The sequence below is a fragment of the Catellatospora sp. NPDC049111 genome (assembly GCF_040648615.1).
Lineage (GTDB): Bacteria > Actinomycetota > Actinomycetes > Mycobacteriales > Micromonosporaceae > Catellatospora > Catellatospora aurea.
The window spans coordinates 341,888-399,558 of sequence record NZ_JBEZEB010000002.1; the positions used below are offsets into that span (position 1 = coordinate 341,888).

The window sequence follows — 57,671 nt, forward strand, 5'->3', positions numbered from 1 at the left end:
CGGACGGCACGGCCGCCGCATGATCGCCGTTCTGCCCGCGCCCGCGCCCGGCGGCCCGCGCCGCGCGTCCTTGATCGTTCGACTTGCCAGGCAGGTGGGCGAATGGACGGTCAAGATACGCACAGGTGCCTGGCAAGTCGAACGATCTTGAGGCGGTGGGCGGTCAGTCGGAGGTCGTGGAGCCGCGGCCGTCGAGCAGGGGGGTGGCGGGGTTCCAGGGGGTGCCGGTGCGGGTGTCGTGGCGGCGGCGGGCCAGGCCGGACAGGGCCTCCAGGACCACCCGGTTGGCGAGCATCGCGGTGATCTCGGCGTGGTCGTACGGCGGGGACACCTCGACCACGTCCATGCCCGCCACGGGCAGGGTGCGGCAGATGCGCGACACGGCGTCGAGCAGCTGGCGGGCGGTGAGGCCGCCGGGTTCCGGGGTGCCCGTCCCAGGGGCGTGCGCCGGGTCGCACACGTCGATGTCGACGGACAGGAAGACCGCGCCGCAGCCGTCCAGGGCGATCGCGAACGCCTCGTCGAGCACCGCGTCCAGGCCCCGGGCGCCGATCTCGCTCATGTGGTACGAGCGCATGCCCTGGTCGGCCATCCAGTCCAGGGTCGGCGGCTCCGGCCAGTACCCGCGCAGTCCGATCTGCAGGAAGCGGTCGCCGCGCACCGCGCCGGACTCGATCAGCCGGCGCATCGGCTGGCCGTGGCCGTAGAGCGAGCCGAACGTGATGTCGCCGGTGTCGGCGTGCGCGTCGAAATGGATCACCGAGACCCGCCCGTAGCCGTGCGTCCTCGCCACGCCGGTGACGTCGGGCCAGGTGATGGTGTGGTCGCCGCCGAGGATCAGTGGGATGGCCCCGTGCCCGGTGAGGGAGGCGACCGCGTCCTCGATGCTCCGGCAGCTGCGGAGCACCTCGCCGCTGTAGAGCTCCAGGTCGCCCGCGTCGTACACGGCCAGGTCCGGACCGAGCGGGTCGACGCGCAGCGCCAGGTGCGGGCGGGACCCGTCGTGCGGCAGGTAGTCGGTGCCCCGGATGGCGTTGGGCCCGAACCGGGTGCCGGGGCGGTGCGAGGTGCCGCCGTCGAACGGCGCACCCAGGATCACCACGTCGGCCTCGGCGTACGTGGCCGGGTCGGCCCAGCCGCAGCGGGGCACCCCGAGGAACGTGAAGTCGGGGCCGTACTGCGCGCCGTAGCGGGTCACGCATCCATTCTCGCCGGTGGCCCGGCCGACCGACCAATCACTGCAAAACGTCCTCAAATTCTCCCGAGAGCAGTGATGCTGTGCTTCAGGGCTGCGATGGACCGGTGTGGGACGCCGTCGGCAACAAGGAGCGGTGGGATGACAGCGACGGCGACAGGCTTCGACCCCGTCCCCTCCTGGACGCGTGTTCCCGAGGTCGCCGTCGTCGCCGCCGGTGACCTCGACGTGGGGGACGCGCCGAGGGGCGTGCTGGTGGCCACCTCGGGTGCGGTGCCGCAGGCGCTGGGTGTGGACCGGGACGCCCTGGCCGGGGCCGGGTTCACCGGCGGGATCGGACAGGCGCTGGCCCTGCCGCGGCCGGGCGGACCGGCCCTGGTCGCGGTCGGTGCGGGGGACCCGGCGAAGCTCGACGGCGACGGGCTGCGCGACGCGGCCGCCGCCTTCGCCCGCGCCATGGGCACCGCCGGACGGCTGGTGCTGGCGCTAGACGCGATGACCGGCGTGGCACCGAAGACGGCCGGTCAGGCCGCGGTTGAGGGTGTGCTGCTCGCCCGGTATCGCTTCGAGGTGCTCAAGAAGGAACCCGCGCCGCCGGTCACGGCGCTCACCCTGGTGGCCGCGGCGGACGACGTCCAGGCGGTGCGGGACGGGGTGCGCCGCGGGCTCGCGTACGCCCGGGCCGCCGCGCTGGCCCGCGACCTGGCCAACTCGCCGCCGAGCCTGCTCACCGCGGATCGGTTGGGCGGCGTCGCCGCGCAGCTCGGCGCGGACAGCGGGCTGTCCGTCGAGGTGTACGACCGGGATGCGCTCATCGAGCTGGGCTGCGGCGGCCTGCTCGGGGTGAACGCGGGCAGCGTCGACGAACCGCGCATGATCAAGCTGCGCTACCGCCCCGAGGGCGACCCCGACGTGCCCCGGTTGACGCTGGTCGGCAAGGGCATCATGTACGACTCCGGCGGCATCAGCCTCAAGCCGGCCGACGCGGTCCACGCGACCATGAAGAACGACATGTCCGGCGCGGCCGCCATCCTCGCCGCGATGGCGCTGCTGCGCGAGCTGGACTGCCCCGTCGCGGTCACCGGCTACCTGATGTGCACCGACAACATGCCCTCGGGCAGCGCGACCAAGCTCGGTGACGTGCTCACCATCCGCGGCGGCACCACGGTCGAGGTGGTCAACGCCGACGCCGAAGGCCGCCTGGTGATGGCCGACGCGCTGGTGCTGGCCACCGAGGAGCCGGTGGACGCGATCGTGGACATCGCCACGCTGACCGGGGCCTGCCTGCGGGCGCTCGGCGCGCAGATCGCCGGGGTGTTCGGCAACGACCAGGGCCTGGTGGATCAGGTGCGCGCCGCCGCGACGCGGGTCGACGAGCCGGTCTGGCAGCTGCCGATGGCGCACCGCTACCGCGGCGAGATGGACTCCGACGTCGCCGACATCAAGAACATGGGCGGCGCGAACGCCGCGGCGATCCATGCCGCGCTGTTCCTGGAGGAGTTCGTGGCGGGCACCCCGTGGGCGCACCTCGACATCGCCGGCACCGCGCAGAACGACACCGCGCGCAGCTGGCTTCCGCAGGGCTGCACCGGGTTCGGCGCGCGTCTGCTGCTGGACCTCGCGCTGGCCTTCCGGCGCCCCGAATCGGACCCGTCGGCCGCCAAGGGCCGGGCATGACCGCAGCGACCGCGTCCGCCGGCAAGCGCCCGTTCACCCAGCGGATGCTGGACGGGGTCGAGAAGGTCGGCAACAAGGTGCCGCACCCGGTGATGATCTTCCTGATCCTGATCGGTGTGATCATCGTGCTGTCGGCGATCTTCGCGGCGATGGGCGTGCAGGTCACCTACGAGTCGGCCGCGCCCGCGCCGGTCGTGGCGCAGGAGACCTATCCCGGCGGCACCCAGCAGCCCTCGCTGGACATCCCGCCGGAGGAGTTCTACCACCCCGAGGTGAAGACGCACACCGAGACCACCGCGATCAAGAGCCTGCTCACCGCGGACGGCATCCGGTTCATCTTCACCTCGGCGGTCACCAACTTCACCAACTTCGGTGTCGTCGGCGTCATCCTCGTCGCCATGATCGGCGTCGGCCTGGCCGAGCGGGCCGGGCTCATCGGTGCGCTGATCCGCAAGCTGGTCGCGGTCGCCCCGCCGTGGTCGCTGACCTTCATCATCGTGCTCGTCGGCATCCTGTCGTCGATCGCCTCCGACGCCGGATACCTGGTGCTGATCCCGCTCGGCGCAGTCGCCTTCATGAGCGTCGGGCGGCATCCGCTGGCGGGGCTCGCCGCCGCGTTCGGCGCGGTCGGCGGCACGTTCATGGTGAACGTGCTCATCACGCCGACCGACGGCATCATCACCGAGATCACCAACGAGGCGGTCGCGCTGGCCGACCCGGCCCGGAAGATCAGCCTCACCGCGAACATGTTCTTCGCGATCGGCTCCACCATCTTCCTGGCGTTCCTGATCACCTTCATCACCGAGAAGGTCATCGAGCCGCGGCTGGGCAAGTACACCGGAGCCGTGTCGCACGAGGCCACCGACATCCCCGAGGCGGCGCCGGTCGAGGGTGACGCGCCCCCGGCCGCCCAGGCGCGCGGGCTGCGGTACGCGTTCTGGGGTCTGCTCGCCGTGCTGGCGGTGCTCGTGCTGCTGTCCGTGCCGCCCAAGCCGTGGGGCATCCTGCGCAACCCGGTCACCGGCAGCCTGGTCGAGGACTCGCCGCTGATGGACAGCCTGATCTTCATCATCATGCTGGTGTTCCTGGTGTGCGGCCTGTGCTACGGCGCGGGCGCGGGCACGCTCAAGGGCAGCGCGGCAGCGATGGACGCGATCACGAAGACGTTCGCCGGGCTCGGCGGCCTGATCTTCATGCTGCTGGTGATCGCCCAGTTCATCGCGTACTTCAACTACACCAACATGGCCACCGTCGCCGCGGTGAAAATGGCCGACGGGCTGGAGCGCGCCAACATCGGACCGCTGTGGCTGCTCATCGGGTTCATCCTGGTGGTGCTGGTGCTGGACATCATCATCCCGGGCGTGATCCCGAAGTGGGCCATCTTCGCGCCCATCTTCGTGCCGCTGTTCCTGCGCCTGGGCGTCGCGCCGCAGACCGTGCTGGCCGCCTACCGGGTCGCCGACTCACCCATGAACGTGGTCACTCCGCTGATGGTGTACCTGCCGTTCATCGTGCTGCTGGCGCAGAAGTACAAAAAGGAGGCCGGGGTCGGCACGGTGATCTCGCTGATGATCCCGTACATGCTGATCATCGCGGTGGCCTGGACGCTGTTCTTCGTCGTCTGGTATCTGCTGGGCATCCCGCTGGGTCCGGGCGCTCCGGTGGAGCTGGGGTAGCCGGTGATCGTCGTTTCAGGTCAGGAAGCGCGGTCCGACCGCGCTTCCTGACCTGAGACAGCGATCATGCACCTGCCCGCGCCGCCCACGCGTCGCGGAACAGGTCGGCGACCGGGCGGCCGAGCAGTGCCGTGCCCAGCGGCGGTGCGGTGTCAAGACGCAGGCCCAGCAGCGGGGCCTTCGACGATTCGAGCGGCAGCGCGGGTGCCTTGAGGTTCAGCCACCCGCCCCGCAGGAACACCGTGCGGCTCGCCCGCTCGCGCCGCGCCTCGACGACGAGCCCCGCCGCGACCAGGGCCGCCCGCAGCGGCTTCAGCCGCGCCGTGGTGACGCCCAGCCAGCGGGCCGCGTTGGCGTCGGTCGGGTCGGGCAGCGCCAGCAGCTGGAGGTAGTACGCGGCCGCCTCCGCCGCCAGCCCGTGCGCCGCCGCCACGGCCGCCACCAGGTCCGGCACGCTCACCCTGGGGTCCTGCAGATACGCCATCGGGGACGGTCCCTCCTCGCCGCCGATGGCCGCCGCCAGGGCCGGGTCGCGCAGCAGGCGCAGCGCTGCGGCCACGTCGGGCTGGCCCAGGGCCAGCGCCGGGGCGTCCGGCGTGGTGATCGCGGCGGGCAGCAGGTGGTACGCCCCGCGCGTGCCGTGGTCGTGGCTGCGCCACAGCCCCGGCAGGTCGTCGGGCACCAGCGCGCGCGAGTGCACGGCCGTGCCGACGGCCAGCCGCGGGTTGGCCAGCCGCTGCCGCACCAGGTCCAGCGCGTGCGCCAGCCGGCCGCGGTGCGGGTCGCCCGCCGGCAGCCGGTACGCGAGCCAGGCCAGCGCCGCCGCGACCGCGGTCAGCCGCTTCTCGTCGAACGAGTCACCCCGCTCGGCCTTGGTGGCCAGGTGCCACTCGTACGCCTCACTCGCCCCGTCGGTGTGCAGCCAGCCATCAGGTTCCGGGTCGATGATCGCGCGCAGCACGTCGGCCCCGTCCCCGCCCGGGATCACCCGGTCGGCCTCGATCAGCAGCTCCTCCGTGATCGCCGTACGCCGCCCGAACCGCGCGACCCACGCCGCCGCGACCGCGTCCGCGTCGGGCCCGTGCGTCCACAGCCGAGCCGGATCGGCGGGCACGGCCGCGTCCAGCAGCACGATGCGATGCTCGTGCGCGACCTTCCGCCACCGGTCGACGGCCAGCCGCGCGTGCGCCGCGGACACGCCCAGCGCCTCCCGTTGCGCCGGGGTGAGCGCGGGCTCGTCCTCGTCGCCGACCGGCAACCCGGCCAGCAGCACCGCGGCCTCGGCCCGGGTCAGGCCGGTCAGCTCGGCCAGCCGCACGGCCGCCTCGGGCCGCCACGGCGCGGCACCCGAGTCGGAGCCGGAGCCGTCGAGCAGGTCGCCGGCGGCCCGCAGCCGTGCCGCATCGCCCCAGCCCGCCCGGTGGATCGCGGCGCGCACCTCCAGGCCGTGGATCGGGGCGAAGGCCGCCTCCGGGCACCGGTCGACGGCGTACCGGATCGACATCTGCACCCGGCCGTCCACGGTGAGGCGGTGGCGGTTGCCGGACAGGAACACGATCCGGCGCTCACCAGCGTGGACCTCGTCGGCATAGCGGTAGTCGTCCGTGACCGCCAGTTCGACGAAGCGAAGGCGCGGGTCGGGCGCGGCGAACGGCGAGTCCGCGAACGCCCGCAGCAGCCGGGCGAGCGCGGCCCGGCGACCCGGTGTCGTCGTCGGTGACGCGGCGACCGTCAGCACCGCGCCCAGCCCCGGCAGCAGCTTCGGCCACGGCGACTCGGCGTTCGGCATGGCGACCGACCCGGCGGCGGCCTCCTCCGTCGTGCCGGTGCTCCTGCCGGGAGCCTCGGACAATGCCCGGGTCAGCGCGGCGAGCTGGCCGACGACTGCGGTCCTCGCCTCCTGAGCGCCGTAGTGGTAGCGGCTCTTCCAGTCGACGAGCGCGCCGAGCGCGTCGGCCAACGCGCGGTCGGTCGTGTCGGGCGGGGCGGCCGGTGTGCGGGTGATCGAGCCGTGCCCGGCCGCGTCGGCCTCGGGCATCGACAGCGAGGCTTCCGGCCCGCGAGTGCCGGCTGTGGCAGCCGACGAAGGGCCGACTGCCGGTAGGCGCTCGGCCGGGTCCTGCGGCGCGGCGGATGACCCGTCGACAGGTTCACCACCGGCGGTCATGCCCGGAGTTCTCAGCGGGGCGTGCTCGTCGAGCAGACCGGCCAGGGTGGCGAGGTGGTCGCGGAGCCGGATGGTGGTGCGGATCGCGTCGCGGACCGCTCGGCGCAGCACCTCGTCGTGGAGTTCGGGCAGGTGCCGGCGGATCGCGACGCGGATCAGCTCGTCCAGCCGCGCGTTGACCCCGCCCGACACGTCCGCCAGCAGCGCGGCGGCCAGTTCCGGGGTGACCGCGCGTAATGCCGCGGAGCCGCGTTCATCCCGCGGCCGCAGCCCGTGCCAGTACGTGAACGGCGGCCGGGTGTGCGAGGCGGTGCACTGCTGGACCGGGTGGGCTCCGTCGGCGTCCCAGACCGTGACGGCCAGGTCGGCGGCGCGCGGGTAGCTGATCACGCGGGCGGTGACCGGCCGGGGGCGCTCGTCGCCGGGCAGCCGCAACGCGCCGACGAGGTACTGGTCGCCCGAGTGCACGGTCGGCCGCCAGCGCACGGTGCGCCCGTCCGTCGCCTGTCCGAGCTGGGTGCCGTCCTCGAACGCGAACACCCGCCAGCCCAGCAGCCCGTCCGCGCAGCCGAGCGGCGATCCGGCGAACGCCTCCGGCGCGGGCCGCAGCCACGACCACCGGGCGATCAGGCGGCCGCCCGCGGGTGCGTCCTGCTCGAAGAACCTGGGCAGGCCGGCCCGGCCGCCGATGCCGGTCGCCGGGTCGTACTCGCGCCACCGCCAGACATGCGCCTGGCCGGGCACGTGCGGTTCGCGCTCGTTGCGCCAGTACGTGGTGCCGTCGCTGCTCACCTGGTAGACGTGCGGTTCGTGGCCGCCGGACCAGGGCCGCCCGCCGGTGGTGACCCCGCCGGGGAACGGCAGCTGCGGCATGGGAGCCCCGGACCAGTCGCGCTCGCCGGCACGGGCCGGGAACACGTCGTGCGGGCTGTCGGCCCAGTAGCCCCAGCGCTCGCCGTCCTCGCGGGCGCCGGTCACCAGCAGGCGCCCGTCGAGGTCGCGGCCGTCGATCGCACGGTGGTGCCAGGCCGAGCCGGCCGGAGGCTGCACGGTGTGCTCGTCAGACCGGCCGTCGGGGTGCACCCGGACCACCCGGGTCTGGTCGGTGAGGACCAGCGCGGGCCAGCTGTCGGTCGGCTCGGCTCGCTTCAGCGGTGTCGCCGCCGTCTCGTACGCCGGCCAGCCCAGCTCGCTGACGAGGCCCGCGCGCAGGGTGCGCGCCAGCACCTCGGGCATGTCCAGGGCGGCCAGCCGACGCAGGTCGCGAGGTGCGACCACCACGCCCTGCGCGCTCCACAACGGAGCCAGGGACCTGGTCACCGTCTCCAGCCCGGCCAGCGTGGTGCCCTGTGCCTGCTCGGCGAAGACGGCGAGGCCGTCGCGCAGCGCGGTGGCCAGGCCGGCGGTCTCCAGCACCAGCGGGAGGCGGCGCAACCGGTCCCTGCCGAGCGGCTCCGCGCCCAGGAAGAGACCCAGCAGTTCCCACGTGCCGCGGGTGAGCGCGGGCAGCAGTGTCGGGTCGGCAGCCACCGCGGCGAGATCCCGGCGCCCGTCGCCGACCGTCTCGGCCCACTGCCGCACCGGCAGCGTGTCCGTGTCGACCTCGACCGCGATTCCGTGCGCCCGGCAGGCGTCGAGCAGGTCGAGGTCGATGCGGAACGACTGCAGGGGCGGGGTGAGGCGCAGCGGGCGGCCCGCCGCGCGCAGCCGCGGCGCGAGCCGTTCGATCAGTGCCGCCAGGCGCGGGCTGCGGGTGAGCGGGTGCCGGTAGCCGCTGTCGCGATGCTGGACGAAACGCTCCAGCCAGGACGCGGCGTCCGGCCCGTCCGCGGCGGCCAGCAGCGCGACGGCCCCGGCGGCCTCCAGCAGCTCCAGCCACTGCTCGCACAGCTGCGCGTCCTCGCGCGCCGGGAGCAGCGCCAGCAGCCGGACCGGCACGTCCGGATCGCGCCGGGCCAGCCGTTGCAGCACCGGGCGGTACGCCTTCCAGAAACCCGCGTGCGCCTGCGCCACGGCGGGCAGTGGGAGCAGGTCGCCGAGCAGCGCCTCGTCCTCGGCGGCGGCGTCCAGCCCGGCCGCCTTCGCCAGCGCACGCAGCTCTCCGGCGAAACCCGCGCCGGGCGGCAGTCCGCCCGCGACCCGCCGCACCGCGATGTCGCGCACCAGCCGATACACCTCTCCGCCAGGCCTGCGTCGGCGCAGGTCCCGGGCGTACTCGGTGAGCGCCTTGGCGGTCAGCGCACCCGCGAGCGCGAACTCCAGGTGCACGTCGCGCAGCCGGTCCTCGTCGACGGCCGACCCGTGCTCCCGCTCGGCGCGGCGGGCCAGACCGAAGCAGGTCGCCGCCTGGCGGAGGTTCTCCGCGGCGACGTACGCCCGCCCGGCCTGCTCCCAGAAGGTCGGCAGGAAGTGTGGCGCGGTCGCGGCGAGGCGGCGGGCGATGGCCTCATAGCCGTCACGGGCGTTGCCCGGTTTGGACTTCGCGAGCCGGGCCAGCCGTTCCAGGTCCTTCACCAGGGCCAGCGCCTCGCCGCCGCGCGCCGGGTCGTTGACGAGCACCCAGTCGGGGAAGCCGAGTGCCCGCACCCGTGCGTGCCCGACCGGCACGGCCCCGGCCGCGATGAAGCCGAGGTACTCCATGCTCTGGTCCTCGGCCGGGCCGAGCGGTTCGCCGGCCAGGCGCACCACCGTGCGGCTGGGCAGCGCCGGGTGCGTGTAGGAGCGCCCGGTCAGCACGGCGACGCCGGGCACGCGCGGACCGGAGCCGGGCAGTACGGCACCGGCGTCGAGCAGCTGCTCGGTCATGACTCCTCCTCGGTGACGGTGCGGCCGGCGTGCAGCGCGGCGGCCAGTCGTACACCCTCGGACCAGGCGATACGCGGCACGTCCGCGGTGGGCATGGCGCGGCCCTGCGCGTCGGCGAACTGCAGCGCGCCGGTCCAGGCGGGCTCGCCCGGGTAGCTCTCGCCCGCCCACACCGTGGCGTCGATCGAGCGGCCGTCCTCCCAGATCCGGCAGCGGACCGTGCCGCCGCGCACCGGGTAGCCGAGCGCGATCGCCCGCGAGGTCAGGAGCCTTTGCTGTGCGTAGTGCGCGCCCTCGTACGCGGCGATGACCGCGGCCTGCCCGGCGGCGTCGGCGGGTTTGTCGTGCACGTCCCGGAACAGCTGCGAGGACCCCATGTTCAGCTCGACGGCGAACTCGCGCAGCTCGTCGAGGTCGGCCAGCAGCACCGGGTGCGGGATGGTGAAGCGTTCGGCGGACAGCCACGCCGACTCGCCGTCGAGGTCGACCACGCCGACGCCACGGTCCGGGTCGACGTCGCGCAGGAATCCGGCGCGGGCCAGGTCGGGCCCGTCTGTGCCGTACGGCGTCACGATCAGGTCCCGCAGTTCGGCGCGCCAGGCGTCGTCGGCCCAGACCGTGGCCAGCAGTCGCGCGGTGACCGGCAGGCTGTGCACCATCCAACGTTCGACGTCGGCGCGGACCTGCGCCTCGTGCCGGGCCAGCCAGTCGCGCAGCTGCCGCAGCCCGGCCACGGCCGGATCGTCCTTCAGCGCGGCCGGCATGGCCTTGAGGCGTACGCCCTGCGCGTTGCGCACCACGATCCGTCCGCTGCTCAGCGCCACCTCGTAGCCCGAGCCGGCGGGCAGCCAGCCCGTCGTCGTGTCCCCGTTCACGAGCGGGGATTGTGCCACCGCCGACTGACAAGTTGCTTACGCAGAAATTCCTGAAGACAGGGATGGCGTCGAGCGGGAAAACGAGGTACCTTCGCTTGCAAGCCCGCTTCGACGGTTTCCCCCGTGATCGCCGAAGCGGGCTTCTTACTGCCCTGATCAGGGCAGCAGCACGCCCGGGTTGAGCACGCCCGCCGGGTCCACAGCGGACTTCGCGGCCCGCAGCGCCAGCGCGAACGGTTCCGGCCGCTGCCCCGTGTACCAGGGCAGGTGGTCGCGGCCGACGGCGTGGTGATGGGTGATCGTGCCGCCGTTCGCCGCGATGGCGTCACCGGCCGCCCGCTTGAGCGCGTCCCAGATCGCCACCTCGCCGCCGCGCCGACCCGCCGCGTACACGGTGAAATAGGGCGCCGGGCCGTCCGGGTACACGTGCGTGAACCGGCAGGTGACCAGCGCCGGGCTGCCCGTCTCGGACTCGCCCGCCGCCGCGACCGCCTCGATCACCGCGGCGTGCAGCGCCTCGAACGCGGCCCACGTGCACGCCGTCTCGAACGTCTCCACCACCAGCCCCAACCGGGCCAGCCCGTCGCGCAGGTACGGCGCGCCGACGAAGGTGTCCCGCCAGCGTCCGGTGCTGTCCTGCGGCGCGTCCTCGCCGACGCCGCCGTGTTCGCGGCACAGCTCGACGGCCCGTGCGAGCAGCGCGTCGACCGGGTGGTCGGCGGACTCGAAGCTCAGCAGCAGCCGGCTCGACCCGTCGGCGGCCGCCGCGCCGAGCATCGCTTCGAGCGGGTCGAGCAGGCGGCAGTTCGCCGGGCGCAGCCCCGACTGGGCGACCGCTCGCACGGCGTGCACCGCGTCGGCGTACCCGGTGAAACGCAGTGCGGACCCGGCGCGGAACGTCGGGCGCCGCTGGACGCGGGCCCAGCCCTCGGTGATGACGCCGAGTGCGCCTTCGGAGCCGAGCCAGAAGCGGTCCGGCGACGGGCCCGCGCCGGAGGCGGGCACCCGCAGCGACTGCGCGACGCCGGCCGGGGTCACCACCCGCATCGACTCGACCAGGTCGTCGATGTGCGTGTAGCCGGTGGCGTAGTGGCCGCCCGCGCGGGTGGCCAGCCAGCCGCCGAAGGTGGAGAACTCGAAGCTCTGCGGGAAGTGCCGCAGGGTGAGGCCGTACGGGCGCAGCGCGTCCTCCAGGTCGGGGCCGAACGTGCCGCCGCGGATCAGGGCGGCCCGGCTGACCTCGTCGACCTCGACCACCCCGGACAGGCCGGTCAGGTCCAGTGACAGCCACGGGCCGCCGCCGCGGTACTCGACCCCGCCGACGACGCTGGTGCCGCCGCCGAACGGCACGACCGGGGTGCCCGCGTCCGCGGCCCAGTCGAGCACCGCGATCACGTCCTGCTCGTCACGCGGGTAGGCGACCAGGTCCGGCGGGTTGTCCAGCGCGCCGTGCAGCAGCCGGACCACGTCGCGGTACGCGCGGCCGTACGCGTGCGCGGCCCGGGTCCGCGCGTCGTCGCGGCACAGCCCGGCGATGCTCGCGGGCGGCCGCAGCCGCGACGGCGGCAGCTCCGGCACCGCGGGCACCGGCGTCAGCTCCCCGTCCAGCGGCAGGAACGGGCCCACCCGCCGCGCCAGCTTCGCGCACCCGTCGGCGTCCACCGCCTGGTCCGCCCAGCCCCAGCCCCACCACGACCGCTCCCGGTCGGTTCCGTCGCCCATACCGTTCTCCACTCGTGTCGTCGCTGCTCACAGCGCTGTGATGATGGGAAGGGCACCTTCTACAACGCGGAGCGTTGTGCAGGTGCCCTTCCTTCGTTCAGGACGTGTTCGGCCGTCGGGAGGGCGGCGGCGCGGTGGTGGGGGACCAGGCCCAGGCGGGTACGCCGGTCGAGCAGGTCGTCGACGGTGAGCGCGCCCTCGTGGCGGACCGCCCACTGGAGTTCGGCCCCGGTCACCGGGCTGCCCGGCGCGAGCGGGGTGTGCAACTCGGGTGCGGCTTCGGCAAGGACCGCCGGGGCCTCGGTGCCGTAGCGGGCGATGAGGCGGGCGGGGGCGGGGACGCGGGTCAGCAGGTCGCGGGGGGCCGCGCCGGGTAGGGGCAGGTCGCGGGTGCGGCAGGGGCCGGCGTTCATGCCGCGGCGGGTGGCCAGGACGTCGACGGTGTCCTCGGCCATGCGGCGGTAGGTGGTGAGCTTGCCGCCGACGACGGTCAGGACGCCGTCACGGCCTTGGATGACGGCGTGGCGGCGGGAGATGTCGGCGGTGCGGCCGCCCGCGGCCATCAGGGGGCGCAGGCCGGCGAACGCGCCGAGCACGTCGGTGCGGCGCACCGGGGTCTCCAGGGCCGAGTTGAGCACGTCGAGCAGGAAGTCCACATCCGACTCGGGCACCTCGGGCACGTCGGGGACGGGCACGTCGACCGGCTCGTCGGTCAGGCCGACGTAGACCAGGCCGTCGGCCTGCGGCAGCACGATGACGAAGCGGGACAGCTCGCCGGGCACCGGGATGGTCAGTCCCGCCCACAGGCCGCCGAACAGCGACGACGGCAGCACCAGGTGGGTGCCGCGGGAGGGGCGCAGGGTGATGTCGGGAGCGAGCTGCCCGGCCCAGACGCCGGTCGCGTTGACGACCGCGCGGGCCCGGACGGTGTGCCGGGCGCCGGCGAGCGTGTCGGTCACGGCGGCCGCGTCGCCGGTCAGCTCGGTGGCGCGGCAGCGGGTCAGTATCTTCGCGCCAGCCCCGGCGGCGGCGCGGGCCAGGCCGGTGACCAGGCGCGCGTCATCGCACAGCTGCCCGTCCCAGGACAACCGCGCCCCGCGCAGTCCACCGGAGCGCAGCGCGGGCACCATGCCGCGGGCCTCGGCCGGGGACAGCGAACGCACCCCTGGCAGGATCGCGCGCCGGGTGCCCGCGACGGCGCGCAGCAGGTCACCGGCCCGCAAACCGGCCCCGGCCAGGCCGACGGTCAGCGGCGCGGTGTACGCGGTCGCGGGCAGCATCATCGCCAGCGCCCGGGTCAGGTGCGGGGCGGTGCGGGCCATCAGCACGCCGCGCTCCACCGCGCTCTCGTACGCCACCCCGAGCTCGCCCTTGGCCAGGTAACGCAGCCCGCCGTGGACCAGTTTGGAGCTCCACCGCGACGTGCCGAACGCCAGGTCGTGGGCGTCGATCGCGGCCACCGACAGCCCGCGTGTGGCGGCGTCCAGCGCGACCCCCGCCCCGGTCACGCCGAGGCCGACCACCAGCACGTCCACCACTTCACCGGCGGCCAGCTCAGCCAGTTCGCGATCCCGGCGTGACGCGTTGAGAGAGGTGCTGGCAGCGTCCGACACGGTCGCCTCCTTGCGCCGAAGTGACACTGGATGTAACTCTGTCACACATGGATGCGATGCGGGAAGGGCGGCGTGCGACCTGGGCGCGCTGGGGCACACCGGAGCAGGCGAAGCCGCTGCCTGAGGCCGTGGCAGGGCTGCTCAAGCAGGTCTTCGACGTGACCCCGCCCGGGCCGGCGACCGTTTTGGACGCCGTCAGCGCTCCGGCGCCTGCCCTCGCCGAGCCGGCGCTCGCCGCGCTGGTCGCGGTGGTCGGCGCGGATCACGTCGGCACGGACGCCGCCGAGCGGGCACTGCACGCGTCGGGCAAGTCCACTCCCGACCTGTTCCACCAGCGCACGGGCGAGCTGCCCGCGCTGCCTGCCGCCGTGGTCGCCCCCGCCGACCACGAGCAGGTGCTGGCCGTGCTGGCCGTCTGCGCCGAGCACCGGATCGCGGTGGTGCCGTTCGGCGGCGGCACCTCGGTCGTCGGCGGGCTCACCCCCGAGGCGGACGGATACGTCACGCTCGACCTGCGCCGCCTGGACCGGCTGGTCGCGGTCGACCCGGTGTCGCGCACCGCGGTGCTGCAGGCCGGGCTGCCCGCGCCGCGCGCCGACGAACTGCTGGCCGAGCACGGCTTCACCCTCGGCCACGTCCCGCAGTCGTACGAGTACGCCACCATCGGCGGCTTCGCCGCCACCCGCTCCTCCGGCCAGGCCTCGGCGGGCTACGGCCGCTTCGACGACATGGTCGTCGGCCTGACCGTGGCCACCCCGCGCGGCACGATCAGCACCGGTCGCGCCCCCGCCTCTTCGGCCGGGCCCGACCTGCGCCGGCTGTTCCTCGGCTCGGAGGGCGCGTTCGGCGTGATCACCGACGTGACCGTGCGGGTCCGCCCGCTCGCCGCCGAACGGCACTACGAGGGCTGGCGCTTCGAGTCGTTCGCCGACGGTGTCGCGGCCGCGCGACGGCTGGCCCAGGACGGTCCCCGGCCGACCGTGCTGCGGCTGTCCGACGAGGTGGAGACCATGCTCGGCGCGGCCGGGCGGGGCCGCGGCGACGGCGGCTGCCTGCTCGTGGTCGGCCACGAGGGCGCGTCCGTCGGGCACGCCGTGGCGCAGACCGCGGCGGTGCTGCGCGAGTGCGGCGGGCAGGAGCTGGGCGGTGAGCCGGGGGAGCAGTGGGCCGCGCACCGGTTCGACGCGCCGTACCTGCGCGACGCGCTGCTCGACGCGGGCGCGTTCGCCGAGACGCTGGAGACGGCGGCGTTCTGGTCCGCGCTGCCGGGGCTGTACGACGCCGTGCGCGAGGCGCTGTTCGCAGCGCTGCCCGTGCCGTCGATGGTGCTGTGCCACGTCTCGCACGTCTACGAGACCGGAGCCTCCCTCTACTTCACCGTCGTCACCGCGTACGGCGACGAGCCGGTGGCGCGGTGGCAGCGGGCCAAGGCGGCGGCCAACGACGCGATCATCGCGGCCGGCGGGACCATCAGCCACCACCACGGCGTCGGCACCGAGCACCGCGACTGGTTCGCCCAGGAGATCGGCCCGCTCGGCGTCGACGTGCTGCAGGCGGTCAAGAGGGAACTCGACCCGGCGCGCGTGCTCAACCCAGGCGTTCTGGTGCCCTGATGAGCAGGTCCTTCACGGCGGTGGTAGGTCCGGCCGCGCGCCGGGGGCTGGCCCGGCTGATGCCGGTCGCGCAGCTGTTGCGGGCGGGCGGGGCGCGGGTGCGCGTCGAGTACACCGGCGGGGTCGGGCAGGCCCGCGAGATCGCCCGGCGCTGTGCCGCCGACGGCGAGGTGGTGCTGGCCGCCGGGGGCGACGGCACACTGCGCTGCCTTGGTGCGGCACTGGTGGGCACCGGCGGCGTGCTGGGCGTCGTGCCCGCCGGGCGCGGCAACGACCTGGCCCGGCAGCTCGGCCTACCGCACCGCGCCGAGGACGTCGCCGAGCTGCTGCTGCACGGGCGGCCGCGCCGTGTCGACGCGCTCGAAGCGGGCGGCGAGACCGTGCTGGGCAGCGTGTACGCCGGGGTGGACGCGGCGGCCAACGAGCGCGCCAACCAGACCCGGTTCACCCCGGCCGGGCTGGTCTACCCGCTGGCGGGGGCACGGGCGCTGCTCGGCTGGCGGCCCACCGTCTACCGGCTCGACGTCGACGGGCAGCAGCTGTCGGCGCGGGCGTACTCGGTGGTGGTCGCGAACTCGGGCTACTACGGCGGCGGCCTGCACGTCGCTCCCGACGCCGTCGTGGACGACGGGCAGCTCGACGTGATCGTGCTCGGCGGTGTGTCCAAACTGCTGTTCCCGCTGGTGCTGCGGGAGATGCGGAGCGGGGTGCACGTGCGCCGCCCCGAGGTCACCGTGCTGCGCGGCGCGACGGTCACCGTTGCCGCCGACCGCCCGGTGCCCGCCTACGCCGACGGCGACCCGCTCACCACGCTCGGCGAGCTGCGGATCTCGGTACGTCCGAGAGTCTTGTCGATCCTCGCTCCGGCCTGAACCCCGCCCGACATCGACGATGGCCTATCACGTCTATTTTCCGCGACCCGTATTCGATGTGATAGGCCAACGTCTATGGCTAGGCGCGTACGGGGGACAGGTAGCGGTCGAGCAGGAGGGTCAGTTCGGCGTCGAGGTCGGACGGGGTGTGGCCGTCGGTCACGGTGGCCACCGACAGGACGAAGGACTGCGCGGTCAGCAGCACGGCGCGGGCCAGCCGGGCCGGGTCGCCGTCACGCACCGAGCCCTCGGCCTGCCCGGCCGCGATCATCTCGACCAGGAAGCCGAGCATCTCCTCCTGCCCCGCGCCACGCCGGTCGAGCATGTACGGCAGCAGGATCTCGGGGTCCACTTCCAGGATCTTGCGGAGCAGCGGGTGCACGCGCAGCGTCGCGGCGGCGGTCACCGACTGCGTCACCAGGCGGGCCCGCAACGGGCCGTCGGCCGCGGCGGCCTGCCTCGCCGCGTCCACGATCACGCGGTGCCACTCGCGGCTCATCAGGTCGGCGACCAGGCTCTGCACGTCGGGCCAGCGGCGGTACACCGACATCCGGGACACCCCGGCCCGGCGCGCCACGTCGGTCACCGTCGTGCGGCGCACCCCGTACGCGAGCACGCAGTCGCGGGCGGCGTCGAGCACGAGGTCCTCCACGCGCCGCCCACCCGGCTCCTCCTCAGCGTCCACCGGCCCATGTGTACCACGCCCGGCTACCGCCCGGCGCTCGGCGGTGTCACAGTGGTAGCCGGCCCGCCGTACCCCCCTCAGCCTGGGAGCCCCGCATGACCACCGAGCCGCAGCAGCCGGTCGACGACGACACCTCCGAACCGGACCCGCAGCCCGCGCCGCGCACCCGCACCTGGTCCCGGCCGTCCGGCGGGACGCTGGCCGCGGTCCTGATCGCGTTCCTGCTCGGCGGCCTGGTCTGCGGGGGCCTGGGCCTCGCGGTCGGTCTGGTGGCCGGGCACCACCGCGGCCACCACGGCCACGACTTCGACCGCGCCGACCGGGGCGACCGCGGTCCGTGGGGCGGCAAGCGCGACCGCGACGAGCGGGTGCGCCCCGAGCGGCTGCGGGACGGGGAGCTGATGCGGCAGCTGCTGCGGGAGCGGCTGCGCCAGCGGGGTCTGGACGGGCAGCCGATGCCCTGGCCGCTGCCGCCGAAGACGCTGCCGAACGGCGGCACGCCGGTGCCCGCGCCGACCGCCTCGGCCGCGCCCACCGCGACCCCCTGATCCCGCCCGGCGGGCGGCTTCCGGTCGGCGAGCCGCCCGCTGTCCCTGCTGAGCTGCGTCTATGGCCTCAGTTGTCGATCGGGTGCACTCCTGCGGTCGGCGCGCGGTGATCGTCGGCGATATCCTGTGTCCCGCCACGAGTCGGCGCACGGCAGGATGGGGATCCGCATGGTCAGCACCGCACCCGCACAGGACGCGCCCGCAGCGGCCTCCGATCCGGACCGGCCGGTGACGTCCTATCGCACGGACCTGGTGACCGTGCTGCTGGGCACCTGGTTCACCATCGGCCTGATGGTCGACGCCTGGGCGCACAACAACGTGCCCGAACTGGAGACGTTCTTCACGCCCTGGCACGCGGTCTTCTACTGGGGCTTCATCGTGACCGCGGGCTGGATCCTGTGGACCTGCCGGGCCGCGTTCCGCGGCGGGCGGCTGCCCGACCTGCGCGCCATGCCGGCCGGTTACCCGCCGGCCGTGTTCGCGATCGGCGGGTTCGCCCTGGCCGGCCTCGGCGACATGCTGTGGCACGTCGTGTTCGGCGTCGAGCAGACCATCGACATCCTGTTCAGCCCCACCCACCTGGGCCTGGTCAGCGCGATGATGATCATCGTGACGACGCCGCTGCGCACGGCGTGGGCGCGCCGCACCGACCCGGCCCGCGGGCTGCTGGGGCTGCTGCCGGCGGTGCTGTCCATCGCCCTGGGGGCCACGCTGGTGCTGCTGTTCCTGCAGTACGCGAACGCGCTGGTGTACTCGCCGGGCCGGATCATGCTGTCGCTGATCAACGACGACGAGCGGCTCAGCTCCGACATGGCCACCTCGATCCTGGTCACCAACCTGGTGCTGATCCTGCCGATCCTGGCCCTGGCCCGCCGGTGGGCGCTGCCGCCCGGCAGCGTCACCGTCGTCTACGCGGTCATCGGCGCGCTCTGCGCCGCCATCACCGGATTCGGCAACCTCGAACTCATCGGTGGCCTGCTGGTCGCCGGGGTGCTCACCGACCTGGCCGTGCTGTGGCTGCGGCCCGCTCCCGGCGACCGCGGCCGGCTGTGGGCCGTCGCCGCGCTGGCCGGCTTCTTCACCTGGGCGATCTACCTGGCGATCGGGTTCCTGTTCGCGTCGCCCGCCGGGCCGTCGGCGGAGCTCGCGGCGGCGGCGCTGCCCGAGCTCTACACCGGCATCCCGGTGGTGCAGGCGCTGGCGGGCCTGCTGGTGGCGGTCGTGCTGACCGCGACGGCCCGGCCGGGCGCGGTAGCCGCGGAGTAACCGCCGCCGGACAGCGAAAGGGGCGCCTCTCGGGCGCCCCTTTCGCATTTCAGCCTGTCACCAATAATGCCGTCGTCCGCCAACGGGGCGGCCGACCGCTCCCAGGATCCACAGGATCGCGCCGACGATCAGCAGGATCAAGCCGATCGTCCACAGGATGCTGATGTGGAGGAAATATCCCAGCAGCAACAGAATCAGGCCCAGAACAAGCACTTCGGTCTCCCCACTCGAGGAACGCTCCCCATCGTCGTTGAGGTACCCGGCGCTCAGGCGGGCTAAACCGGACGATCAATTCGCGGCGGTGCCCACCGGCTCCTGGGCCAGCCGCCGGGCGACCCGGCCGTGCATGGCCACGGCCCGCAGCCGCAACATCGCCACCTGGGTGACGACCTCGGCCATCGGGCCGGGACGGTGCGCCCAGAAGGTGCTCAGCAGGGGCTGGGTCAGGTCGGCCAGCGCGCTGGGGTCGTGGTCCGGCGGCAGCGCGTGCACGGACTCCCGGGTGTCGGCGATGGCGCGGTCGAGGCCCGCCTGCCAGGCCGGTCCGACCCGGCCGGTGCCCGGGTACGCCGGATCGTTGCGCCAGGCCTGCCAGCGGTCGAGCAGAGTGATCAGCTCGGCGCGGAGGTCCGCCCGTTCCTCGTTGCTAGCCGTAATGAGCTGTTCACTGACGGTCATGAAGCAGATCATAGGGCCGCGATACTCCCGCGGCGGGCACAACACGAGATGTCGCCGAGATGATCAGGATACACCCGGCACCGTCTCCGCAGGCGTTTGTGCAGGCCGTGGCGCGGGTATGCAGTCCGGCATGACCGATCACAGCCCCGAGGAGTACGAGCCGATCGAGCCGGCGGGCGGCACCGACCTGGAGCACACCAGGGACGAGGCGCACCGCGACGAGCAGCGCCGGCACGAGGACACCGAGCGGCTGACCGAGGAGAACCGCGATCCCCGCAACCCGCCCGAACCGTTCTCCGGCTCCGAGCACTGACCCGCCGACGCTGACCTGCCGACAGAGCGCCGCCCCGTGATCCGATCGCGGGGCGGCGCTGTCATGGGCGGCAACGACTACCGGCGGATGGCGTCCTTGGCCGCGTCCTTGGCGTCGCTCATGGCGTCGGAGGCCTTTTCGCCGGCCTTCTTCACCTTCGCCGAGGCCTGGTCCATCTTGCCCTCGGCCTCGAGGCGCTCGTTGTCGGTCATCTTGCCGGTGGCCTCTTTGGCCTTGCCCGTCATGTTCTCGGCCTCGTTGCTGATCTTGTCCTTGATACCCATGTCGAACTCCTCCGAGATAGCGGATATCTCTACCGTGGGGGTACCCAGCGCGACTGACCTGAAACCTCCCGAGGTGTGCGAACGAGACAAAACTCGCTAATGAGCGGTTAGTGGCTGGTATGGTCCTTCGCCAGGAGACCCCCGGCACGGAGAGACAGATGACCCCGCTCGAAAACCCCCGCGGCCTGCCCGACACCACCCCGCTCCGGCCCCGCCGGCGGCGGCTGCCGGTGTGGGCCGTGCTGATGCTCGGCGTGATGGTGCTCGTGCTGGCGCTCGGGTTCGGCGGCGCCATGGTCACCCAGTCCTACCTGCACAGCCTGACCAGCGCGGTGGAGACCGGTTCGGTGCTCGAGGGAGAGGCGCGCAAGGAGCCGGAGGTCGAAGGGCGCACGTTGCGCGGCGCGATCGACATCCTGCTGCTGGGGCTGGACACCCGCGACGGCTGGGTCGAGGGCAGCGGGCGGACCGACACGATCATCATGCTGCACGTGCCCGCCGGGCACGACCGGGCCTATCTGATGTCGATCCCACGCGACGCCCTGGTGCACATCCCGGCCTACCCGAAGGCCAACTTCTACGGGGCCAGGACCCGGGCCAACGCCGCCTACACCTACGGCTCGCGCAACGGCCAGGGCTGGCAAGGCGGGGCCGCGCTGACCGCGAACATGGTGCACGAGCTGACCGGCCTGAAGTTCGACGGCGTCGCGGTCGTCGACTTCGACGCGTTCAAGAACGTCGTCGACGAGCTGGACGGCGTGCACATGTGCGTCGACCAGGAGACCCGCTCGGACCATTTCATCGTGGTCGACGGCAAGCCGAAGTACGCCTACGGCAAGAAGTCCGGGGTGTTTCTGCCCAACACCTATGTGCACCACGTCGGCTGCCGGGACATGGCGGGCTGGGAGGCGCTGGACTACGTGCGCCAGCGCAAGAGCGGCCCGTACGGCGACTACGACCGGCAGCGTCACCAGCAGCAGCTGCTGAAGGCGATCGGTGACAAGGTGACCTCGGCCGGCATCATCACCAATCCCATCAAGATCAATTCACTGCTCACGGCCGCGGGCAGCACCCTGAAGCTCGACACCGGCCACGCCGACCTGTTCGACTACATCTGGACGCTGCGCGGCCTCACCCCCGGCGACCTGGTCATGCTCAAGACCAACAACGGCATGTACAACCGGGCCAAGGTCAAGGGCACCCAGGCGCTCAGCCCGCAGACGCTGCTCATGTTCCAGGCGGCCGCGAACGGCACGCTCGACGAATACGTCGCGGCCCACCCCGAGTCCGTCATCGGCGACGCGTCGGACCTCGAAGCGCCGATCGACAGCCCGGCGGAGGCGAACCGGCGGTGAGCCGCCGCCAGGTCAGCCGGCCTGCACCGTGCCGCGCTCGGCGGCCTGCACCGCCAGCTCGACCCGCGAGCTGAGTTCGAGCTTGCCGAGGATGCTGGACACGTGCGACTGCACGGTGCGCCGGGACAGGAACATCTGCGCGGCGATGTCGGGGTTGGACAGGCCTGACGCGACCAGCGCGACGACGCGCTGCTCGGTCGCGGTGAGCGCCTCCCAGCCGTGCTTGGGGCGCTTGCGCGGGCCGCGTACGCCCCGGCGCACGCCAGCCGCCCGCAGCCGGGCCTCGGCGCGGGCGGTGTCGGCGGTCGCCTCCAGCGCGCTGTACAGCTCCAGCGCCTTGTCCAGCGCCCGGCGGGCCCGTGCCGGGTGGTCCTGGCGGGCCAGCGCCTCGGCGGCGTTCTCGTACGCGTTGCCCTCGTACAGCGGCCACCCCGCTTCGCGGTAGTCCGCGGCCGCGGCGAGCAGCAGTTCCGCGTCGTCACCGGCGAGCCCGTGACACAGCTTCGCGGTCGCGGCGAGGCTCGGGTGGGCGCGCCCGGCCAGCAGCGCGTCCACGTCCCGGGCCAGCGCGCCGGCCCGTTCCCGGTCACCCGCGGCGACCGCCAGCCGGGCCAGGTCGGCGCACACGCGGTACACCAGCCGCCGCGGCTCCAGCCCGTGCGCCTTCCCCCAGGCCGGGGCCAGCAGCTCGAAGGCGGCCGCCGGACCCTGCTGGGACTCCACGCACAGCGCTCGCGCCCAGCGGCTGAAGTGGTGCGGATAGGACGCGCCCGTCCCCGTGGGCGGGTCGACGGTCGTCCCGCGGTGCACCGCGATCAGATCGGCCATGCCACGCAGCCGCACCGCACTGCCGAGCAGGTCCGGCAGCTCGGCGGCGGCCTCGATCTCGACCAGCGCGTCGTCCCAGCGGCCGTCCAGGAACAGCAGCCGCGCCCGCAGCGTGTGGGCGATCGGCAGGTACGCCCCGCCGGACTCGCGGTTGGCGGCGATCGCGGCCGACAGCGCCCGCTCGGCCTCGGCCAGCCGGTCGAGCTCCAGCAGGCACATCCCGCGCAGGGTGTACGGGTCGACCTGCAGATCCGGCTGCACGCCCTCGGTGAGCGAGGCGAAGGCCCGGTCGTTGACGACCAGCGCCTGCTCCAGGTCCCCGTCCATGGCCAGCGTCATGGCCAGGGCGAAGTCGCCGATCCCGGTGCAGCGCGCGTCCCCGGTCGCCTCACCGGCCCGCACCGCCCGGCGCGCGGCCGCCCGCGCCTCGTCGAAGCGGGTCAGGAAGAACAGGCACACGGCCGCGAAGCCGTGGAAGCGCCCGCGCTCGGTCTCGCTCAGCCCCGGCTCGGCCAGGGCCTGCTCGATGACCTCCAGCGACTCCCTCAGGTGTCCGCGGCGGTAGCAGGTCTGGGCGAGCAGCCAGCGCAGCTCCCCGTCGCACGCGGGATCGTCGCCCGTGGCGACGGCGTCGCGGGCCAGGCGTTCCGCCTCGGCGTGCGCGCCCCGCCAGAGCAGCGCCCGGATCAGCTGGAGCCGCAACCTCGCCGCCTGCCGCCGGGGCGCTCCCGGCAGGGCCCGCTGCAGCAGCTCCACGGCCAGCTCGGGCGCGCGGGCGGTGAGCGGGTCGGCCACGCCGATCAGCCACTGCGTGGTCCGGTCGTCGACGCCCTCACCGGCAATCACGTGCTCGGCGATGCGTTCGACGCCCGCGCCTTCGGCGTCGAGCGCCTGCGCCGCCCGCCGGTGCAGCGCCGCGCGGGCCGAGGGCGGCACCCGGGCCGCGAGCGCCTCCCGGATCAGCGGCTGCCGGAACTCCAGCCGGGTGCCGGTGTCGGTGAGGATGCCCGCCTCGACCGCGCTCGCCGCGACGTCGGCCAGCTCGGCCACCGGCCGGCCCAGCACCTGCGACAGCTCGGTCAGCTCGACGGTGCGCCCGAACACGGCCGCGGTCTGCAGCGCGTCGCGTACGGCGGGCGGCAGGAAACCGAGGCGGTGCAGGATCACCTCCGCCAGCGGCGGCGGCACCCAGCCCTCGGCCCGCTCGTCGGTGTCCCACACCAGCTCCATCCGGCCGTCCCGGCCCGCCAGCGCGCCCTCTTCGGCCAGCTCGGCCAGCAGCTCGGTGACGTACATCGGGTTGCCGCCGGCGGTGCCGAGCAGCCGGCTCAGCCGGGGGCCGGCGTCGGCATGCAGCAGGTCGTGGGCGAGCGCCTCGACCTCGTCGGGCGGCAGCGGCGCCAGCTCGATCACGTGCCCGCCGCGGGCGACGAGGCTGCGTTCCAGGGCGTCGACGGCCGCGGCTCGGGGCGCGGACCGGGTGGCGACGACCAGCAGCATCGGCTCCTGCTCGATGCCTCGGCCCAGCCGGTGCGTCACGACGAGGCTCTGCGGGTCGGCCCACTGCGCGTCGTCGAGCAGCAGCGCGACCGGGCCCTGCGCGAACCACTCGTCGAACAGGTCGAGGATCGCCTCGGTGATGACGAAGTCGTGGTTGACGGCGGCCAGGCTCTGCGTGAAGGCCTGCTCGCCGCGCAGCAGCCCGGAGACCCGGGCCAGCTCGGGATCGCTGGTGGCCGCGCCGATGCCCAGGCAGTTGGCGATCGCGGAGAACGGCAGCTGCTGCTCCAGATCCTCGGCGGCGCCGGTGAGCAGCCGCATGCCGAGGTCGGTGCAGTCCGCGGCGACCCGGTCCAGCAGCGAGGTCTTGCCGATACCCGGCTCGCCCTCGACCAGGACCGCGACGCCGTGCCCTCCGGCCGCCTGCCTCGCGAGGGCGTGCAGCCGCTCCGTCTCGGCCTGCCGGCCCACGAAAACCGGAGAGACCGGCGCCATGCCCTGAGCCTAATGAGCGCGACGTGCCTCATGACCGCGAAAGTCCGGATCCGCACAAAGGAAAGTTTCAGTTTCTGCCCGAATCTTGTGTAGAAACTTCACCGTTGATAGCTTTGCCTCGATCTCCATCGAGTGAGGAAAGTGGATATGCGAATCTCCACGGGAGTCATCGCGTCCCTGGTGGCCGTGGGTTTGCTCGCCACCGCGAGCCCGGCCCAGGCCGTCGTCGTGCCCCGCCACGCGATCAACGTCTGCCAGAGCGCCAGCTTCTACGACAACTACGACTCGGCCTCCGGCCCGCACGGCCTCAAGCGCGTGCTGGAGTACGGCAACAAGATCGGCCACACCCCCGGCGCGCACCCGGTCTACAACGGCTGGGCGGCGACCTTCGACTTCGGGCCCAACGACTGGGGCTACATGCGGATCGAGTGCATCGGAGGGTACGACTCGTGGTGACCGGAACCCTGCGCGCGGCCGCCGCGGCCGTGACAGCTCTTGCCGTGCTCGCCGTGCCGGCCGCCGCCCAGGCGGCCAACGGGACCGTCGGCGTGCGGGAGACCGTCTGCGCCGAATCGCTGTTCGTGCGCACCGAGCCGCTCGGCGCCTGGATGGGCACCCTCTACGCCGGTCAGACCTTCCTGGTCAAGGGTCCCCGGCAGGGCGGCTACATCTACGGGTTCGCCTACGGACATGTCAACCGCAACGGCTGGGTGCAGGACGGCTGGTTCTGCTGACCTGCAGTCGACGTCGGGCGGCAGGACGTCGGGCGGCAGGACGAGAACTCCCTTTTCACGGTGGCTCGTCCCGAGCCTCACTAGGCTGGACTGCGGACCCTGGTGCGCCGTCTACCTGCGTGGGGAGTTCTCATGACCGTCCTCGGTGCGACGGCGGTGGCCGATCTGCGGTCGGGCTTCGCCGGGTCGGTGATCGGGCCGGACGACGCGGCGTACGCCGACGCGCGGACCCTGTTCAACTCGATGATCGCCAAACGGCCGGGCGTGATCGCCCAGTGCGCCACCGGCGCGGACGTGTCCCGGGCCATCGAGTTCGGGCGCGAGCAGGGCCTGGAGATCGCGGTGCGGGGCGGCGGCCACGGCGTGGCGGGCACCGCGTCGACCGAGGGCGGCCTCGTCATCGACCTGCGCCGGATGAACCTGGCGACGGTCGATCCGCGGCGCCGGGTCGTCCGCGTCGGCGGCGGCGCGACCATGAGCCACCTCGACCGCGCCACCCAGCCCTTCGACCTGGCCACCACCGGCGGCCGGGTCTCCACGACCGGGGTCGGCGGCTTCACCCTCGGCGGCGGCTCCGGCTGGCTGGAGCGCAAGTTCGGCCTGGCCTGCGACAACCTGGTCGCCGCCGAGCTGGTCACCGCCGACGGCAACACCGTCGTGGCCAGCGAGGAGAGCCACCCGGACCTGTTCTGGGCGCTGCACGGCGGCGGCGGCAACTTCGGCGTCGTCACCTCGCTGACGCTGCGCCTGTATCCGCTGCCCACGGCTTCGGTGGCGCTGCTGCTGTGGCCGCCCGAGGCGGGACCGGACGTGACCCGGGCCTACCGCGACTTCATGGAGAACGCGCCCGAGGAGGTCGGCGGCGGCATCATCTACCTGACCGGGCCGGCCGAGCCGTTCACGCCCGCGCACCTGGTGGGCAGGCTGGCCTGCGCCATGCTCGTCACGTACGCCGGTGACCTGGCGCGGGCGCGCCGGGTGATCGGCCCGCTGCTGCGGCTGGGCCACCAGGGCGAGCTGATCGCCGAGGTGCCCTACGCCGAGCTGCAGTGCATGTTCGACGACCCGCCCGGCTACCGCAACTACTGGTCGGCCGAGCACCTCGACACCCTGCCCGACAAGGCGATCGACCTGTTCTGCGCGCGCGCCGAGGACATGGTCGCGCCGTCCCCGTCGCAGCACGTGCTCTTCCCGTACGGCGGCGCGGTCGCCGCGGGCCCGACCGCCTACCCGGTCCCGTGGCGGCGCGCCCCCTGGGTAGTCCACCCGCTGGGCCTGTGGACCGACGCCGCCGACGACGACCGGGCCATCCGCTGGGCCCGCGACCTGCGCGCCGACGTCAAACCCTGGTCCACCGGCGCGGTCTACAGCAACTTCATCGGCCAGGAGGGCCAGGAGCGCGTGGTCGCCTCCTACGGTCTCGACAACTACCGCCGCCTCTCCCGCATCAAAGCCGTCTACGACCCCGACAACACCTTCCACCTGAACCCCAACATCCGCCCCGAACGCTGAACCAAACGCCCCTCCCCATCGCCATCAGCCGAAGGAAGGGCACCTTCCCATCGCTATTGGTAGTGGAAGGGCACCTTCTTAACGCCTCACCCACTCTGAGCAGCGCGGATGCGCGGAGCCGGCCTGCCGGCCGCGATCGGCCGGGGCGCGGCCGCCGTTTCGACGCACCGCTGCGGCACCATGTCGGAGTGACCGTGTCGACTTCGCCCCCGGCCGCCGCGCCGAGCCGGCCGCCGGGCACCGTGCTCGAAGCGGTGCTGGAGCGGATCACCTACGCCAACGAGGAGACCGGCTACACCATCGCCCGGGTGGCGACCGAGAAGTCCGGCAACGACCTGCTCACCGTCGTCGGTGCGCTGCTGGGCGCGCAGCCGGGGGAGAGCCTGCGGCTGACCGGCCGGTGGACCTCGCACCCGCGCTACGGCCGCCAGTTCGAGGTGTGGAACTACACCACGGTGCTGCCCGCGACCATCGTCGGCATCGAGCGCTACCTCGGCTCCGGCCTGGTCAAAGGCATCGGCCCGCGGCTGGCCGAGCGCATCGTGGCGCACTTCGGCGTGGACACGCTGCGGGTCATCGAGTCCGAGCCGCAGCGCCTGATCGAGGTGCCGAAACTGGGCCCGAAGCGCACCAAGCTGATCGCCGCGGCCTGGCTGGAGCAGCAGGCGATCAAGGAAGTCATGATCTTCCTGCAGGGTGTGGGCGTGTCCACCTCGCTCGCCGTGCGCATCTACAAGCAGTACGGCGACGGCTCCATCACGGTGGTCCGCGAGGAGCCGTACCGGCTGGCCGCCGACGTGTGGGGGATCGGCTTCCGCACCGCCGACACCATCGCCCGCGCGGTCGGCATCGCGTACGACAGCCCGCAGCGCGTCAAGGCCGGCCTGCAGCACACCCTGAGCGAGGCTGCCGACAACGGCCACTGCTTCCTGCCCGCCCCGAACCTCACCACCGCCGCCGCGAAGATCCTCGCCGTCACGGACAAGGACGGGGCCGACCTGGGCGTGCCCGCCGACCTCATCACGACCTGCCTGCGCGAGCTGATCGACGAGGAGGGAGTGGTCCGCGAGGACGTGCCCGGCACCGACGGCCTGGTGCCCGCGATCTACCTGGTGCCGTTCCACCGCGCCGAGCGCGGCCTGGCCGGCAGCCTGCTGACCCTACTCAACACCTCGCGGGACCGGCTGGCCGTGTTCGACGGCGTCGACTGGACCAAGGCCCTGGCCTGGCTCAAGACCCGTACCGGCCACGAACTCGCCCCCGAGCAGGAGCAGGCGGTGCGGCTCGCGCTCACCGAGCGGGTCGCGGTGCTCACCGGCGGTCCGGGCTGCGGCAAGAGCTTCACCGTACGGTCGATCGTCGAGCTGGCCCGCGCCAAGCGCGCCAAGATCGTGCTGGCCGCGCCGACCGGCCGGGCCGCGAAACGCCTCGCCGAGCTGACCGGCCACGAGGCGACCACCGTGCACCGGCTGCTGAAACTCCAGCCCGGCGGCGATCCCAGCTACGACCGGGACAACCCGCTCGACGCGGACCTCGTCGTCGTCGACGAGGCCTCGATGCTCGACCTGATCCTCGCCAACAAACTGGTCAAGGCTGTCGCGCCCGGGGCGCACCTGCTGCTGGTCGGCGACGTCGACCAGCTCCCCTCGGTCGGGGCGGGCGAGGTGCTGCGGGACCTGCTCAACGCCGACGTCGTGCCCCGCGTACGGCTGACCCAGATCTTCCGCCAGGCGCAGCAGTCGGGCGTCGTGGTCAACGCGCACCGTGTCAACGCCGGGGAGTTTCCACAGCTCAAGGGCTTCCCTGATTTCTTCTTCTTCGAGTGCGACGACACCGAGGCGACCGCGCCCCTGGTCGTCGACCTGGTGTCGCAGCGCATCCCGAAGAAGTTCGGCCTCGACGCGCGCCGCGACATCCAGGTGCTCACCCCGATGCACCGCGGCCCGGCCGGCGCGGGCAACCTCAACCAGCTGCTCCAGCAGGCGCTGACCCCCGCGGTCGAGGGCCGGCCCGAGCGCCGCTACGGCGGGCGGGTCTACCGGGTCGGTGACAAGGTCACCCAGATCCGCAACAACTACGACAAGGGCACGGCCGGGGTGTTCAACGGCACCGTCGGCGTGGTCACCGGCATGGCCCCCGACGACCACAAGCTGATCGTGCGCACCGACGAGGACGAGGACGTCGAGTACGGCTTCGACGAGCTCGACGAGCTGGTCCACGCGTACGCCATCAGCATCCACCGCTCGCAGGGCTCGGAGTATCCGGCGGTGGTCGTGCCGTTGACCACCAGCGCCTGGATGATGCTGCAGCGCAACCTGCTCTACACCGCGATCACCCGGGCGAAGAGGCTGGTCGTGCTCGCCGGGTCCACCCGCGCCCTCGCGGTCGCCGTGCGCACCCTCGGCGCGGGCCGCCGCCACACCGCCCTCGACCACCGCCTCATCCCACCCTCCTGACCCCGCGGCGCCCCGCATGATCATCGGACTTGCCTGGCACCTGTGCGTATCTTGAGCTCGCTTTCGCCCAGGTGCCAGGCAAGTCGGACGGTCTTTCCCGCGCCCGCGCACCCGGTCGGCACCTGCCCGTGGCCGCCGCCGGTCGTGCACGGCGACGCGACGCCGCTACGGCTGGGCGGCTCGGGTACGCCGATGGCGAACGGGTGTGCGAATAGCGTGCCGGGTCGGCGATGCTGGGGCCCATGCGACTGCTCGTATTCGGCGGCAACGTCTTCCTCGGGCGCGCGGTGGCCGCCCACGCGCTGGCCTCGGGCCACGATGTCACCTGCGTCACCCGGGGCGTGTCCGGAGCGATCCCGGCCGGGGCCACCCTGGTGACCGCCGACCGTGATGTGCCCGGCGGTCTGGCCGGCCTCGACGGCGACTTCGACGCCGTGATCGACGTCGCACGGCGGCCCAGCCACGTCCGTCACGCGGTCGCCGACCTGGGCGCGCGCATCCCGCACTGGGTGTACGTGTCCAGCTGCTCCGTCTACGCCGACCAGGGCACCCCCGGCCAGCGCGCCGCCGAGGCCCCGCTCCTGGAGGCGCTGCCCCTGGAGACCGACGACGCGACCGGGGAGAACTACGGCCCGGCCAAGGTCGCCTGCGAGCAGGCGCTGCTCGACGCCGTCGGGCCGGAGCGCGCGATGCTGTGCCGGGCCGGGCTCATCGTCGGCCCCGAGGACCCGACGGGCCGCTTCGACTACTGGGTGTCCCGGCTGGCCGAGGGCGGCGAGGTGCTGGCCCCGGGCACACCCGGCGACGCCGTCCAGTGGATCGACGTACGCGACCTGGCCGCCTGGCTGGTGCAGGCCGCCGAGCAGCGACTGGCCGGCGTGTACGACGGCATCGGCGCGCCGGTCGGCCGGGCGGACATGCTCGCCGGCATCGCCGAAGGCGTCGGCACCGCATCGCAGCTGACCTGGGTCGACCAGGAGTTCCTCACGGAGCAGGGCGTCGAGACTTGGGCGGGCGAGCGTTCGCTGCCGATGTGGCTGCCCCTGCCGGAGTGGGCCGGCTTCCTGTCCCGCGACGTCAGCGATGCGCTCGCGGCAGGCCTGTCGCCGCGCCCGGTCGCCGACACCGCGCGCGACACCCTCGCCTGGCTCGCCACCGGCCCCACCCGCAAACCCTGGGCCGGCATCACCCGCGACGACGAGTCCGCCCTCCTCACCACCTGGAAAGCCACCCACCCCGCCTGACCGCCCCGCCCCCGCCCCGCTCCTGCAGTTTCGGGGAAAGTGCAGGTATCAGCTCGTCGATAGCTGCACTTTCCCCGAAACTGCAACCGCGATCCGGCGCGACCGGGCGTGAGCGGCTCGGCCCGGGGTCAGTCAGGGGCGCGCTTGCTGTTGGCGCTGGGGTTTGGTGCGCTGCCAGGCTTCAAAGGGGTCCTGGGCCTGGGCGATGGAGATCTTGCCGACGGGCACGGTCCACTTGTGCTGCGGGTCCTCGAACAGGTCGTACAGCTCGACCTGCGGGAATCCGGCCGCGGCGGCCTCGTGGCGGTCGACGGCGTACACGATGCGGCCGACGTCGGCCCACAGCGCCGCGGTCAGGCACATGGGGCAGGGCTCACAGGTGGAGACCAGCACCGCTCCGGGCAGGCGGAAGTGCAGGGCCTGGCGGCAGGCGGCACGGATGGCGACGATCTCGGAGTGCGCGGTGGGGTCCAGGTCGCGGATGACCCGGTTCACGCCCCGGCCGATGACCTCGCCGCTGCGCACGATGATCGACGCGAAGGGCCCGCCGCCGCCCGATTCCACGTTGGCGACAGCGAACTTCACCGCGAGGGCCAGCCATCTTTCGGCTTCCTCGCCCGACATGTCCACGCTGGCCAGGGGCTCCGTCGCCACGGGTCCAGCCTAAGACGCGAGGCCGCGCGGGGCAGTCGCTCTGGACACACAACCCCTGTTAATTCGGCAGAAAAGAGGGTAAGTCGCCTTAAAACAAGCCGGGGACCGTGATTCTCCCCTCAGCACGGGATGGGGCGGATGCCGCCGTCGAGTGCTTACCCTGAAACTTAACTTTTGGTAAGACAAGCTCCCGATAAAGCGAGGGAAGTCGTGGCGGATGTGAACCTGGAAACCCCGGGTGGACACCTCTCCCTGGAAGTGCAGCCGGCCGTCGAGGGCCCGTCCGGGCTCGACATCGGCAAGGTGCTGAAGGAAACCGGATACGTCACGTACGACCCGGGCTTCGTCAACACCGCCGCCTGCACCTCCGCGATCACGTACATCGACGGTGACGAGGGCATTCTTCGTTACCGCGGGTACCCGATCGAGCAGCTGGCCGAGCACTCCACCTTCCTGGAGGTCTCGTACCTGCTGATGTACGGCGAGCTGCCCACCGCAGTGCAGCTGTCGGAGTTCACCGAGCGGGTGCGCATGCACACGCTGCTGCACGAGGACATGAAGCGGTTCTTCGAGGGCTTCCCGCGTGACGCCCACCCGATGGCCGTGCTGTCGGCGGCGGTGAGCGCCCTGGGCACCTTCTACCAGGACAGCCAGGACCCGTTCGACAACGAGCAGGTCGAGATCTCGACCGTGCGCATGCTGGCCAAGCTGCCGACCATCGCGTCGTACGCGTACAAGAAGTCGATCGGCCAGCCGATGCTCTACCCGGACAACTCCCTCGGGTACGTGGAGAACTTCCTGCGCATGACCTTCGGCGTGCCGGCCACCGGCTACGAGGTCGACCCGGTCTTCGCCAAGGCGCTGGACCTGCTGCTCATCCTGCACGCCGACCACGAGCAGAACTGCTCCACGTCGACGGTGCGCCTGGTCGGCTCGGCCCAGGCCAGCCTGTTCGCCTCGGTGTCGTCCGGCGTGAACGCGCTGTCGGGCCCGCTGCACGGCGGCGCCAACGAGGCCGTGCTGTCGATGCTGGAGCGCATCCGCGCCGAGGGCGGCGACGTGCAGGCGTTCGTGAAGAAGGTCAAGGACCGCGAGGACGGCGTACGCCTGATGGGCTTCGGCCACCGGGTGTACAAGAACTACGACCCGCGCGCGGCGATCGTGAAGAACATGGCGCAGGACGTGCTCGGCCGCATGGCCAAGCCGGACCCGCTGCTGGACCTCGCGATGCAGCTCGAGGAGATCGCGCTGGCCGACGACTTCTTCGTGTCGCGCAAGCTCTACCCGAACGTGGACTTCTACACCGGCCTGATCTACAAGGCCATGGGCTTCCCCACGAAGATGTTCACGGTGCTGTTCGCGCTGGGCCGCCTGCCCGGCTGGATCGCCCAGTGGCGCGAGATGATGAGCGACCCGGCCACCAAGATCGGCCGCCCGCGCCAGGTGTACACCGGCGCCCCCGAGCGCGACTTCATCCCGGTCGCCAACCGCTGACCCGCACCACCCCGCTCCGCCCAAGGCGCGCCCGCACCCGCGGGCGCGCCTTTCGCATGCCCGTCCCGCCCCGGTGCCGCCGCCCGTCCCACTGGATGATCATGAAGTTGGGGGAGCGACACGCCGTCGAACACGTCCATAAGTTCATGATCAACGCGGTGAAAGGGGTTGGTGGGGCGGGGGCGGGATGGTAGTTGTGAGGGATGGGTGGGATTGTGTCGCCGGGGTTCCGGGGGCGGCGGGGGACTGAGGGCGGCGAGGTGCGGCTGCCGCCGGGGCAGTACCTGACCGAGGACTTCCCCGTGCTGACGGCGGGGCCGACGCTGCGGGTGCCGACGGACACGTGGGAGTTCGTGATCGTCACAGAGGCCGGGCAGAAGCACCGCTGGGACTGGAAGCAGCTGATGGCGCTGCCCAGCGAGCAGCCGACGGTCGATCTGCACTGCGTGACCAAGTGGTCGAAGCTGCAGACGCACTGGCAGGGCGTCAGCCTGGATGTGCTGCTGGAGGGCGTGGACACGGCGGCCGACTACGCGATGGTGCACTCGTACGGCGGCTACACCACGAACCTGCCGTACGAGGACCTGTTGCACGGGCAGGCCTGGATCGTCTACAAGTTCGACGGCGAGGACCTGACGCCGGAGCACGGCGGCCCGGCCCGGCTGCTGGTGCCGCATCTCTACCTGTGGAAGTCGGCGAAGTGGGTGCGCGGCATCACGCTGATGGACTCCGACGAACCGGGCTTCTGGGAGAGCGCCGGATACCACGACTACGGTGACCCATGGCGCGAGCAGCGGTACCAGGGGGACTGAGCCCGCGGCTGGTCTGGCGGGCGGCCAGGCTGGTCGAGTTCCGGGACGAGACGCCGAGTGCGCGCACCCTCGTGTTCGACGTGCCGGACTGGCCGGGGCACCTGCCCGGTCAGCACGTCGACGTGCGGCTGACCGCCGAGGACGGGTACAGCACCGAGCGCAGCTACTCCATCGCGACGCCCGCCGACGGCACCCGCGTGGCGCTGACCGTGCAGCTGGTCGAGGACGGGGAGGTGTCGCCGTACCTCACCCAGACCCTGTCGGTGGGCGACGTGATCGAGCTGCGCGGGCCGGTGGGCGGCTGGTTCGTGTGGCGGTCCGCGGACACCGCGCCGGTGCTGCTGATCGGCGGCGGCTCGGGCATCGTGCCGCTGATGGCGATGATCCGGGCCCGGCGGGCGGCGGGCAGCAAGGCCCTGTTCCGCCTGATCTACTCGGCGCGCACGCCGGAGGACCGGTACTACGCCGACGAGCTGCGCACCCGGGCGCGCGACGACTTCGGGCTGGACGTCAGCTACGTGTACACCCGCAAGACGCCCGAGAACTGGCCGCTGCCGCCGCGGCGGCTGGGCGTGGCCGACGTGAACAACGGCGGCTGGCCGCCGGACTTCGGGCCGTCCTGCTTCGTGTGCGGGCCGACCGGCTTCGTCGAGGCGGTCGCCGACATCCTGATCGCGCTGGGCCACGACGCCCGCCGGGTGAAGACCGAGCGCTTCGGCCCGAGCGGCACCTGACGGAGGCTGTGATGGAACTCTTCTCCGACGACTTCACCGACGGCAACGCCCTGGCCGGGCCGCTGCGCGAGATCTTCGCGACGGACATGACCCAGGCCATGGGGCGCTGCGTCAACTGCGGCGACGAGGGGCCGGTGGCAGGCCTGAAGGTCTACACCCACGCACCCGGCCTGGTCGCCCGCTGCCCGTCCTGCGAGGAGGTGGTGATGCGGCTGGTCCGCGGCCCGAGCAGCGCATGGCTCGACCTGCGCGGCACCATGTCCCTGCGCATCCCGATGCCCGCGGAGTGACCGGTCCGATCCTGCTTCGACGGGTAGATTGCGCGTTATGAGTATTTTGACCGCAGAGGACATCGCACTGCTCAACGAGCCCCAACTCGCCCACGTGGGCGTGGTCGACTTCGACGGCTCGCCGCACGTCACGCCGGTGTGGATCGACACCGACGGCGAGCACATCCTGTTCAACACCGCCAAGGGCCGGGTGAAGTACAACGCCATGGTCCGCGACCCGCGGGTCGGCATCTCCATCGTGGACAAGGCGAACGACTACCGCACGCTCTGGGTGAAGGGCGACGTCGAGTTCGTCGAGGAGGGCGCGGACGCGCACATCGACAAGCTCGCCTACAAGTACCTCGGCAAGGACAGCTACCCGTGGCGCAAGGCCGACGAGGTACGCGTGATCGTCAAGGTCACCCCGACCGTCCGGCTCGCCCAGGCCTGACCACTCATACGGCCTGCTCAGCGCCTATCGGGCGTTAGGAAGGGCACCTTCTGCAACGCGGAGCGTTGTGAAGGTGCCCTTCCTTTCATGAGGGGGTGGTTCGGTGCCGGAGGGGCGTTCGGATGGGTCGGTGACGGCAAGTGGACAGGCGCCCATCTATGCGGGTGGGCGGGTCCGAAGCTCCGGCAACAGACGCGGTCGGCGCGTCTGCCCCTCAGTACCGGAGGACCCGACCATGAGACTCACCCTGCGCCAGCCGGCCCGCCGCCGGACCGGGGCCGCGCTCGCCGTGGCGGCCTGCCTGGCCGTCTCCGGCGGGCTGTACGCGCTCGGGCCCGGCACGGCCGGCGCGTCCAGCCACCGCGAGGCGCCCCTCATCGCGCAAGACCCCGCCGTCGACGCGACCGACCTGTACGCCTTCGTCAGCCCGGACCGCCCCGGCTACGTCACGTTCGTGGCGAACTGGGTGCCGTTCCAGGAGCCGAACGGCGGCCCGAACTTCCACCCGTTCGCCACCGACGCGCAGTACCTGATCAATGTGGACAGCGACGGGGACGCGCGGCCCGACGCCCGCTTCCGGTGGACGTTCAAGAACGTCGACAAGCGCGGCAACTCCACCTTCCTGTTCAACAACGGGCCGGTGACCTCGCTCGACGACGAGAACCTGCTGTTCAAGCAGACGTACACGCTGGAGTCCTCGTTCAACGGCGAGGCCTTCCGCACCCGGGCCAGCAACGTCGCGGTCGCGCCCTCGCGGGTGGGCCCGGCGTCCATGCCGGACTACGGCGCGCTGCGCGAGCAGGCCACCGTCAAACTGCCCGGCGGCTGGCGCATCTTCGCCGGGCAGGCCGACGACCCGTTCTTCCTGGACCTGCGGGTGTTCGACCTGCTCTACGGCGGTGACCTCAGCGAGACCGGGCAGGACACGCTGGCCGGCTACAACGTCAACACCATCGCGCTGGAGGTGCCGTTCAAGGACGTCGCGCTGCGCGGCGACGGCGCGCGCAACCCCGTGATCGGCGTCTGGACCACCACCGAGCGGCCCCGGGTGCGCATCACCGGACGCACCGGCGACCCGCGCAGCGGGGACCGGGTGCAGGTCTCGCGGCTGGGCAACCCGCTGGTCAACGAGGTCGTCGTGCCCGCCGGGCTCAAGGACGCGTTCAACGCCTCCCGCCCCGACGGCGACGCGAAGATCCCACAGCTGGTCAAGCGGGTCACCGAACCCGAGGTGCCCAAGCTGATCGAGACGATCTACAACATCCCCGCACCGGCCACCCCGCGCAACGACCTGGTCGAGATCTTCCTGACCGGGATCACCACCAAGGCCGACGGCCCGATCAAGGCGGACCTCAACTCGCAGCTCAACAACGCCGACGTGAACCCGTCGAAGTTCCGCCCGTCGGAGATGCTGCGGCTGAACCTGTCCGTGCCGATCACCGCCGACCCGAACCGCCTCGGCGTCATCGGCGGCGACCTGCAGGGCTTCCCGAACGGGCGGCGGCTGGCCGACGACGTCGTCGACATCGAGTTGCAGGCCCTGGTCGGCGCGGCGCAGACCGGCCAGATCGTGGACGCGCTGGCCGCCGGGGACAAGGTCGACGCCAACGAGAACGCCTTCGGTGACACGTTCCCGTACGTGGCCCTGCCCAACGCGGTCGGGGTCAACACGGCCGGCACGGGCGGCGGCAACCCAGCCGCACCGGCCTCGGTCGACGCCTCCCCAGCGTCGGCGTCCTCCGGCGTCGAAGGGGGCATGTCCACCGGAGGCGCCATGGCGATGGTCGGCTCCTCCGTCGCCGGCGGCCTCGGCCTGCTCCTCTTCGCGGGCTGGTGGATGCGCCGCCGCAACCGCCCCGACACCCACGGCCCCGACCAGCCCGCCCACACCCACTGAGGAAAGGAAGGGCACCTTCTACAACGCTCCGCGTTGTAGAAGGTGCCCTTCCCATCGCTGATCTTGCGAAAGGGGAGGTAGACATGTGGCGAAGGATCATCGCGGTGGGTGTGGCCGCCGCGGCGCTGCTCGGGCTCGGGGGCGCGTTCGGCGCGGGGCCCGAGCCGTGGACCGCCGAGTCCGCGTACGCCCAGGGCGACCCGTTGGTCGAGTCGATCGAGCAGGCGCAGGCGCGGCTGCGGGACGTGCCCGGCGACTGGACCACCTGGGCGGCGCTGGGCAGCGCGTACGTCGAGCGAGCCCGGATCACCGGGGACCCCGGCTACTACACCCGGGCCGAGGGCGCGCTGCGCGAGTCGCTCCGCCTGCACCCCGGCCCGTCCGCCGCGGACCCGGCCGGCGAAGGGCCCGGAGCCGTGGACAGCCGCACGCCCGGCGGCATGGTCGCCGGGACCGTCGGCAACGACGCGGCGCTCGCCGGGCTCGGCGCGCTGGCGAATGCGCGGCACGACTTCGCGCTGGCCGAGCGGCTGGCGCGGCAGGCGATCACAGTGAATCCGTTCAGCGCCGACGCGTATGGGGTGCTGACCGACGCGCTGACCCAGCTCGGCCGGCCCGCGGAGGCGACCGAGGCGGCGCAGCGCATGCTCGACCTGCGGCCGGGCCTGCCCGCGTTGTCCCGGGCGGCGTACGACCTCGAACAGCACGGCCGGGTCGAAGAGGCCCGCGAGCTGTGGACCCAGGCGCTCGCCACCGCGATCGCGCCCGCCGACCTGGCCTTCGTCCACCACCAGCTCGGCGACCTGGCCTGGCACGACGGGGACCTGGTCGCGGCCCGCGCCGCGTACGAGGCCGGCCTGGCCGCCGACGCCGCTTACCTGCCGCTGCGCCACGGGCTCGCCCGCGTCGACGCGGCGAGCGGCCGCACCGCCGAGGCGCTGGCCGGGTACGCCGCGCTGACCGCGGCTTCGCCGACCCCGTCCCTGCTGGTCGAGCACGCGCTGCTGCTGCGCTCGCTCGGCCGCGCCGCCGACGCCGAGGCGCAACTGGCCCTGGCGCAGGCCGCCCTGGACCTGCTGACCGCCGGGGGAGGCGCGGACGACCTCGCCGCCGCCGAACTGGCCCTGGCCCGCGGCGACCACGCCGCAGCGGTGCGCCTGGCCACGGGCGAGTGGCAGCGGCGCAAGCACACCGACGTCGCCGACACCCTCGCCTGGGCACTGCACCAGGCCGGACGGCACCGCGAAGCGCTGCCCCTGGCCCGTGTCGCGGCGGCGCTCGGCGCGCGCAGCGCGCTCCACGCGTACCACCTGGGAATGATCGAACTCGCCCTCGGCGACCGCGCCGCCGCCCGCCGCGACCTCGCGCGGGCGCTGCGGCTCAACCCCCACTTCTCTCCGGTCGACGCGCCCGCCGCGGCGCGGGCCCTGGCCTCGGCAGGTGCCTGATGATCCGTAAGACGTTGCTGGTCGCGCTCGTCGGCGGCGCGCTCGCGCTGCTGCCCGCCCCCGCGTCCGCGCACCCGCTCGGTAACCTCTCCATCAACCAGCTCGTCGCGCTGACCCTGCGTCCCGACGCCGTCGACGCCACCGCGATCCTCGACATCGCCGAGCTGCCCACGCTGCAGCGGCGCGGCGCGGTCGACACCTCCGGCGACGGCGTCGCCGACGCGCCCGAGCTGCGTGCGCACGCCGCGGCCGCCTGCGACGCCTTCGCCCGGGAGCTGGCGGTACGCCTGGACGACCGCCCCCTGACCTGGACCGTCCGCTCGGCCGCGATGACCCTCGAACCGGGCTCCGCCCGCCTGGCCACCAGCCGGGTCACCTGCGCCCTGAGTGCCCCCGCCCGGCTCGACCGCCCCGCCGTGCTCGTCGTCCACAACGGGCACCTCGCCGACCGCGTCGGCTGGCGCGAGATCACCGCCACCGGCATCGGCGTCGGCCTGCCCGACTCACCCGTGCCTGCCCGCAGCACCACGAACGAGCTGCGCGACTACCCTGTGGACCTGCTCGGCTCCCCGCTCGACGTCCGCGACGCCCGCCTGCCCACCCGCCCCGCCGCAGTGCCACCCGGCGCACCGAACGGCCTCACCTCGGCGGTCGCGCCGGACCTGGGCGCGCCCGCCCGGCCCGACGACCCCGCGCCCCTGCGCTGGGCCGCCTGGGCGCAGCAGCAGGTCCTCGACACCGTCGGAGCGGACCGGCTCACCCCGCTCGTCGGGCTGCTCGCCGTGCTGCTCGCCCTGGTGCTCGGGGCAGGCCACGCGCTGCTTCCCGGCCACGGCAAGACCGTGATGGCGGTATACCTCGCCGGCCGCGCGGGCCGCCCCCGCGATGCGCTGACCGTCGGCGCGACCGTCACCGCCACCCACACCGGCGGCGTCATCGCCCTGGGTCTCCTGCTCACCGCCGTCTCCGGCCTGACCGGCCAGGCCGTGCTCGGCTGGCTGGGCCTGGCCAGCGGCACCATCGTCATCACCGTCGGCCTCGCCATGCTGCTGGCCACCCTGCGCCGCAGACCCGGCCACACCCACACCCACGACACGTCCGACCACGACCACGCCCACTCCCACGACAACCCAGACCACGACCATGCCCACTCCCACGGCACGTCCGACCACGGCCATGCTCACGGCCACGGCCACGGCCATGCTCACGGCCACGGCCACGGCCATGCTCACGAGCACGGCCACGGCCACGGGCACGGGCACGGGCATCGGCATGGTCTGTTCGGCCGGGTGCACTCTCACGACGGCTCCCATGCTGCCGAGGGCACGGGAGGCGGCCGATTCGGGCTCGGCGCGATCGGGGTGGCGGCGGGCCTGGTGCCCAGCCCGTCCGCGCTGGTGGTGTTGCTGGGCGCGATCGCGCTGGGCCGGACGGGCTTCGGCATCCTGCTCGTGCTCGCCTACGGGCTGGGCATGGCGGGCACGCTCACCGTCGCGGGCCTGCTGCTGCTCAAGGTCCGCGATCGCTGGTCGGCGCGATTCGAGCGGTTCCGGCGGCTCCGGCTGGCCGGGCCGTACGCCGCGAGCGCGATGGTGCTGCTCGTGGGCGTCGGCCTCGCCGCACGAGCCGCGACGCTGGTGGTCTGATCGCGGCACAGTGCCGCAGGCAAGGGAGATCGTTCCGGAGCGTCCGGTCGGCCTGCCGACGTGCCGTAGGGCGTGCGTCGACCAGCAGGATGCCGAGGGCGAGCTGCCGGCCTTGCCAACCGTGTGCCGGTCAAGCAGCAGGCGAAGCGGCGGCCGTCCACTTGCTCGGGCGGTTGCCGGTTCTCCGAGTGGAAGCCCGGCTCGGCCCGGTGTGATCGGTGCTCGGGCGCGACCTAAGGCCGCAGGTGGAAGGTGTTGCGGCGGGGAAGCCTGGCGGCGTCCACGTAGCTCGGCGGGATGAACTCGGGCCGCCGGTCATGGCCGAGCCGGACCTGCCAGTCGTCTTGGTGGACGACGCGATGATGGTGTCCGCACAGCAGCACGGCGTTGTCGAGGTCGGTGGGACCGCCGTCGGCCCAGTGCCGGATGTGGTGCCCCTGGCACCAGCGAGGTGGGCGGTCGCAGCCCGGGAAGGCGCAGCCCCGGTCACGGAGGACGAGCGCTCGGCGCAGGGCCCCGTTGATGAGTCGGCGGGTCCGGCCGAGGTCGAGGAGCTGCCCGTCGCCGCCTAGCACCGCGGGAATGACCTGGGCGTCGCAGGCTATGCGCCGGACGGTCTCGGGAGTAAGCGTCGCGCCGTTGTCGAGCAGCCCCGAGCCGGTGCGCTGAGCGAGGCCGTCGTAGTCGACGGTGAGCACGAGCTGAGGACGGTCGCCGCCGTTGTCGGGCAGTTCGCCCGAGGCGAGCACACGGCGGCAGACCTCGGTGAGGGGTTTAGAACCCGTGTACGACAAGAATCAGTGAAGTTGACCGATCAACGGATGGCTTCCGTGGCGAGCCGGAGGCTGCGGCGGAGCCACGGGGGCAGGTCCGGGTCGGCGTCGGCCTCGTCGAAGGTCAGGTGGACGATCGCGGCGACCTCGTCGGGCGAGGCAGGGAAGGGCTCGGCGTCGGCCGGGAGCGGGGCGGCGAAGACGACGTTGACGACCAGGTCGCCGTCGTCGGCGGTGAACAGGCTGCTCTCGACGTACGTCAGCGGTACGCCGCTCAGGTCGACGTTGATCTCCTCAGCGACCTCGCGCCGCGCGGTCTGCTCCAGGACGTCGGGGATCGCAGGCCCGGCCGGCAGGTCGACCTTGCCGCCCACGCCCGACAGCAGGCCCGCGGCGTGCGCCTCGTTCTCGCTGCGCTTGATGAGCAGCCAGCGCCCGTCGCGATGGAGGTGGACCTCGACGTTGACGACGAACGCGGGACGCCTGCCGGGCGTGAGCTGCTCGATCATCCAGGCACTCTATGGCACGTCGGCCGTGCCGGCGGGCCTGCGGCGCAGGGCGAAGCCGATCCAGGAGGTCAGTACGACCAGTCCGGCCAGCACCTGCAGCGGCACGGTGAACCGTTCGGGGTAGACCACCCCGGTCAGGTACGTGTCGATGAAGCCGCGGGACAGGCCCTGCTCACCGGCTTCGCGGCGGGCCCAGTCCTCGACGTAGGTCAGGGGGCAGTCGAGGCCGAGGACGACCGTGGCGAAACCCCAGCCGGCGGCGATCAGGTGCGGCCAGATCAGCCACGGCCGCCACCAGGCCAGGAATCCGCCTGCGACGACGTACGCGAGGAACGCGAAGTGCACCACCATGGTGAGCCCGGCGAGCCACTGATAGGCCATGCTCCATTATCTGCCGCTAGGATCGCTCTCGGCGGCAGGGAGGAACTCGGGGAAGAGCCGAGACGGTCCCGCCACTGTGACCGGGGAGCCCGTCCCCACCCCGTCGGAGAGATCCGAGGCCACCGCAAGGGAAGGCCCGGGGCCGGGCGTCGATCCGGGAGTCAGGAGACTCCGGCCGCCGCATCGACTCTGCTACCGGGGCGCGGACCCCGACAGGAGGTACGCGGCCATGACGGCTGTCCTGGGTTTGTTGCTGTCCACTGCGGACACCGAGCTGCTCGCCGCCCGGGCGTCGGGCGCGCCCTGGCGCATCGGCAACCCGGCCCGGCTCGACGCCGGTGACGTCCCTGAGCTGCTGCGGGGCGTCGGCTTCGTGGTGGTACGCCTGCTCGGCGGCCGCCGCACCTGGCCGGCGGGGCTCGACGCGGTGCTCGCCGGCGGGCTGCCGGTGGTGGTGCTGGGCGGGGAGGCGCTGCCCGACGCCGCGCTGCAGGCCGAGTCGACCGTGCCCGCCGGGGTGGCCGGGGAGGCGCTGGCGTACCTGGTCGAGGGCGGTGCGGACAACCTGCGCGAGCTGCACCGCTTCCTGTCGGACACGCTGCTGATGACCGGCGAGGGCTTCGACGCCCCGCGGGCCACGCCGGAGCACGGCGTGCGCCCCGGCCCGGCGCACGAGGCCGGCCGGCCGACCGTCGGGATCGTCTACTACCGGGCGCACGAGCTGGCCGGGAACACGGCGTTCGTGGACACCCTCGCCGGGGCGCTGCACGACGCCGGCGCGAACGCGCTGCCGGTGTACTGCGGCTCGCTGCGCGGGGTGTCGGACGGGCTGCGTGACCTGCTGCGGGGCTGCGACGCGCTGATCGTGACGGTGCTGGCGGCGGGCGGCACCACCCCGGCGGACGCGAGCGGCGGCGGGGACGACGAGGCCTGGTCGGTGGCGGCACTGTCCGAGCTGGACGTGCCGGTGCTGCAGGCGCTGTGCCTGACCTCGCCGCGGGCGGTGTGGCAGGACTCGGACGCGGCGCTGAGCCCGATGGACGCGGCGATGCAGGTGGCGATCCCGGAGTTCGACGGCCGCCTGATCACGGTGCCGTTCTCGTTCAAGGAGCCCGGCCCGGACGGCATCGGCGTTTACGCGGCCGACCCGGAGCGGGCGGCCCGGGTCGCGGGCATCGCGGTGCGCCAGGCCCGGCTGCGGCACGTGCCGAACGAGCGCAAGAAGCTCGCGATCGTGCTGTCCAGCTACCCGACCCGGCACTCGCGGGTCGGCAACGCGGTCGGCCTGGACACCCCGGCCAGCGCGGTGGTGCTGCTGCGGGCGCTGCGCGAGGCGGGGTACGACCTCGGTGAGGGCTTCCCGGAGGACGGGGACGCGCTGATCCACACGCTGATCGCGGCGGGTGGCCACGATGTGGAGTGGCTGACCGAGGAGCAGCTCGCGGCGGCCCCGGCCCGGGTGCCGCTGCGCGAGCACACCCGCTGGCTGCAGGCGCTGCCCGCGAGCCTGCGCGACGGCATCGTGGCGGCGTGGGGCGAGCCGCCGGGCGAGCTGTACGTGGACCGGGGCGAGATCGTGCTGGCGGCGCTGCGCTTCGGCAACGTGCTGCTGATGATCCAGCCGCCGCGCGGCTTCGGGGAGAACCCGGTCGCCATCTACCACGACCCGGACCTCGCGCCGAGCCACCACTACCTGGCCGCGTACCGCTGGCTGGACGAGGAGTTCGGCGCGGACGCGGTGGTGCACCTGGGCAAGCACGGCACCCTGGAGTGGCTGCCGGGCAAGGGGCTGGGCCTGTCCCGCGAGTGCGCGCCGGACGCGGTGCTCGGGGACATTCCGCTGGTGTACCCGTTCATCGTCAACGACCCGGGCGAGGGCACCCAGGCCAAGCGGCGGGGGCACGCGGTGATCGTGGACCACCTGGTGCCGCCGATGGCGCGTGCCGAGACGTACGGCGAGATGGCGAAGCTGGAGCAGCTGCTCGACGAGTACGCCACCGTGCAGGCCCTCGACCCGACGAAACTGCCCGCCGTGCGCGCCCAGATCTGGACCCTGATCCAGGCCGCCCAGCTCCACCACGACCTGCACCAGGCCGACATGCCGGGCGAGGACGACTTCGACGACTTCATCCTGCACGTCGACGGCTACCTGTGCGAGGTCAAGGACTCGCAGATCCGCGACGGCCTGCACATCCTTGGCGGCGCGCCGGAGGGCGAGGCGCGGATCAACCTGGTGCTCGCGGTGCTGCGCGCCGACCAGGTGTGGGGCGGCGTGCGCGGGGCGCTGCCGGGCCTGCGGGCGGCGCTGTGCCGCCGGTACGGGCTGGACGAGCGCGCCCTGCTGGCCGAGCCGGGAGCCGTGGCGGCCGTGCCCGCGGACCTGACCGACGTCGCCGACGGCCCGGCCCGCACCGGCGCGGACGCCGTCGACCTGATCGAGGGCGTGGCCCGGCGGCTGGTGATCGGCAACGATACGCTGGGCTGGGAGCCGTCGAAGGTCCCGGCGGTCGTCGCCGAGGTGCTGGGCGGTCCGGACGACGCCGTGGAGGCAGTGCTGCACTTCGCCGCGACCGAGGTGGTGCCGCGGCTGGACGCGACCGTGGACGAGGTGACCGCGGTGCTGAAGGCGCTCGACGGGCGTTATGTCGCGGCGGGGCCGTCCGGCTCGCCGACCCGCGGCCTGGTCAACGTGCTGCCGACCGGGCGCAACTTCTACTCCGTCGATCCGAAGGCGATCCCGTCGCGCAACGCGTGGGACGTCGGGGTGGCACTGGCGGACTCGCTGCTGGCCCGGCACCGGCAGGACACCGGTGAGTGGCCGCGCACGGTCGGGCTGACGGTGTGGGGCACGTCGGCGATGCGCACCCAGGGTGACGACATCGCCGAAGTGCTGGCCCTGCTGGGCTGCCGGCCGACCTGGGACGACGCGTCGCGGCGGGTGACCGGGTTCGCGGTGGTGCCGCTGTCCGAGCTGGGCCGGCCGCGGGTGGACGTGACGGTGCGCATCTCGGGCTTCTTCCGGGACGCGTTCCCGCACGCCGTCGCGCTGATCGACGACGCGGTGCGGGCGGTGGCCGACCTGGACGAGGCCGACGAGGACAACTTCGTGCGCGCGCACGCCCGCGCCGACGAGGCCGAGCACGGCGACCGGCGGCGGGCCACCACCCGCATCTTCGGCTCCAAGCCGGGGGCGTACGGGGCCGGCCTGCTCCCGCTCATCGACGCCCGGAACTGGCGCGACGACAAGGACCTGGCCGAGGTGTACGCGGTCTGGGGCGGCTACGCCTACGGCCGGGACCTGGACGGCCGGGCCGCCCGCGAGGACCTGGAACGGGTCTACCGCCGGGTCAGCGTCGCCGCGAAGAACGTCGACACCCGTGAGCACGACATCGTCGACTCCGACGACTACTTCCAGTACCACGGCGGCATGATCGCGATGGTGCGCTCGCTGACCGGGGCCTCGCCGACCGCGGTGATCGGCGACTCGCACCTGCCCGACAGTGTGAAGACGCGCACCCTGGGCGAGGAGACCAAGCGCGTCTTCCGGGCCCGGGTGGTCAACCCGCGCTGGATCGCCGCGATGCGCCGGCACGGCTACAAAGGCGCGTTCGAGCTGGCCGCGACCGTGGACTACCTGTTCGGCTACGACGCCACGGCCGGGGTCGTCGACGACTGGATGTACGAGAAGCTGGCGGCGGCGTACGTCTTCGACCCGGAGGTCCGCGAGTTCCTGGAGCGGTCCAACCCGTGGGCGCTGCGCGGCATCAGCGAGCGCCTCATCGAGGCCGCCGACCGCGGCCTGTGGGCCGAACCGGACCCGGCCACGCTGGACGCGCTCCGTCAGGCCTATCTGGACGCGGAGGGCAGCCTCGAAGGCTGACCGGGCAGCGGCGAGCCGTCGGGTGATCGGGTGATTCACGACGATCCGGTGGATCACTACCGTGGCTGCGACACTTCGCTGAACGGGAGATCCGACGTGACGACACCCGGCCTGACGGCGCACACCGACACCCCGGCCGCGGTGCCGGCCGACGTCGCCGCGGCGGCCGCCGCCCGCGACCTGGGCGCGCACCGGGAGAGCTACCCGGCCAAGACGGTCAAGGTGATCCTGTTCGCCCTCGGCACGCTCGCGGTCATCTTCGGGGCGCTGGCCGTCATCATGACCGTGGTGACGGCCGGCGCCGCGCCCGGCGAGAACCAGGTCGGCGCGACTCCCGCGATCATCATGTGGGCGATCGCGCTGCCGTCGATCGGCGGTTTCCTGTGGGCGCTGCTGCGCAGCCCGGCCGTGTCCCAGCAGGCGCGGCGGTTCCAGGTGCACGTGTTCGAGCGCGGCTTCGTGTGGGTGCGCCGCAAGGGCACCGAGGTGTACCGCTGGGACGACGTGCAGACGCTGCACGCGGCCATCACCGTCGTCAACAACACCGGCATCGTCACCACGACGTACGACTACCGCATCGTCTGCACCGACGGCCGCCGGACGCGGTTGCGCGAGGTCCACACGGACATGGCACGGTTCGGTCCGCTGCTGTCGGCCGAGGTCGCCAGGGCGCAGCTGCCGAAGGCGATGTCGTTCTTCGACGAGGGCAACCCGGTGGCCTTCGGTGACTTCACGATCACCGACGACGGTGTGCAGACCAGGCGCGGCAAGCTGCTGACCTGGTCGGAGATCGGCGGGGTGCGGCTGGACGCCGGCCACGTCAGCATCGCCGACCGGGCGGGCAAGCGGATCTCGCCGCAGACGCTGCTCGGCAAGATCCCCAACGGGTACACGTTCCTGCTGATGATGGACACCATCCTCGGCAAGCTGCGCGCCGCGCAGGTGTAGCACGCCGTCCGCGAGTAGTCCGACAGCCCGCGAGAAGTCCGACAGCCCGGAAGGGGCACAAGAACGTGGCAAAGCCCAAGACTGGTGTCGTCGTCGGCACGTCCGTGCTGGCCGTGATCGGCGTGGTCTTCTTCGTCGCCGCCGCGTTCAGCTCCGGTGGCGAGGTGAGCTGTGACGGCAAGGCGATGCGGCCGGGTGACGTGTGCCTTGAGGTCGCCAAGGACGGCCGTAAGACCTATCACACCTACGACGAGGTCAAGGCCGAGCAGGAGGCTCGCCGCCCGGTCCTGCTCGTCGTCCTGGGCGGGTTCGGCGGGTTGTTCGTGCTGGCCGCGGGCGGATTCCTGGTGGCGGGCTCGCGGGAGAACAAGAAGGATCAGGCGCAGATCGAGGCCGCGGCGGCGTGGATGCGGGCGGGCTGACATGACACTGCTGGTGGAATCCGCGCTCGGGCTCGCCCCGGACGTCACCGTGGCGGCCTCGATGCGCAACCTCGGCGAGCACCGCGAGAGCTACCCGGCGGTCACCCCCAAGCCGCTGCTGCTCTCCTCGGGCATGTTCGCGGTGCTGTTCGGGGTGCTGGCCGGTGGCGCTACCTGGGGCGCGATCATCGGTGACCCGGCGGTCTGGATCGCCGCCATCATCCTCTGGTCCCTCGCCACGCCGTGCCTGCTGGGCTTCCTGTGGGTGCTGCTGCGCAGCCCGGCCGTGTCGAAGCGAGCCCGGCAGTTCCGGGTGCACGTGTTCGAGCACGGTTGGGTGTGGGCTCGCCGCAGCGGCACGCAGGCGTACCGCTGGGACGAGGTGCAGGCGCTGTTCGCCAACCTGGCCGTCTTCACCGCGGAGATCAGCCGCAGGACGCCCTACGGCATCCGGATCGCCATGGTCGACGGCCGCCGGATGGAGATCTGGCAGGTGCACGTCGACATGACGCGGTTCGGCCCGCTGCTCACCAAACGCGTCGCGCAGGCGCAGCTGCCCAAGGCGATGGCGTACTTCGACAAGGGCAACCCGGTCACCTTCGGCGATCTGACGATCACCGACGACGGCGTGGCCTTCCAGGGCTTTCTGACGCCCTGGTCGGACATCGGCGGCGTCGAGATCGACCACGTCGACCAGAGTTACCTGTCGCTGTTGGACCCGCAGTGCAAGCCGCGCGGGGCGCGGGTGAACTTCGGCCTGATGGCGAACGGGTACACGTTCGTGCTGATGGTCGAGGCGATCCTCGCGAAACTGCGCGGCGACGGCCGGTAGCGCCGGCCGTCAGCCGGCGAGCTGCTTGAGGTACGAGTGCTCGCTGGCGAAGGGTCGGTAGCCGAGCCAGTCGTTGACCGCGATCATCGGCGCGTTGGTGTAGTCGTTGCAGGTGATCGCGGTGTGGATGCCCGCCTGCGCGGCCCGGTGCAGGGCGACCGCCTTGGCGATCTTCGCCAGGCCCCGGCCGCGGTACTCGCGCAGCGTGCAGGTGCCGGCGGAGATGCCCTTGCCGAGTTCGAGGTTGGCCTCCAGGAACGTCACGCTGGCGGGCACGCCGTCGACGAGCACCACGGTGCCGACGTCGAGCTGCTGGTCGGGGCTGTTCCAGTAGCGGGCCAGCCAGGTGTCGTAAGGGACGCCGTCGAAGGACATGTCGCCGGGTTCGTCGATGGACGCGGCCTGGTCCAGGTCGTACACCGCCTGCGGGCCGGCCTCGCGGAGGCTGACCGCCGTCACGCCGGAAGGCATCGGCGGCACGGGCGGCAGGTGGGCGGTGTCCAGCCGGGCGTAACGGTCGTGGGCGCCGCGCGTGTAACCGCGCGCCTCGGCCCAGTGCTGGTCGGCGGGGTCGTCGGTGGCGAAGGTGCGCACCCGGCGGGCGCCGATGGCGCGCAGGTGCTGCTCCAGCCGCTCGTGCAGCGCGGTGCCCACGCCCCGGCCGCGATGATCGGGATGCACCTCGACCTGCAGGTAGCTCGCGCCCGGCTCGGCGGTGGAGATGTTGAACCCGCCGACGGCGCAGCCCACGACCTGCCCGTCGCGCGCGGCCAGCAGCCGCAGCAGCCGGGCCTCGGGGCGGCTGGTGCGCCACCACACCTCCTGCTGCGCCACGCTGGAGATGAACCACGGGAAGGCGGCGTAGCGGATGCGCGCCTGCTCCGGCACGTCCTCGATGGTCATCTCACGGATCAGCAGCTCATTCGTCACGGTCCCTGTCTAACAGGGGCGGCAAGCGAATTACCGGTGGCGCCCGCGCCGTTGCGGGCGCCACCGGGGGTCCTTTAGAGGGTCAGCGTCCAGCTGTTGACGTAGCCGACGTCACCGGAGGCCGCGTCCTGCACCCGCAGCCGCCAGGTGCCGTTGGCGGCCTCGGTGGACAGGTTCACGGTGTAGGTGGTGTCGATGTTGTCGGTGCTGCCGCCCGACCGGTTGTGCAGCGTGTACGCGCTGCCGTCCGGCGCGAGCAGCGACACCACCAGGTCGCCCTTGTACGTGTGCACGATGTGCACCTCGGCCGTCGACGTCGACGACGCGTTGCGGTTGCAGCCCGCGATGGTGATGTCGCTGTACACCGTGGCCACGTCGACGATGGTCACGTCGTTCGGATTGGTGCCGGTGCAGCCGGGCGCGCCGTTCACGGTCAGGGTGTAGCTGACGGTCCGGGTGGCCCCGCTGCCCGTGCCGATGACCGTGACCGCGTAGCTGCCCGCCGGGGTCGACGCGCTGGTGGCGATCGTCAGCGTCGACGATCCGCCGGCGGTGACCGAGGCGGGGCTGAACGTGGCGGTCGCGCCCGCGGGCAGGCCGCTCGCGGTCAGGTTCACGGTCTGCGCGACGCCGTTGGTGACCGCGGTGCTGATGGTCGAGGTCAGCGAGCCGCCCGGGTTGACCGAGCCGAAGGCGGGCGAGGCCGCGATCGAGAAGTCGTTCGCCGCGGTGCAGTACTGGGCCTGCTTGTTGATGGCCCGGTACGGGCAGTCGGCGTACTCGGACAGCAGCAGCACGGCGCTCTTGTTGCGGGAGGTCTGCGCCGCGATGACCTCGTCCGGCGGGTAGAAGCCGGGGCTGGACGACTTCGGATACATCTCGAAGGTGTACGTCCAGATGCGCTGGTCGCCCCAGAGCCAGTCGGTGATGTCGCCGTCGGTGACGTACAGGTCGCTGCCCTGCTCGGGAGTGTAGGAGTTGGTCGCCGCCATCTGCTGGCCGATGGTGGCGAACGTGTTGCGCTCGTCGGTGGTCATGCCCGGGTTCACGGTGTCGGCGGTGGTGTAGCCGAACGGCCACAGGATCAGCTCGCCGTACGTGTGGAAGTCGATGTTGGCCTTGATCTGCTGCACGCCGCCGATCCGGCGGGACAGCACGAAGTCGCGCAGCACCGACGCCTCCGGGGTGGAGAACGCCGACGGGCCGCGGTAGGTCTCCGACGACGGGCTGCCCGAGGAGCCGCCGCAGCAGCCCCACTTGTAGCCGAAGTTGCGGTTGATGTCGGTGCCGACCGCCGAGCTGCCCGAGTTCGGCTGGCGGTTCTTGCGCCAGGACCGGTAGGAGCCGGTGGCGATGTCGTACTCGCCGCCGTCGGGGTTGAGGTCCGGCACGATCCAGATCTCACGCGAGTCGACCACGGCCTTGACCCGGCTGTCGGTGGTGTACGCGTCGGTGAACAGGTTGGCCAGGTAGAGCGCCATCTCGACGGTGAGGTGCTCACGGGCGTGCAGGTGAGCGTTGAACAGGATCTCGGGCTCGTTCTCGTCGGTGGCGACGTTGTCGGAGATCTTCAGCGCGACGATCTGGCGGCCCTCGTACGAGGTGCCGATGACGGACTTGCGGACCAGTGCCGGGTGGTCCGCGACGATCTGGTTGATCTCGGTGTTCATCTCGGCGTAGTTGTGGAAGCCGCCGTCGGCCGACGGGAAGTCGAGCGGGACCGCGTTCGGCCCGGTGACCCGTGAGGACGGCGGGGGCAGCAGCTCCAGGCCGAAGCCCAGGCGGCGGATGCGGTCGGCCTCGGTCGTGTTCGCGGTGATGTAGATCTTGCCGTGCTCGATCAGGTCGATCGCCGCTCCGGTGCGGGCGACCGCGTCGCGGTCGGCGAACGTCTGCGGGCCGGTGACCAGGTACTGCTGGGAGCTGGCGAGGGTGAAGTCGTCGGCGGGCGCGCCGCCGGCCGGGCCGGGCACGGTGAGGGCGAGGCCGGTGGCCAGGGTGGTGAGGACGAGCGCGAGTCTGCGCACGGGTTACCTCCGAGGGGGTCGGTGGAGGCGGGTCGGGAGCAGGCCCGGCTCCGCTGGTCGCGGAGCCGGGCCCGGGATGGTGCGACGGATTCAGAGGGTGAGCGTCCAGGAGTTGATGTAGCCGGTGTCGATCGAGGCGGCGTCGCGGGCGCGCAGGCGCCAGGTGCCGTTCTTGACCTCGGAGGACAGGTTCACCGTGTAGATGGTGTCGATGTTGTCGGTGCTGCCGCCCGACCGGTTGTGCAGGTTGTACACCGAGCCGTCCGGCGCGACGAGGTCCACGATCAGGTCACCCTTGTACGTGTGCACGATGTGCACCTCTACCTTGGACGACGAGCCGGCGTTGCCCGTGCAGCCGGAGATCGTGATGTTGCTGTACACCCCGGTGGTGTTGTTGTCCGGGATGCTCACGTCGGTGCCGTTGGTGGCCGCGGCGCAGCTGCCGACCGGGTTGACCGTCCAGGTGAACGAGGCCGTGCCGGTCTTGCTCGCGCTGTCGGTCGCGGTGACGGTCACGGTGTAGGTGCCCGCGGTGGTCGGCGTGCCGGTGATCTGGCCGGTCGAGGCGCTGATCGAGGTGCCGGCCGGCAGGCCGCTGGCCGACCAGCTGTACGGCGAGGTGCCGCCGGAGGCGGTGCTGTTCAGGGTGACGGCGGTGCCGACGACGGTGGACTGGTTGCCGGGGCCGGTGACGGAGACGCCGCCAGGGGCCCCGCCGAGGGAGACCGCCGCGTTGTAGATGTCGGTCGCGAAGTAGCGGACCTCGGTGTACACACCCGGGTTCTGCGGGCGGGCGCAGCCGATGCCCCAGCTCACGATGCCGACCTGGATCCACTCGTTGGAGGCGTTCTTCTTGACCATCGGGCCGCCGGAGTCGCCCTGGCACGTGTCGACGCCGCCGGAGCTCCAGTTGCCGGCGCAGATCTCCTCATTGAAGACCAGGCCGGAGTAGTCGCCGCCGGCGCTCTGGCACTGCGTGTCGGTGATGAACGGGACCTGCGCCTTGAGCAGGTAACGCTGCTGGCCGCCGCCCTCGGTGGCCGCGCCCCAGCCCATCACGTCGAAGTTGCCGCTGTGCAGCGACGTGTCCGTGGCGATCTTCAGCAGCGGGGCGGTGGTGATCGGGCTGGACAGGCGGATCAGCGCCCAGTCCTTGCCGGTGCCGTTGTAGCCCGGGGCGCGGTACACGTAGTTCGAGGTGCGGGTGGTCCGGGTCGGGTCCTGCAGGTCGACGACGCCCCAGGTGGCCGTGATCGAGGTGTTGTTGCCGGTCGCGCCGACACAGTGCGCCGCGGTCAGCACCAGGCTCGCGGTGTACATCGCGCCGCCGCAGCCCATGGACAGGCGCACCATCCACGGGAACTCGCCCTGCGCGGCCCGGGTCCCGCCGACGACCTGAGGCGTGACCGAGCCGTCGCCGGAGGGCGCGGCCTGCGCCGGGACGGCGGCCGAGCCCAGGGCGAGCATGGCGCCGGCCAGCGCGATCGCGCCGGCGCGTAGCGCCGTTCGTAGTGAATTCCGCACAGGATCCTCCCAAGGTCCACCCGGCGCCGAGCGCTTCTGGCGCCGGATCGCCGGAGAGTTTCCCTGGAAGCTAGCGGAAGACAACGATACATAGCAATATCGAAGTTAATTGTTACGTGCTGATGTCGGGCCCGCCGGGGCGTGACACATGCCTCCGTACGGGCGACCCGCTTTGACGCGGCGCACCGCGTCCGTCACGATGGCCGGTGAGCGGCAGTGGAGGAACCCGGTGCGAGTCCGGGGCGGTCCCGCCACTGTCACCGGGGAGCGACCCCTCCCGAGCGGCTCCGTCTCACGACGCGCGCCGTTTCGGCACCAGGCCACGGCCGTTGACACGGTTGGAAGGCCGAGGGGAAGCGTCGATCCGGGAGCCAGGACACTCCGGCCGCTCGCGACGCCGCACGGCGTCACCACACCGGATTTCGCGGGCGAGGAAACCCGCGGAGAGGACTCGCGCATGGGCTCGTGCCTGAGCGGGCTTTGACCCCGCTGTATCCGTTCGCAGCCGTCGTCGGCCTGGCCGACCTCCGGCTCGCCCTGCTGCTCAACGCCGTCTCGCCCGCCATCGGCGGGGTGCTGGTGCGCGGCGAGAAGGGCACCGCCAAGTCCACCGTGGTGCGGGCGCTGGCCGGGCTGCTGCCGCAGGTCGAGGTCGTCGCCGGGTGCCGGTTCGGCTGCGACCCGGCGTCGCCGTACGGCGCGTGCCCGGACGGGCCGCACAGCGCCGGTCAGGACGTCATCGTCCGGCGCGCCAGGCTGATCGAGCTGCCCGTCGGTGCGACCGAGGACCGGCTGGTCGGCGCGCTGGACCTGGAACGGGCGCTGACCGCCGGGCAGGCCGCGTACTCGCCGGGCCTGCTGGCCGGGGCGCACCGCGGCGTGCTCTACGTCGACGAGGTGAACCTGCTCCACGACCACCTGGTGGACCTGCTGCTCGACGCCGCCGCGATGGGCGAGGCGTACGTGGAGCGCGACGGCGTCTCGGTGCGCCATGCCGCCCGGTTCCTGCTGGTGGGGACCATGAACCCGGAGGAGGGTGAGCTGCGCCCGCAGCTGCTCGACCGGTTCGGGCTGGCGGTGCAGGTGCGCGCCCCGCGGGAGCCGAAGGAGCGGGTCGAGGTGGTGCGGCGGCGGCTGGCGTACGAGGCCGACCCGGCCGGGTTCGCGGCGCGGTGGGCCGAGGCGGACGCCGAGCTGGCCGAGCGTATCGACACCGCCCGGCGGCGGCTGCCCACGGTGGAACTGCCCGACGCGGAGTTGACCCGCATCGCGCACGTGTGCGCCGCGTTCGAGGTGGACGGGCTGCGGGCCGACCTGGTGGTGGCCCGCGCCGCGCTGGCCCTGGCCGCCTGGCACGGCCGCGGCCGGGTCACCGAGCAGGACGTGCGGGACGCGGCCCGGCTGGCGCTGCCGCACCGCCGCCGGCGCGACCCGTTCGACGCCCCGGACCTCGACGAGCAGGCCCTGGAGGACGCGTTGAACAGCGCACCTCCGCCGGCTGAAGCCGACGGCTCCCACGACGGCCCGGGTGCTCCCGACGACCAGGACCGTGCGGCGGGCGGCGAGGGTGCCCCGAAGGCCGATCTCGACGGTGATGCCGACCTGGACGGTGACGGGCCGGACGGCTCCGGTCCGGACGACGGGCCCGACGGTGGCCCGGACGACGACGGGCCGTATGACGGCCCGCGGCCGGGCGGGCCCGGCGGTGCGGCCCCGGACGAGGGCGGCACGCCGCCGCGGCCGGTGCCGCAGGGGGACACCCGGCAGCGGGACGGGGCCGACGAGGGGCGTTACGCGTCGGCGGGGCAGCAGCACGCCGAGGCGGCGACGCCACGGCGGGCGCGGCTGTTCGCGGTGCAGGGAGTGGGGGAGGGTGCGGCGGGGCGGCGCTCACCCGCGTACACCCGGATGGGTCGGACCGTCGGCGCGCGGGTGCCCGGCGGCACCCTGGCCGCGCTGCACCTGGCGGCGACCGTGCGGGCGGCGGCCGGGCGGCAGCACGCCCGGGGCCGGACCCCCGGCGGCCCGCTGCGGCTGGTCGCGGCCGATCTGCGCGAGCCGGTGCGGCAGGGGCGCGAGTCGAACCTGGTGCTGTTCTGCGTGGACGCCTCCGGGTCGATGGCGGCCCGGCAGCGTATGGGCGCGGTGAAGGGCGCGGTGCTGTCGCTGCTGCTCGACGCGTACCAGCGGCGTGACAAGGTCGGCCTGGTCACCTTCCGGGGCAGCGAGGCGGAGCTGGCGCTGCCGCCGACGTCCAGCGTGGAGGCCGGCGCGGCGCGGCTGCGCGAGCTGCCCACGGGCGGGCGTACCCCGCTGGCCGCGGGACTGCGCCGGGCGGCGCACACGCTGCGGGTCGAGCGGCTCCGCGACCCGCACCGGCGCGCGCTGCTGGTGCTGGTGACCGACGGCCGGGCCACCGCCGGGGCGGACCCGGTCGGCGAGGCCATGCGCATCGCGGGCGGGCTCGCCGCGACCGGGGTGTCGGCGGTGGTCGTGGACTGCGAGTCGGGGGTGGTGCGGCTCGGACTCGCCGCCCGCCTGGCGGCGCGGCTCGGCGCGGAGCACGTGCCGTTGGCCGAGGTGACCGCGCAGGGGCTGGCCGGGGTGGCCCGCCGGGACCGCCGGAGGGCGGCATGACGCAGACGAGTGGAGGCCGCTGATGCCGCAGGGCAAGCCGGAGACCGTGCCCGACGACGGGCTCACCACGCGGCAGCGCCGGAGGTCCCCGGTGCTGGCCGTGCACACCGGGATCGGCAAGGGCAAGTCGACGGCGGCGTTCGGCATGGCGCTGCGGGCCTGGAACGTGGGCTGGCCGATCGCGGTCTTCCAGTTCGTCAAGAGTCCCAAGTGGCGGGTCGGCGAGGAGGCCGCGTTCCGGGCGCTGGGCGGCGCGCACGACGAGTCCGGCACGGGTGCGCCGGTGACCTGGCACAAGATGGGCGAGGGCTGGTCGTGGCTGGCCCGGCCCGGCGACGAGCGCGACCACGCCGCCGAGGCGGCCGAGGGCTGGGCCCAGGTCAAGCGCGACCTGCTGGCGCAGCGGTACGGCTTCTACGTGCTCGACGAGTTCACCTACCCGATGCACTGGGGCTGGGTGGACACCGCCGACGTGGTCGAGACCCTGCGCACCCGCCCCGGCTCCCAGCATGTCGTGATCACCGGCCGGTACGCCGCGCCGCCGCTGCTGGAGCTGGCCGACCTGGTCACCGAGATGGGCAAGGTGAAGCACCCGATGGACGCGGGACGCAAGGGCCAGGCGGGGATCGAATGGTGAAGCGCGAGGAGCGAGCGAAGCGAGCCCCGCAGTCGCGAACGGACAGTTCATGGTGAACACACCTCGGATCGTGGTGGCCGCGGCGGCGTCGGGGCATGGCAAGACGACCGTGGCGACGGGGCTGCTGGCGGCGTTGACGGCGCGCGGCATGACCGCGGCCGGGTTCAAGGTCGGCCCGGACTACATCGACCCGACCTACCACTCGCTGGCCTGCGGGCGGCCCGGCCGCAACCTGGACCCGTCGCTGGTCGGCGAGGACCTGGTCGCGCCGCTGTTCGCGCACGGGGCCACCGGTGCGCAGGTGGCGGTCGTCGAGGGCGTGATGGGCCTGTACGACGGCCGGTCGGGGGAGGGCGACTTCGGCTCGACCGCACACGTGGCGCGGCTGCTGGACGCGCCGGTGGTGTTCGTGGTGGACGCGACCGGCCAAGGCCGGTCGGTCGCCGCGCTGCTGCACGGGTTCCGCTCGTTCGGCTCGGTGCGGCTGGCCGGGGTGGTGCTCAACCGGGTCGGCTCGGACCGGCACGAGGAGATCCTGCGCGAGGCCTGCGAGGAGGTCGGCACGCCGGTGCTCGGCGTGCTGCGGCGCGCCGGTGCGGTGGCGGTGCCGTCCCGGCACCTCGGGCTGGTGCCCGCCGCCGAGCGCAGCGGCGCGGCGGTGGACGCGGTGCGGGCCATGGGCGCGCTGGTCGAGGACGGGGTGGACCTCGGTGAGGTGCTGGCGGTGGCGCACAGCGCGCCGCCACTGGCGGTGACGCCGTGGTCGGCGGCCGAGGCCGTGCGGGCGGCGGCCGAGGCGGCCGGAGCGCGGCAGGCCGGGCTGGAAGCGGACGGAACGTCGGCCGAAGCCGGGGACCGGCCCGTGATCGCGGTCGCGGGCGGGCCCGCGTTCACCTTCGGCTATGCCGAGCAGGCCGAGCTGCTGCGCGCCGCCGGGGCCGAGGTCGTGCACGTCGACCCGCTGCGTGACGAGGCGCTGCCACGGGGCACCGCCGGGCTGGTCGTGGGCGGCGGCTTTCCCGAGGTGTACGGCGACGAGCTGGCCGCCAACAAACCGCTGCGCGACGCGGTACGCGCACTCGCCGCCGCGAACGCGCCGATCGCCGCCGAGTGCGCCGGACTGCTGTGGCTGGCCAGGTCGCTGGACGGGCGCGAGATGTGCGGGGTGCTCGACGCCGAGGCGGTGCTGACCGAGCGGCTCACGCTGGGCTACCGCGACGCGGTCGCGGTGTCCGGCAGCGTGCTCGCCGACCCGGGCACCCGGGTCACCGGGCACGAGTTCCACCGCACCGCGGTGACCCCGCAGGCCGGGCCGTCGCCCGCGTGGGCGTGGCGCGGCCGGTCCGCGGAGGGCTTCGTCCAGGGCGGGGTGCACGCGTCGTACCTGCACCTGCACTGGGCGGGGCACCCGGGTTTCGCGCGCCGGATGGTGCGTGCCGCATGCGCCTGATCGGGGTGGGGGTCGGTCCCGGTGACCCGGAACTGGTGACGCTGCAGGCGGTGCGGCTCCTGCGCGAGGCCGGTCGGGTGTTCGTGCCCGTGATGGACCTGGCCGAGCAGGGCCGCGCCGAGGCGACGGTACGCGCGCACGCCGGCCACGACCGCGTCGAGCGGCTGGTGTTCGCCCTCAACGAGCGCGACGACGCGCGCCGCCGCGAGTCCCACTGGGACGCCGCCGGTGAGCGCGTCGCCGACTGGCTGCGCGAGACCGGCGGCACCGCCGCGTTCGCCACCATCGGCGACCCCAACGTGTACTCGACCTTCGGCTATCTCGCCGCGACCGTCCGCGCGCTGCTGCCCGAGGTGGCCGTGCAGACCGCACCCGGGATCACCGCGATGCAAGCGCTCGCCGCCGCGGCCGGGGTTCCGCTCGCCGAGGGCATGGAGCCCCTGGTGCTGGTGCCGCTGGCCCGGGGCGCGACGGCACTGCCGGCCGCCCTGGCGTACGCGCAGGACGGGACGGTGGTCGCGTACAAGGGCGGCCGGCACCTGGCGGACGTGGTCAGCGCGGTGAAGGAGGCCGGGCGGCTGGACGAGGCGGTGCTCGGCACCCGGCTGGGGCTGCCGGGCCAGAGCGTGGCGCCGCTGGCCGAGGCGGTCGAGGCGCCGTACCTGTCGGCGGTGCTGGTGCCGGGCCGCCGGGACGCACGAGGAGGAAAGCTGTGAAGGTCGTCTTCATCGGAGCCGGGCCCGGTGCGGCCGACCTGCTCACCCTGCGTGGCGCGGCCGCGATCGCCGCCGCTGACGTGGTGGTCTGGGCGGCCAGCCTGGTCCACCCGGACGTGCTCGGGCATGCCCGGCCGGGGGCGCGGATCGTGGACTCGGCGGCGCTGACCCTGGAGCAGACGCTCGACCTGTACCGCGAGGCCGCCGAGCGCGACCTGGTCGTCGCGCGGATCCACTCCGGCGACCCGGCGCTGTGGGGCGCGCTCGGCGAGCAGCTCGACGCGTGCCGCGAGCTGGGCCTGCCGACCGAGGTGATCCCCGGGGTGTCGTCGTTCACGGCGGCCGCCGCGGCGGTGCGGCGGGAGCTGACCGTGCCGGAGGTGGCGCAGTCGGTGGTGCTGACCCGGCTGGAGGGCGGCAAGACTCCGATGCCGGAGCGGGAGTCCGTCCGCGCGTTCGCCGCGCACGGCGCGACGATGGCGGTGTT

The 57,671-nt window shown here is 73.1% G+C and carries 47 protein-coding genes and 2 riboswitches (1 of these 49 cut by a window edge); of the genes, 30 read left to right on the forward strand and 17 right to left on the reverse strand.

Going from position 1 to position 57,671, the window contains the following annotated elements; all coding sequences use genetic code 11:
• Nucleotides 1-163: 163 nt before the first annotated feature.
• Nucleotides 164-1,198, reverse strand: coding sequence for an agmatinase (gene speB, locus AB0B66_RS04130; protein ID WP_360522560.1), 1,035 nt, complete (start codon nt 1,196-1,198; stop codon nt 164-166).
• A 138-nt stretch (nt 1,199-1,336) separates the two neighbouring features.
• On the opposite strand from speB, the gene AB0B66_RS04135 reads away from it, so the two are divergent.
• The gene (locus AB0B66_RS04135; RefSeq protein WP_360522563.1) at nt 1,337-2,872 is read left to right on the forward strand and encodes a leucyl aminopeptidase; all 1,536 of its coding nucleotides are present in this window, start codon (nt 1,337-1,339) and stop codon (nt 2,870-2,872) included.
• Nucleotides 2,869-4,548, forward strand: coding sequence for an AbgT family transporter (locus tag AB0B66_RS04140; RefSeq protein WP_360522566.1), 1,680 nt, complete (start codon nt 2,869-2,871; stop codon nt 4,546-4,548). The genes AB0B66_RS04135 and AB0B66_RS04140 overlap by 4 nt, the downstream gene beginning before the upstream one ends.
• 64 nt (nt 4,549-4,612) lie before the next feature.
• On the opposite strand, the gene AB0B66_RS04145 is transcribed toward AB0B66_RS04140, so the two are convergent.
• The 4 genes from AB0B66_RS04145 to AB0B66_RS04160 all read right to left on the reverse strand — a co-directional run bounded on the left by AB0B66_RS04145 (nt 4,613) and on the right by AB0B66_RS04160 (nt 13,730).
• Nucleotides 4,613-9,520, reverse strand: coding sequence for a hypothetical protein (locus tag AB0B66_RS04145; protein ID WP_360522569.1), 4,908 nt, complete (start codon nt 9,518-9,520; stop codon nt 4,613-4,615).
• Nucleotides 9,517-10,395, reverse strand: coding sequence for a DUF4132 domain-containing protein (locus AB0B66_RS04150; protein ID WP_360522572.1), 879 nt, complete (start codon nt 10,393-10,395; stop codon nt 9,517-9,519). The genes AB0B66_RS04145 and AB0B66_RS04150 overlap by 4 nt, the downstream gene beginning before the upstream one ends.
• Nucleotides 10,396-10,551: 156 nt before the next feature.
• Nucleotides 10,552-12,117 carry an FAD-binding oxidoreductase gene (locus AB0B66_RS04155; protein WP_360522575.1) on the reverse strand — a complete coding sequence of 522 codons (1,566 nt, stop codon included), beginning with the start codon at nt 12,115-12,117 and terminating at the stop codon, nt 10,552-10,554.
• A 59-nt stretch (nt 12,118-12,176) separates the two neighbouring features.
• Entirely contained in the window at nt 12,177-13,730 is a 1,554-nt protein-coding gene (locus tag AB0B66_RS04160) for a glycerol-3-phosphate dehydrogenase/oxidase (protein WP_360522578.1), read from the reverse strand.
• A 47-nt stretch (nt 13,731-13,777) separates the two neighbouring features.
• On the opposite strand from AB0B66_RS04160, the gene AB0B66_RS04165 reads away from it, so the two are divergent.
• On the forward strand, nt 13,778-15,343 hold the full coding sequence (locus AB0B66_RS04165) for an FAD-binding oxidoreductase (protein WP_360522581.1): 1,566 nt from the start codon (nt 13,778-13,780) through the stop codon (nt 15,341-15,343).
• Nucleotides 15,343-16,215 carry a diacylglycerol kinase family protein gene (locus AB0B66_RS04170; protein WP_360522584.1) on the forward strand — a complete coding sequence of 291 codons (873 nt, stop codon included), beginning with the start codon at nt 15,343-15,345 and terminating at the stop codon, nt 16,213-16,215. Before AB0B66_RS04165 ends, AB0B66_RS04170 begins: the two co-directional genes overlap by 1 nt.
• A gap of 79 nt (nt 16,216-16,294) precedes the next feature.
• Here the strand turns inward: AB0B66_RS04170 and AB0B66_RS04175 are convergent, their stop codons facing one another.
• Nucleotides 16,295-16,900 carry a TetR/AcrR family transcriptional regulator gene (locus AB0B66_RS04175; protein ID WP_360522587.1) on the reverse strand — a complete coding sequence of 202 codons (606 nt, stop codon included), beginning with the start codon at nt 16,898-16,900 and terminating at the stop codon, nt 16,295-16,297.
• Nucleotides 16,901-16,995: 95 nt separating this feature from the next.
• Between AB0B66_RS04175 and AB0B66_RS04180 the strand changes: the two genes are divergently transcribed.
• Both AB0B66_RS04180 and AB0B66_RS04185 read left to right on the forward strand, forming a co-directional pair.
• Nucleotides 16,996-17,448: a hypothetical protein gene (locus tag AB0B66_RS04180; RefSeq protein ID WP_360522590.1), complete on the forward strand. Its 453-nt coding sequence runs from the start codon at nt 16,996-16,998 to the stop codon at nt 17,446-17,448.
• Nucleotides 17,449-17,616: 168 nt separating this feature from the next.
• Nucleotides 17,617-18,714, forward strand: a complete 1,098-nt coding sequence (locus tag AB0B66_RS04185; RefSeq protein WP_360522593.1) for a hypothetical protein — start codon at nt 17,617-17,619, stop codon at nt 18,712-18,714.
• Nucleotides 18,715-18,771: 57 nt separating this feature from the next.
• Here AB0B66_RS04185 and AB0B66_RS04190 read toward each other — a convergent pair whose 3' ends face one another.
• Nucleotides 18,772-18,927, reverse strand: coding sequence for a DUF6131 family protein (locus AB0B66_RS04190; protein ID WP_166382865.1), 156 nt, complete (start codon nt 18,925-18,927; stop codon nt 18,772-18,774).
• Nucleotides 18,928-19,002: 75 nt separating this feature from the next.
• Nucleotides 19,003-19,392 carry a hypothetical protein gene (locus AB0B66_RS04195; RefSeq protein WP_360522596.1) on the reverse strand — a complete coding sequence of 130 codons (390 nt, stop codon included), beginning with the start codon at nt 19,390-19,392 and terminating at the stop codon, nt 19,003-19,005.
• A gap of 130 nt (nt 19,393-19,522) precedes the next feature.
• Between AB0B66_RS04195 and AB0B66_RS04200 the strand changes: the two genes are divergently transcribed.
• On the forward strand, nt 19,523-19,705 hold the full coding sequence (locus AB0B66_RS04200) for a hypothetical protein (RefSeq protein ID WP_360522599.1): 183 nt from the start codon (nt 19,523-19,525) through the stop codon (nt 19,703-19,705).
• 77 nt (nt 19,706-19,782) lie between these two features.
• On the opposite strand, the gene AB0B66_RS04205 is transcribed toward AB0B66_RS04200, so the two are convergent.
• Nucleotides 19,783-19,989: a CsbD family protein gene (locus tag AB0B66_RS04205; RefSeq protein WP_360522602.1), complete on the reverse strand. Its 207-nt coding sequence runs from the start codon at nt 19,987-19,989 to the stop codon at nt 19,783-19,785.
• A 158-nt stretch (nt 19,990-20,147) separates the two neighbouring features.
• Here AB0B66_RS04205 and AB0B66_RS04210 point away from each other — a divergent pair, with 158 nt between their 5' ends.
• Nucleotides 20,148-21,344, forward strand: a complete 1,197-nt coding sequence (locus tag AB0B66_RS04210) for an LCP family protein (protein WP_360522605.1) — start codon at nt 20,148-20,150, stop codon at nt 21,342-21,344.
• Nucleotides 21,345-21,356: 12 nt separating this feature from the next.
• Here the strand turns inward: AB0B66_RS04210 and AB0B66_RS04215 are convergent, their stop codons facing one another.
• Nucleotides 21,357-24,167: an AAA family ATPase gene (locus AB0B66_RS04215; RefSeq protein ID WP_360522608.1), complete on the reverse strand. Its 2,811-nt coding sequence runs from the start codon at nt 24,165-24,167 to the stop codon at nt 21,357-21,359.
• A gap of 147 nt (nt 24,168-24,314) precedes the next feature.
• On the opposite strand from AB0B66_RS04215, the gene AB0B66_RS04220 reads away from it, so the two are divergent.
• The 5 genes from AB0B66_RS04220 (at nt 24,315) to AB0B66_RS04240 (ending at nt 30,113) form a co-directional block, all read left to right on the forward strand.
• Nucleotides 24,315-24,623 carry a hypothetical protein gene (locus AB0B66_RS04220; protein WP_360522610.1) on the forward strand — a complete coding sequence of 103 codons (309 nt, stop codon included), beginning with the start codon at nt 24,315-24,317 and terminating at the stop codon, nt 24,621-24,623.
• The gene (locus AB0B66_RS04225) at nt 24,617-24,901 is read left to right on the forward strand and encodes a hypothetical protein (RefSeq protein ID WP_360522613.1); all 285 of its coding nucleotides are present in this window, start codon (nt 24,617-24,619) and stop codon (nt 24,899-24,901) included. Before AB0B66_RS04220 ends, AB0B66_RS04225 begins: the two co-directional genes overlap by 7 nt.
• Before the next feature lie 132 nt (nt 24,902-25,033).
• Complete coding sequence (locus AB0B66_RS04230; RefSeq protein ID WP_360522616.1) at nt 25,034-26,413, forward strand: FAD-binding oxidoreductase; 1,380 nt, start codon at nt 25,034-25,036, stop codon at nt 26,411-26,413.
• Between the two features lie 194 nt (nt 26,414-26,607).
• Nucleotides 26,608-28,869 (forward strand): ATP-dependent RecD-like DNA helicase, encoded by a 2,262-nt coding sequence (locus AB0B66_RS04235; protein WP_360522958.1) that lies wholly within the window; start codon nt 26,608-26,610, stop codon nt 28,867-28,869.
• 242 nt (nt 28,870-29,111) lie between these two features.
• On the forward strand, nt 29,112-30,113 hold the full coding sequence (locus tag AB0B66_RS04240) for an NAD-dependent epimerase/dehydratase family protein (protein ID WP_360522619.1): 1,002 nt from the start codon (nt 29,112-29,114) through the stop codon (nt 30,111-30,113).
• Nucleotides 30,114-30,245: 132 nt separating this feature from the next.
• On the opposite strand, the gene AB0B66_RS04245 is transcribed toward AB0B66_RS04240, so the two are convergent.
• On the reverse strand, nt 30,246-30,767 hold the full coding sequence (locus tag AB0B66_RS04245; protein WP_360522622.1) for a nucleoside deaminase: 522 nt from the start codon (nt 30,765-30,767) through the stop codon (nt 30,246-30,248).
• A gap of 210 nt (nt 30,768-30,977) precedes the next feature.
• Between AB0B66_RS04245 and AB0B66_RS04250 the strand changes: the two genes are divergently transcribed.
• From AB0B66_RS04250 to AB0B66_RS04285, 8 genes are all read left to right on the forward strand, one after another.
• Nucleotides 30,978-32,261 (forward strand): citrate synthase, encoded by a 1,284-nt coding sequence (locus AB0B66_RS04250; RefSeq protein ID WP_203694184.1) that lies wholly within the window; start codon nt 30,978-30,980, stop codon nt 32,259-32,261.
• 215 nt (nt 32,262-32,476) lie between these two features.
• Nucleotides 32,477-33,073: a sulfite oxidase-like oxidoreductase gene (locus AB0B66_RS04255; RefSeq protein WP_360522961.1), complete on the forward strand. Its 597-nt coding sequence runs from the start codon at nt 32,477-32,479 to the stop codon at nt 33,071-33,073.
• Entirely contained in the window at nt 33,043-33,807 is a 765-nt protein-coding gene (locus AB0B66_RS04260; RefSeq protein ID WP_360522626.1) for a ferredoxin reductase, read from the forward strand. The genes AB0B66_RS04255 and AB0B66_RS04260 overlap by 31 nt, the downstream gene beginning before the upstream one ends.
• Nucleotides 33,808-33,818: 11 nt before the next feature.
• On the forward strand, nt 33,819-34,097 hold the full coding sequence (locus AB0B66_RS04265) for a DUF6510 family protein (RefSeq protein ID WP_360522629.1): 279 nt from the start codon (nt 33,819-33,821) through the stop codon (nt 34,095-34,097).
• A 37-nt stretch (nt 34,098-34,134) separates the two neighbouring features.
• The gene (locus AB0B66_RS04270; protein ID WP_360522632.1) at nt 34,135-34,527 is read left to right on the forward strand and encodes a PPOX class F420-dependent oxidoreductase; all 393 of its coding nucleotides are present in this window, start codon (nt 34,135-34,137) and stop codon (nt 34,525-34,527) included.
• A gap of 235 nt (nt 34,528-34,762) precedes the next feature.
• Entirely contained in the window at nt 34,763-36,424 is a 1,662-nt protein-coding gene (locus tag AB0B66_RS04275; protein ID WP_360522635.1) for a DUF4331 domain-containing protein, read from the forward strand.
• A gap of 83 nt (nt 36,425-36,507) precedes the next feature.
• Nucleotides 36,508-37,872 (forward strand): hypothetical protein, encoded by a 1,365-nt coding sequence (locus AB0B66_RS04280; protein ID WP_360522638.1) that lies wholly within the window; start codon nt 36,508-36,510, stop codon nt 37,870-37,872.
• Entirely contained in the window at nt 37,872-39,518 is a 1,647-nt protein-coding gene (locus tag AB0B66_RS04285) for a hypothetical protein (protein WP_360522641.1), read from the forward strand. Before AB0B66_RS04280 ends, AB0B66_RS04285 begins: the two co-directional genes overlap by 1 nt.
• 233 nt (nt 39,519-39,751) lie before the next feature.
• Here AB0B66_RS04285 and AB0B66_RS04290 read toward each other — a convergent pair whose 3' ends face one another.
• Genes AB0B66_RS04290 through AB0B66_RS04300 form a run of 3 tightly spaced genes read right to left on the reverse strand, consistent with a single transcriptional unit; the run spans nt 39,752 to nt 41,181 of the window.
• Nucleotides 39,752-40,312: a DUF222 domain-containing protein gene (locus AB0B66_RS04290; protein ID WP_360522644.1), complete on the reverse strand. Its 561-nt coding sequence runs from the start codon at nt 40,310-40,312 to the stop codon at nt 39,752-39,754.
• Between the two features lie 20 nt (nt 40,313-40,332).
• Nucleotides 40,333-40,800: an NUDIX domain-containing protein gene (locus AB0B66_RS04295; protein WP_360522647.1), complete on the reverse strand. Its 468-nt coding sequence runs from the start codon at nt 40,798-40,800 to the stop codon at nt 40,333-40,335.
• 9 nt (nt 40,801-40,809) lie between these two features.
• The gene (locus tag AB0B66_RS04300) at nt 40,810-41,181 is read right to left on the reverse strand and encodes a DUF2784 domain-containing protein (RefSeq protein ID WP_360522650.1); all 372 of its coding nucleotides are present in this window, start codon (nt 41,179-41,181) and stop codon (nt 40,810-40,812) included.
• Between the two features lies 1 nt (nt 41,182).
• A riboswitch (cobalamin riboswitch) is annotated at nt 41,183-41,372 on the forward strand.
• A 38-nt stretch (nt 41,373-41,410) separates the two neighbouring features.
• Between AB0B66_RS04300 and cobN the strand changes: the two genes are divergently transcribed.
• The 4 genes from cobN (at nt 41,411) to AB0B66_RS04320 (ending at nt 47,263) form a co-directional block, all read left to right on the forward strand.
• A complete protein-coding gene (cobN, locus tag AB0B66_RS04305; RefSeq protein ID WP_360522653.1) occupies nt 41,411-45,061 on the forward strand; it encodes a cobaltochelatase subunit CobN in 3,651 nt (1,216 codons plus the stop codon).
• A 96-nt stretch (nt 45,062-45,157) separates the two neighbouring features.
• The gene (locus AB0B66_RS04310) at nt 45,158-46,009 is read left to right on the forward strand and encodes a DUF6585 family protein (RefSeq protein ID WP_360522656.1); all 852 of its coding nucleotides are present in this window, start codon (nt 45,158-45,160) and stop codon (nt 46,007-46,009) included.
• 65 nt (nt 46,010-46,074) lie between these two features.
• A complete protein-coding gene (locus AB0B66_RS04315; protein WP_360522659.1) occupies nt 46,075-46,431 on the forward strand; it encodes a hypothetical protein in 357 nt (118 codons plus the stop codon).
• Nucleotide 46,432: 1 nt separating this feature from the next.
• Entirely contained in the window at nt 46,433-47,263 is an 831-nt protein-coding gene (locus AB0B66_RS04320; RefSeq protein WP_360522662.1) for a DUF6585 family protein, read from the forward strand.
• Nucleotides 47,264-47,272: 9 nt separating this feature from the next.
• Here AB0B66_RS04320 and AB0B66_RS04325 read toward each other — a convergent pair whose 3' ends face one another.
• The 3 genes from AB0B66_RS04325 to AB0B66_RS04335 all read right to left on the reverse strand — a co-directional run bounded on the left by AB0B66_RS04325 (nt 47,273) and on the right by AB0B66_RS04335 (nt 51,744).
• Nucleotides 47,273-48,193 carry a GNAT family N-acetyltransferase gene (locus AB0B66_RS04325; protein WP_360522665.1) on the reverse strand — a complete coding sequence of 307 codons (921 nt, stop codon included), beginning with the start codon at nt 48,191-48,193 and terminating at the stop codon, nt 47,273-47,275.
• A 74-nt stretch (nt 48,194-48,267) separates the two neighbouring features.
• A complete protein-coding gene (locus tag AB0B66_RS04330; RefSeq protein ID WP_360522668.1) occupies nt 48,268-50,220 on the reverse strand; it encodes a M14 family zinc carboxypeptidase in 1,953 nt (650 codons plus the stop codon).
• 90 nt (nt 50,221-50,310) lie between these two features.
• The gene (locus AB0B66_RS04335) at nt 50,311-51,744 is read right to left on the reverse strand and encodes a trypsin-like serine protease (RefSeq protein WP_360522671.1); all 1,434 of its coding nucleotides are present in this window, start codon (nt 51,742-51,744) and stop codon (nt 50,311-50,313) included.
• A 219-nt stretch (nt 51,745-51,963) separates the two neighbouring features.
• Nucleotides 51,964-52,126: riboswitch (cobalamin riboswitch) on the forward strand.
• 83 nt (nt 52,127-52,209) lie between these two features.
• Between AB0B66_RS04335 and AB0B66_RS04340 the strand changes: the two genes are divergently transcribed.
• The 5 genes in view from AB0B66_RS04340 to cobM are tightly spaced (at most 49 nt apart) and all read left to right on the forward strand, a layout consistent with a single transcriptional unit that may run on beyond the window.
• Nucleotides 52,210-54,381 (forward strand): putative cobaltochelatase, encoded by a 2,172-nt coding sequence (locus AB0B66_RS04340; protein WP_360522674.1) that lies wholly within the window; start codon nt 52,210-52,212, stop codon nt 54,379-54,381.
• Nucleotides 54,382-54,403: 22 nt separating this feature from the next.
• The gene (cobO, locus tag AB0B66_RS04345; RefSeq protein WP_360522677.1) at nt 54,404-55,018 is read left to right on the forward strand and encodes a cob(I)yrinic acid a,c-diamide adenosyltransferase; all 615 of its coding nucleotides are present in this window, start codon (nt 54,404-54,406) and stop codon (nt 55,016-55,018) included.
• A 49-nt stretch (nt 55,019-55,067) separates the two neighbouring features.
• The gene (locus AB0B66_RS04350; RefSeq protein WP_360522680.1) at nt 55,068-56,468 is read left to right on the forward strand and encodes a cobyrinate a,c-diamide synthase; all 1,401 of its coding nucleotides are present in this window, start codon (nt 55,068-55,070) and stop codon (nt 56,466-56,468) included.
• Entirely contained in the window at nt 56,459-57,184 is a 726-nt protein-coding gene (gene cobI, locus AB0B66_RS04355; protein ID WP_360522683.1) for a precorrin-2 C(20)-methyltransferase, read from the forward strand. Before AB0B66_RS04350 ends, cobI begins: the two co-directional genes overlap by 10 nt.
• Nucleotides 57,181-57,671, forward strand: partial view of a precorrin-4 C(11)-methyltransferase gene (cobM, locus tag AB0B66_RS04360; RefSeq protein WP_360522686.1) — the 5' portion only. The gene runs 307 nt beyond the window's last position; only the first 491 of its 798 coding nucleotides appear in the window; its start codon is at nt 57,181-57,183; the stop codon falls past the right edge of the window. The genes cobI and cobM overlap by 4 nt, the downstream gene beginning before the upstream one ends.

Coding starts and splice junctions, on each gene's coding strand:
- AB0B66_RS04205 (WP_360522602.1), bottom strand. CDS start 19,989: ATGGGTATCAAGGACAAGATCAGCAACGAGGCCGAGAACATGACGGGC.
- AB0B66_RS04185 (WP_360522593.1), top strand. CDS start 17,617: ATGGTCAGCACCGCACCCGCACAGGACGCGCCCGCAGCGGCCTCCGAT.
- AB0B66_RS04285 (WP_360522641.1), top strand. CDS start 37,872: ATGATCCGTAAGACGTTGCTGGTCGCGCTCGTCGGCGGCGCGCTCGCG.
- AB0B66_RS04260 (WP_360522626.1), top strand. CDS start 33,043: ATGGCGCGAGCAGCGGTACCAGGGGGACTGAGCCCGCGGCTGGTCTGG.
- AB0B66_RS04230 (WP_360522616.1), top strand. CDS start 25,034: ATGACCGTCCTCGGTGCGACGGCGGTGGCCGATCTGCGGTCGGGCTTC.
- AB0B66_RS04275 (WP_360522635.1), top strand. CDS start 34,763: ATGAGACTCACCCTGCGCCAGCCGGCCCGCCGCCGGACCGGGGCCGCG.
- AB0B66_RS04300 (WP_360522650.1), bottom strand. CDS start 41,181: ATGGCCTATCAGTGGCTCGCCGGGCTCACCATGGTGGTGCACTTCGCG.
- AB0B66_RS04145 (WP_360522569.1), bottom strand. CDS start 9,520: ATGACCGAGCAGCTGCTCGACGCCGGTGCCGTACTGCCCGGCTCCGGT.
- AB0B66_RS04170 (WP_360522584.1), top strand. CDS start 15,343: ATGAGCAGGTCCTTCACGGCGGTGGTAGGTCCGGCCGCGCGCCGGGGG.
- AB0B66_RS04210 (WP_360522605.1), top strand. CDS start 20,148: ATGACCCCGCTCGAAAACCCCCGCGGCCTGCCCGACACCACCCCGCTC.
- AB0B66_RS04220 (WP_360522610.1), top strand. CDS start 24,315: ATGCGAATCTCCACGGGAGTCATCGCGTCCCTGGTGGCCGTGGGTTTG.
- AB0B66_RS04265 (WP_360522629.1), top strand. CDS start 33,819: ATGGAACTCTTCTCCGACGACTTCACCGACGGCAACGCCCTGGCCGGG.
- cobO (WP_360522677.1), top strand. CDS start 54,404: ATGCCGCAGGGCAAGCCGGAGACCGTGCCCGACGACGGGCTCACCACG.
- AB0B66_RS04165 (WP_360522581.1), top strand. CDS start 13,778: ATGGATGCGATGCGGGAAGGGCGGCGTGCGACCTGGGCGCGCTGGGGC.
- AB0B66_RS04200 (WP_360522599.1), top strand. CDS start 19,523: ATGACCGATCACAGCCCCGAGGAGTACGAGCCGATCGAGCCGGCGGGC.
- AB0B66_RS04320 (WP_360522662.1), top strand. CDS start 46,433: ATGACACTGCTGGTGGAATCCGCGCTCGGGCTCGCCCCGGACGTCACC.
- AB0B66_RS04215 (WP_360522608.1), bottom strand. CDS start 24,167: ATGGCGCCGGTCTCTCCGGTTTTCGTGGGCCGGCAGGCCGAGACGGAG.
- AB0B66_RS04180 (WP_360522590.1), top strand. CDS start 16,996: ATGACCACCGAGCCGCAGCAGCCGGTCGACGACGACACCTCCGAACCG.
- AB0B66_RS04140 (WP_360522566.1), top strand. CDS start 2,869: ATGACCGCAGCGACCGCGTCCGCCGGCAAGCGCCCGTTCACCCAGCGG.
- AB0B66_RS04270 (WP_360522632.1), top strand. CDS start 34,135: ATGAGTATTTTGACCGCAGAGGACATCGCACTGCTCAACGAGCCCCAA.
- cobI (WP_360522683.1), top strand. CDS start 56,459: ATGCGCCTGATCGGGGTGGGGGTCGGTCCCGGTGACCCGGAACTGGTG.
- cobN (WP_360522653.1), top strand. CDS start 41,411: ATGACGGCTGTCCTGGGTTTGTTGCTGTCCACTGCGGACACCGAGCTG.
- AB0B66_RS04295 (WP_360522647.1), bottom strand. CDS start 40,800: ATGATCGAGCAGCTCACGCCCGGCAGGCGTCCCGCGTTCGTCGTCAAC.
- AB0B66_RS04135 (WP_360522563.1), top strand. CDS start 1,337: ATGACAGCGACGGCGACAGGCTTCGACCCCGTCCCCTCCTGGACGCGT.
- AB0B66_RS04155 (WP_360522575.1), bottom strand. CDS start 12,117: ATGGGCGACGGAACCGACCGGGAGCGGTCGTGGTGGGGCTGGGGCTGG.
- AB0B66_RS04240 (WP_360522619.1), top strand. CDS start 29,112: ATGCGACTGCTCGTATTCGGCGGCAACGTCTTCCTCGGGCGCGCGGTG.
- AB0B66_RS04350 (WP_360522680.1), top strand. CDS start 55,068: ATGGTGAACACACCTCGGATCGTGGTGGCCGCGGCGGCGTCGGGGCAT.
- AB0B66_RS04280 (WP_360522638.1), top strand. CDS start 36,508: ATGTGGCGAAGGATCATCGCGGTGGGTGTGGCCGCCGCGGCGCTGCTC.
- AB0B66_RS04195 (WP_360522596.1), bottom strand. CDS start 19,392: ATGACCGTCAGTGAACAGCTCATTACGGCTAGCAACGAGGAACGGGCG.